General features: G+C 40.3%; 34 protein-coding genes and 2 pseudogenes. 6 read left to right on the top strand and 30 right to left on the bottom strand.

Annotated features, from left to right (window positions below; all coding sequences use genetic code 11):
- The 14 genes from HMPREF0023_RS16845 to ispH all read right to left on the bottom strand — a co-directional run.
- Positions 1 to 212 (bottom strand): type IV pilin protein (locus HMPREF0023_RS16845; RefSeq protein WP_008941162.1); only part of this gene is annotated, 212 nt, incomplete at its 3' end.
- Positions 196 to 4,452, bottom strand: coding sequence for a PilC/PilY family type IV pilus protein (locus tag HMPREF0023_RS02960; RefSeq protein WP_008941161.1), 4,257 nt, complete (start codon positions 4,450 to 4,452; stop codon positions 196 to 198). The genes HMPREF0023_RS02960 and HMPREF0023_RS16845, both read right to left, overlap by 17 nt.
- Positions 4,453 to 4,465: 13 nt before the next feature.
- Complete coding sequence (locus tag HMPREF0023_RS02955) at positions 4,466 to 5,200, bottom strand: pilus assembly PilX family protein (protein ID WP_004641259.1); 735 nt, start codon at positions 5,198 to 5,200, stop codon at positions 4,466 to 4,468.
- Positions 5,201 to 5,202: 2 nt separating this feature from the next.
- Complete coding sequence (locus tag HMPREF0023_RS02950) at positions 5,203 to 6,333, bottom strand: PilW family protein (RefSeq protein WP_080591904.1); 1,131 nt, start codon at positions 6,331 to 6,333, stop codon at positions 5,203 to 5,205.
- Between the two features lies 1 nt (position 6,334).
- Positions 6,335 to 6,823, bottom strand: coding sequence for a type IV pilus modification protein PilV (pilV, locus tag HMPREF0023_RS02945; protein WP_004641261.1), 489 nt, complete (start codon positions 6,821 to 6,823; stop codon positions 6,335 to 6,337).
- Entirely contained in the window at positions 6,820 to 7,416 is a 597-nt protein-coding gene (locus HMPREF0023_RS02940) for a prepilin-type N-terminal cleavage/methylation domain-containing protein (RefSeq protein ID WP_017396546.1), read from the bottom strand. The genes pilV (HMPREF0023_RS02945) and HMPREF0023_RS02940 overlap by 4 nt, the downstream gene beginning before the upstream one ends.
- A gap of 274 nt (positions 7,417 to 7,690) precedes the next feature.
- Complete coding sequence (locus HMPREF0023_RS02935) at positions 7,691 to 8,149, bottom strand: type IV pilin protein (protein WP_004641266.1); 459 nt, start codon at positions 8,147 to 8,149, stop codon at positions 7,691 to 7,693.
- Positions 8,143 to 8,640 (bottom strand): type IV pilin protein, encoded by a 498-nt coding sequence (locus HMPREF0023_RS02930; RefSeq protein WP_004641267.1) that lies wholly within the window; start codon positions 8,638 to 8,640, stop codon positions 8,143 to 8,145. The genes HMPREF0023_RS02935 and HMPREF0023_RS02930 overlap by 7 nt, the downstream gene beginning before the upstream one ends.
- A gap of 9 nt (positions 8,641 to 8,649) precedes the next feature.
- A complete protein-coding gene (locus HMPREF0023_RS02925) occupies positions 8,650 to 12,660 on the bottom strand; it encodes a pilus assembly protein (RefSeq protein ID WP_008941158.1) in 4,011 nt (1,336 codons plus the stop codon).
- 16 nt (positions 12,661 to 12,676) lie between these two features.
- The gene (locus HMPREF0023_RS02920) at positions 12,677 to 13,465 is read right to left on the bottom strand and encodes a hypothetical protein (RefSeq protein WP_005086993.1); all 789 of its coding nucleotides are present in this window, start codon (positions 13,463 to 13,465) and stop codon (positions 12,677 to 12,679) included.
- On the bottom strand, positions 13,462 to 14,595 hold the full coding sequence (locus HMPREF0023_RS02915; protein WP_004641273.1) for a PilW family protein: 1,134 nt from the start codon (positions 14,593 to 14,595) through the stop codon (positions 13,462 to 13,464). Before HMPREF0023_RS02915 ends, HMPREF0023_RS02920 begins: the two co-directional genes overlap by 4 nt.
- A gap of 1 nt (position 14,596) precedes the next feature.
- Positions 14,597 to 15,097 (bottom strand): type IV pilus modification protein PilV, encoded by a 501-nt coding sequence (gene pilV, locus HMPREF0023_RS02910; RefSeq protein ID WP_026056283.1) that lies wholly within the window; start codon positions 15,095 to 15,097, stop codon positions 14,597 to 14,599.
- Positions 15,097 to 15,585 (bottom strand): pilus assembly FimT family protein, encoded by a 489-nt coding sequence (locus HMPREF0023_RS02905; RefSeq protein WP_008941156.1) that lies wholly within the window; start codon positions 15,583 to 15,585, stop codon positions 15,097 to 15,099. Before HMPREF0023_RS02905 ends, pilV (HMPREF0023_RS02910) begins: the two co-directional genes overlap by 1 nt.
- Before the next feature lie 140 nt (positions 15,586 to 15,725).
- Complete coding sequence (gene ispH / locus HMPREF0023_RS02900) at positions 15,726 to 16,676, bottom strand: 4-hydroxy-3-methylbut-2-enyl diphosphate reductase (RefSeq protein ID WP_017396547.1); 951 nt, start codon at positions 16,674 to 16,676, stop codon at positions 15,726 to 15,728.
- Positions 16,677 to 16,778: 102 nt separating this feature from the next.
- On the opposite strand from ispH, the gene gmk reads away from it, so the two are divergent.
- From gmk to bfr, 6 genes are all read left to right on the top strand, one after another.
- Positions 16,779 to 17,396: a guanylate kinase gene (gmk, locus tag HMPREF0023_RS02895; protein ID WP_008941154.1), complete on the top strand. Its 618-nt coding sequence runs from the start codon at positions 16,779 to 16,781 to the stop codon at positions 17,394 to 17,396.
- A gap of 343 nt (positions 17,397 to 17,739) precedes the next feature.
- Complete coding sequence (gene rpoZ, locus HMPREF0023_RS02890) at positions 17,740 to 18,018, top strand: DNA-directed RNA polymerase subunit omega (protein WP_004641282.1); 279 nt, start codon at positions 17,740 to 17,742, stop codon at positions 18,016 to 18,018.
- 233 nt (positions 18,019 to 18,251) lie between these two features.
- Positions 18,252 to 20,360 (top strand): RelA/SpoT family protein, encoded by a 2,109-nt coding sequence (locus HMPREF0023_RS02885; RefSeq protein WP_005088484.1) that lies wholly within the window; start codon positions 18,252 to 18,254, stop codon positions 20,358 to 20,360.
- A 100-nt stretch (positions 20,361 to 20,460) separates the two neighbouring features.
- Positions 20,461 to 20,841 carry a RidA family protein gene (locus HMPREF0023_RS02880; protein WP_004641286.1) on the top strand — a complete coding sequence of 127 codons (381 nt, stop codon included), beginning with the start codon at positions 20,461 to 20,463 and terminating at the stop codon, positions 20,839 to 20,841.
- 246 nt (positions 20,842 to 21,087) lie between these two features.
- A complete protein-coding gene (locus HMPREF0023_RS02875; protein WP_004641287.1) occupies positions 21,088 to 21,282 on the top strand; it encodes a bacterioferritin-associated ferredoxin in 195 nt (64 codons plus the stop codon).
- A gap of 259 nt (positions 21,283 to 21,541) precedes the next feature.
- The gene (bfr, locus tag HMPREF0023_RS02870; protein ID WP_008941153.1) at positions 21,542 to 22,006 is read left to right on the top strand and encodes a heteropolymeric bacterioferritin subunit Bfr; all 465 of its coding nucleotides are present in this window, start codon (positions 21,542 to 21,544) and stop codon (positions 22,004 to 22,006) included.
- A 49-nt stretch (positions 22,007 to 22,055) separates the two neighbouring features.
- Here the strand turns inward: bfr and HMPREF0023_RS02865 are convergent, their stop codons facing one another.
- The 16 genes and pseudogenes from HMPREF0023_RS02865 to HMPREF0023_RS02780 all read right to left on the bottom strand — a co-directional run.
- On the bottom strand, positions 22,056 to 23,693 hold the full coding sequence (locus tag HMPREF0023_RS02865) for a PglL family O-oligosaccharyltransferase (RefSeq protein ID WP_008941152.1): 1,638 nt from the start codon (positions 23,691 to 23,693) through the stop codon (positions 22,056 to 22,058).
- Between the two features lie 137 nt (positions 23,694 to 23,830).
- Entirely contained in the window at positions 23,831 to 24,052 is a 222-nt protein-coding gene (locus HMPREF0023_RS02860) for a pilin (protein ID WP_008941151.1), read from the bottom strand.
- Positions 24,053 to 24,123: 71 nt separating this feature from the next.
- Positions 24,124 to 25,288 (bottom strand): annotated as a pseudogene (locus HMPREF0023_RS02855) (IS3-like element ISAba22 family transposase).
- Between the two features lie 391 nt (positions 25,289 to 25,679).
- Positions 25,680 to 26,870, bottom strand: a complete 1,191-nt coding sequence (locus HMPREF0023_RS02845) for a Fic family protein (protein WP_008941149.1) — start codon at positions 26,868 to 26,870, stop codon at positions 25,680 to 25,682.
- A gap of 149 nt (positions 26,871 to 27,019) precedes the next feature.
- Positions 27,020 to 27,430: a type II toxin-antitoxin system tRNA(fMet)-specific endonuclease VapC gene (vapC, locus tag HMPREF0023_RS02840; RefSeq protein ID WP_008941148.1), complete on the bottom strand. Its 411-nt coding sequence runs from the start codon at positions 27,428 to 27,430 to the stop codon at positions 27,020 to 27,022.
- On the bottom strand, positions 27,431 to 27,658 hold the full coding sequence (vapB, locus tag HMPREF0023_RS02835; RefSeq protein ID WP_142028590.1) for a type II toxin-antitoxin system VapB family antitoxin: 228 nt from the start codon (positions 27,656 to 27,658) through the stop codon (positions 27,431 to 27,433). It abuts the gene before it with no gap.
- 54 nt (positions 27,659 to 27,712) lie between these two features.
- Entirely contained in the window at positions 27,713 to 28,273 is a 561-nt protein-coding gene (locus tag HMPREF0023_RS02830; protein WP_008941146.1) for a TPM domain-containing protein, read from the bottom strand.
- Positions 28,267 to 29,325 (bottom strand): TPM domain-containing protein, encoded by a 1,059-nt coding sequence (locus HMPREF0023_RS02825; protein WP_008941145.1) that lies wholly within the window; start codon positions 29,323 to 29,325, stop codon positions 28,267 to 28,269. Before HMPREF0023_RS02825 ends, HMPREF0023_RS02830 begins: the two co-directional genes overlap by 7 nt.
- 23 nt (positions 29,326 to 29,348) lie before the next feature.
- Positions 29,349 to 29,939, bottom strand: coding sequence for a LemA family protein (locus HMPREF0023_RS02820; RefSeq protein WP_008941144.1), 591 nt, complete (start codon positions 29,937 to 29,939; stop codon positions 29,349 to 29,351).
- A gap of 173 nt (positions 29,940 to 30,112) precedes the next feature.
- Positions 30,113 to 31,003 (bottom strand): annotated as a pseudogene (locus HMPREF0023_RS02810) (metal-dependent hydrolase).
- 170 nt (positions 31,004 to 31,173) lie between these two features.
- The gene (locus tag HMPREF0023_RS02805) at positions 31,174 to 32,595 is read right to left on the bottom strand and encodes an FAD-dependent oxidoreductase (RefSeq protein ID WP_005087020.1); all 1,422 of its coding nucleotides are present in this window, start codon (positions 32,593 to 32,595) and stop codon (positions 31,174 to 31,176) included.
- Between the two features lie 71 nt (positions 32,596 to 32,666).
- A complete protein-coding gene (gene gltB, locus HMPREF0023_RS02800) occupies positions 32,667 to 37,145 on the bottom strand; it encodes a glutamate synthase large subunit (protein WP_017396548.1) in 4,479 nt (1,492 codons plus the stop codon).
- Positions 37,146 to 37,606: 461 nt separating this feature from the next.
- The gene (locus tag HMPREF0023_RS02795) at positions 37,607 to 38,479 is read right to left on the bottom strand and encodes a hypothetical protein (RefSeq protein WP_005088508.1); all 873 of its coding nucleotides are present in this window, start codon (positions 38,477 to 38,479) and stop codon (positions 37,607 to 37,609) included.
- A gap of 15 nt (positions 38,480 to 38,494) precedes the next feature.
- Positions 38,495 to 39,580 carry a 3-dehydroquinate synthase gene (aroB, locus tag HMPREF0023_RS02790; RefSeq protein ID WP_008941139.1) on the bottom strand — a complete coding sequence of 362 codons (1,086 nt, stop codon included), beginning with the start codon at positions 39,578 to 39,580 and terminating at the stop codon, positions 38,495 to 38,497.
- 20 nt (positions 39,581 to 39,600) lie between these two features.
- Positions 39,601 to 40,143: a shikimate kinase AroK gene (gene aroK / locus HMPREF0023_RS02785; protein ID WP_005087029.1), complete on the bottom strand. Its 543-nt coding sequence runs from the start codon at positions 40,141 to 40,143 to the stop codon at positions 39,601 to 39,603.
- 38 nt (positions 40,144 to 40,181) lie between these two features.
- A partial coding sequence (locus tag HMPREF0023_RS02780) for a type IV pilus secretin PilQ (protein ID WP_008941138.1) occupies positions 40,182 to 41,956 on the bottom strand: 1,775 nt, incomplete at its 5' end.

Genomic DNA, 41,956 nt, shown 5'->3' with positions numbered 1-41,956 from the left:
AATATAAATCCCTCATAACTGAAGTTACGCGTTCGATGTTGTTCTAATAATGCAGCAATTTTATGCATCTCTTGTTGAGCTGTTGATAAGTCTGCTTTACGAATATAAATGTCATAACTCGGGATGGCGATCACTGCTAGGATAGCAATGATCGCCACTGTGATCATCAGCTCAATCAGAGTAAATCCAGATCGCCTATTCATTACTTTCATACCATTTTAGTGGCACAATTTGACGGCGCATGGTATTGATTGGCATGCCATTCCCCCCTACGATGCTATCTTTGGCATTTGGATTCAATATTTGACGTGTTGCTTCATTTTTCTCATCCACTCCTGTACCCACCCCAGCCATTACATCTACTATTCCTCGTCCCGCGCCAAAACTCATATCCGTAACATTGAGTTCACAGATACCAAAAGGTAAACAATAACGTTGTACCGTAGTAATACCTTGAGCTTGCACTCGACAACTATCTGATGTGCCATTTGGGTTGTAAACGCTGGCATATAAACTTTTATTCATGACCACCATTTCACCCAAGACTTTACTCGATGCGGTATTGGTTATTGGTGTTTCATTACCATTTGAGTCTAGCTGCTTACCAATGACAGTTTCAGCAGAAATATACCAACCATTTTGTACGCGTTTATTACCTGAATTTTGTACATCTGACAGCGTCAAAGCAGTACCATTTAACTGAGATACATCCATTTTATGTAAATCATTTAATGTAAATTTTGCTGTCAGGGTTTGATGTTCAAACTTAAAGTTGGGATGAATGACTTCACGATCAAAAAGGTTGTAGATTGTACTCGTCGATGTTCTATCACTGAAAGGAAGACTCCGATTTCCTGAAGCAATACTAATCACAGCACGAGGTTGTTCATGCCCGTATACACTAAAGTTTGGCGCTTCATAAAAGCGTTCAGTTGGATTCTTGAAAATAAGTCGAGCAAATCCTTTATTCGAGCTAGCACCTAGATTTGCATCAAAATCGATACGCCAAACTTGCCCTCCCAAATCTCCAAAATAAAGATGATCTGTCAAACCATCACCATTGCGATCTGCTGTATTAATCCGACTAACCACACTGTATTTCATTGCATCGATCTGTAAGCTACTTGCTGCATTGGCACTCGCCCACCATAAAAGCTCCCCATTTTCGGCATCAAACATATACACACCCGCACCTTTTTCACCAGCTTGATGCGAATAGGCTAGGTTTTCATAGCGTGCATCATATCCACCACCAACGATCATTACGCGTTTCAATTGCCCTTTCCAATACACTTGCGTAATTGTTGGTTTAGACCAACTTTGCCCCATTTGGCTCAATGCGATCTGTGTATTGGTATCATTGATGATCTGATCTTGATTAATAATACGTTGATGATCTGGGTCGATGTGGAATTTAAGGACTGGTTCATTCAACTTAGCCAAATCGAGTGCGTAATAACTACGCCCTCCCATACGCAAACCGCCATAGGCAACTTGTTTACCTTTTATGACTTTACCTGCATTATCTTTTAAGGTTGTGCCACTTGCATTTCTTGCTTCACCTACAGTTGCGACAACTCGACTACTACTGCTACCGCTACTTACACGCTGCATTCCATAGACATATTCACTATATAAAGTCCATGCACCATCTACACCATATGCCATATTGGCTTTGACACCGGTTTTCTCTTTTAGGAAAGCATTGCGTTGCTGGCGGTTTTCCAACATTTCATTTGGTACAAATGCAAAAGTCTCCTCACCTGTTTTTGCATCGACCACATGTAATAAACCTTGTGTTGTACCAAACAACATATAGTCTTTACGCTCATTTATTGTACTATCCGCATTAAAAGTCGCTTCTTGCGTTAGTTTTATTGGCGTTGAATGTAGGTTCATACCAACCTGCCAATTGGTACGATTTGCTTCAGTTAAGTCGACTGCTGTAGCACCTTTTTCTAATTTATAGCCCAAGAGGCTCATCAAGTAATAATCTTCATCATTTGCATTGTCCCTTTGATTTGGCGCCAAGGAACAGCGACTACTATTTGAAGTATCTAAATAATGGTTATCTATTGTTTTTAATTGATGGGTAGCAACAAATCGAGCTTTTCCACTCTCATCATTTTCACAACCACGATTAATCAACAAAGTCCTGCCTGTAAGATTTGCTGACGTTTTCAAACTCTCAAGTTTGGCAAGTAGACCACCTTTATTCCAATCCCTTACATCATAAGGAGATGCGTTCGTACTCCATGCATCTTTAAGCTTAAAAACTGAATTATCGTCTTGTGTGTAATATTTTTTAAAATTCCCTAACCAACTGGCTTTTTCCGTTGGTTCAAACATACTTTTATACACATCATTGGTCATACGATACGGGGTAAGCGGATCAGCAGGAAGCGTTTGCAATCCAATGGGGTCTGACTCCATTTCAATCAGATTTTGATTAAAGTCAAGAATACCTTCTGCAATACTCTGAGCACTCGATAATTGATACCAGCCACCACCGCCATGCACCCCCCAACGCGCTAAATTTGCAACATCAGCGTTATGATTAGGGTCTAAAGGCACAGGAACAACATTATCTAACAACTTCGTGAGTTTATTGGTCAAGTTATCCAAACCCAACAATCCCAACACAACATTCAGCGCACTTAAAAGATTACCTACGACCCCAAGTAAGCTAGACAAAACTGTGGTTGGGGCTTTTATTGTTCCCAACTCTTCCGATGTCTTCGCATTTGGAATATGAGCAAAGTCTCGCCCAATACCACCCACACCAGTTTTTATACCTACACCATTATTATAAGTTCCATCTTTCAGCACACCAGCATAATTTGCAATACAGTTCCAAGTCGCTGAGGATGAACCATTTGCCCATCCACTAGGAACAGTACCGCAATTAAAAATCGTATTACTTGATGGATTTAATGATCGACTCATTAATTTACGTACTGGGCTATTACTCGAATTAAAAGGTTCACGCGTTGCCCCTCCTAATAACCCATCAAGCAAATTTGGATCTAGATCAGGAATGCTACCAGTTAATACATATAAACCCTTAGCACTACATTGATTGCTTATTGTTGACGGACCAACATAACGATTTCCTGACTTACTGGTAGCAACAGAGACAGGGAAACCACTATAAGCAGATGTATATTGAAGATCATCGTTATAGCGATAGAACGACTTCCATTCGTTTAACTCCAAACCAACCAAAGATGTACCAGTTGTTGGTAGGTCATGGCAATTTGTTGTATTTGTCGCTGTACATTTATTTTTATACCAACCAGGCGCATTGCCACCTAGACCTAATAGACTACCATCCCTAAAAGACGCAGCCCAAGTCGCACATTTTCCCGTTACATCATAAGTACTACATTCTTGATACTCCCCTATTTTGATCAATCCAATCCCTAAAAGACTGATTTCAATTTTTCGAACTCTCCCAATCTCAACAATTCCAGTACCTTTGGTGGTATTACTCAGCAAATATGCGCCTGTTTCAGCATAAGCTGTCGCTGTTGGCGTACTTAAACCAGCAAGATTTTTTAAATCATTAATTAAAGTCGGGATTGTACCTAAAGCTCCAAGAACGACACCAACAAGATCAAGCGCCAACAATTTACTCACCAAATCATTTACTTTGGTGGTGAGACTTGTGACTGGATCAACGCTACTTACTTCAGTGATTTTTGCTTTAATTTTGGCACGTTGTGCTGCATCTAATGGTTTCGCTTCAACAGCAATCATACCAGCCAATTCATTTTTCCCACTACCGGAAGCATTCATTGCAGGAAAAACGGACAGCCCAACAGAAACATTGTCAGGTAGAGCACTAATTCCTTTTGCTGGATTCCCATCAATTACATCATGAATCGCTTGTTTAACACGATATAAACGGTTGTAACAGCGATATGCTGGACCTGCAATTGCTAGCGGCGGTCTCTCAACCAACTCACAACTATCTTTAATATATTGAACGGAGCCTTTTAATCCAAGAAGATCAGCACCCAAAACAGGATTGGTGATACCATCAACCCCTTCTAGAATTTGTGTAACAAGTAGAGATGGGATATAACATGATTGCGGATCTGTTGGCGCTCCCGTATCTAACTTCACCAAGCCTAATAAATTAATATCAACTGTAGCAACTTTACCAAGTAAACTGGTGACATTCCCGAGCAGACCACCACTTAAACATAGTGGATAATCACGCTGTAGATCTGCAATTGGATCTGCCCCCATACTTTGAGATAAATCCACCATCAACATAATCGTGTTACTACTGCTATTTTGTTGATAAATCTCAATATCACTTGCTGAAGCAATAGAGGAGAGTATTAAAAAGCTTGATAGCACAGTACAACTGAGCAATAACCCTTTTGCTTTGTCTTGTTGTTTACGCTCACGCTTGGTTAGTTTTCTCATTTTATTATTATTCATGACTCTTACTCCCCTATGAACCTGAAGGTTCAAAGTCAGATAAGAAGCGATATTCCGCTACTTGCATATTATACAAAGGGTTTTCTTCATTACTTTTTAAACAATTGGCTACCTGATTGTCGCCATCGTGATCAATACTTTTAGTCAAACAACCTTGTTTAGGATCCGTACTATCTGTAAACAATGTTTTATTAGGATCAGAAAGTAAGCCTTTCATTACTGAAATAACGTAAACACGTAAACGGATATTATTTTCAGTTTTTGCACCTAGACTTTCAGTACCGCGTGCTAAATCAGCAAATGGCACAGTCACCTGTTCTGTCTCGCGTTTAATGTATACCTGTGTCACAACAGCAGAACGACCACTCGATACTGAATCTTTATGGCAAGCTCCACTCCCCGTTGCCATATTTACAAAAGAGGTGCTGTTTAAACGATAGCTTGCATTACTCAATTGAAAGGGTTCAGTGCCCTCAAAGCACATCACCAATTCAGCATCTCTGTTGTTTTCATTCTTAAAGAAACCAACAATGCCATTTGTTGCAGCAATATGTTGCTGAAATGCAGGATTTTGGAAAGCCATTAATGCTGCATCAGAATTTTGTAACAACAATGTTTGCATCTGATTGTTACTCACCAACTTTAATGAACTCACACTTTGGCGAATAGCAAGCGTTCCAATGATCGTGATCAACAGCACTATCATGAGTACGATAATGAGTGTTGAACCTTTTTGATTATGCATCATGCTCAAGCCCCTCCCGTACAAGTCGTTTTACTGCTATCACACCCTTCAGTTACCCAACCCATTGCATTACGAAGTGATATTGTTTGATCTACAACCTGACGTAATCGAGTATCTTGATAGGTTGGTGTTAACGTTACCTGAGTACCAAGTACCTGAAATGGCTGTTTATTCCGATCTTTGATAATAGATTGATGCCCCGCAGAATCGGCAGATTGGACCAATACACCTATTTGAACAGCATGCACATGTGGGCGTACAGTTTGAACAACGCCATCTATATTCTTGGTTTTAGCACTCAAAGCCATATAATTTTTTATATCAGTATAAGCAAGTGAGCTATTTGCGCTCTCAAGCTCACCATCGATATAACCTAGACGAACTTGAAAAAAGTCTACATTTGGTAAAATCACCTGACTTGCTGACCAACTTAATAGCAGAGGATTTGCTTCAGTGGCAGCATCTAATTGTGCTTGTGTATATTGAGCAGCTTGACAACGCAGAGATTGACGTAAATCAGTTGATGTTGAACCAACAAAATAACGCTGAACAACAAATGTATTAGTTGTTGTAGTATTTCCAGAACAATCGAAACCATCTTGTGGAGATCGATAACGAATTAACAACTGATCATTAGCTAGACCTGTAACATTGGCATTTCCAAAGCTGGTTAATTTGTTATCAGAAAAGCATGCCGTGCAATTTAAATTAATTTTTGATCCAACATTCTTTGAGGTTAGAATGATTCCTGAATAAGCAATTTGATCATTGACCGCTGGCATCGGCGAGCTCAAATTTGCTTTACGAATATCATCAACGATGAAGTTTAATCCGAAACTTGCGCTATCCTGAATATGTGCCATCGCCTTTTGTAGCTTATAACTGGTCAGGCCAGTAATAAATAATTGTGTTGCTGCAGCGACAATAATTAAGCCTAGAGCCAAAGAGACCATCAGCTCAATCAAAGTAAATCCTGAGCGAGGATTAACAAAGTGAAACTTTGTCCGAGCGCAAGACGGAGAGCTATGCTCGAAGTGGACCGATACCTCAAGACGAGAAGCTATGCTTTGGGTCCGAGGGTTTCGAGCGTAAGACGAAGAACTGTGTTTAACGTGATTTGTGAGGCTTTTTTTCATTTTAATACGCCTCCAAAAATAAACAGTGTGATCCTTTTACATACACACCATCTTTAATACATGTTTCTATCCCACGATTCCCAGATAAAGAAGTCTCTTCCCATGCAACATAGATACACTGTCTTGCTGCACCTGTTGGACATTCAGAAATAGATAAATTCATTCCATTATTTTTAGCATTTAAAGCCGCGATATTTAAATCTTGTTTTGCAATACTTGCGGCATCTCCAACAGTGGCAACCACTTCTGATGTTGGCACTGATACAGCACCCACAACATACGCTCCATCTCTTACCGCTTGAGGATTTGCTCTCATACGTTCTGCGAGATCACGTGCGATCGTGAGTGCTAAAACTTGTTTACTTGCCTCTAAACTAGCATCAACTGCCCTCAACTGTAAGGCAGCAAAACCAAGTACAGCAACAGCCAATAAGAACAACGCAACAAGTACCTCAACTAAACCCACACCTTTTTGATTGTTATATTTCATGTGCAAGCCCCCTCTCTTATTCTTGTATCTCCAGTGAGTCCAACGGCTATACAATAGGACAGCCCATTACGGAGCAAAATAAAATTTGAAGCAGCAGCAATACTTCCGTTATTTCTAAAAATAAGATGAGTTTCGGAACGACTATCAACCGTAATTCCTTTTTCTAAGTGTGCGACAAAAACTTTATTTTTATTTGGATCAGTGATTCCAAGTGCTGTTATACAACTTGCTTCCGATAAAGAACTTAAACACATGCCTGTTGTACTACGTAATGTAACGGCTTGAGCCTGTGCTTCAGATATCTTTATTGCAATCTCACGTGCTGATGATTCTAATTTCTGTTTTGAATACATACTGGCAAATGAGGGGGCAGCCATGACCGCAATAATGGCAATAATGGAAATGGTTACAATCAGTTCAAATAACGTAAAGCCTGAGCGAGGATGAGCAAAGTGGAACTTTGCCTGAGCGCAAGACATAGAGCTATGCTCGAAGTGGTAAAGATAACACTGGGCAAAGCTTAGTCGCGTCGCGAGACGAGAAGCTATGCTTCGAATACGAGGATTCGTAATGCAAAACTTTATCCGTTGCATACAGCCCTCCTATATGCACAATTTTTATAATTTTGAATAATGTTCTAATGTTTAATTATCAATTTCCTACCAAAACAGAAGGAAATCTATTTTTTGTAGATAAAAGGTAGATATTGTCAGATAACCGATAAATTGTTTAAATAAAATCAACTTAAGTTGTAAAAATGATAAATAAATCACACATCAACAAGATTAAATAAAGAGTTTAAGTAAATAAAAAAGCAAATATCGTGTGATATTTGCTTTGGTTAAATCTTAATAAATTTATGATGAATCAACGGCCATCCCAATTTGAAGTTGCTGACGGAACACAAGTCAATCCTGTCTTTTTATTACCTTTATCCCAACAACGTTCACCACGATGATTCAAGACAATATCACCATCTCCAACTTGTACGCCAGTTGGAACTGCTGTCAAAGTCCAAGTACCAGCCGTTACATTAGACAAGGTAAGATTATATAAGGTTGTTCCTCCAGACTGAGGTAAGGTTCCACTATGTCCAACATCAGCCAAACTGATTGCAGTGCCATTAGGTTTTAAAAACGTAAAATTCGCAATCTTATAACGCTGTAAGCGATTCGCCAGTTCCATCAAGTCTGCTTGAGCATCTGTACGTTTGGTCTTACGCACATGCTCTTGGTAGGATGGATAAGCGATTGCAGCTAAAATTCCAATAATTGCAACAACAATCATCAATTCAATAAGGGTAAAGCCTTGTATTTTTCTTACCATTCTTCTCGCCCTGTACCACATGTCGCATTATCGACATTCGTTGCTGTAATGTTTGCCTTGGTTTTATTTTTACAGCGGACTCCTGAACTGGTCATCAAAAAACTAAAGTTATCCACATTTGTTGTTTCGGCTGTTTTCCAAATACCGCGCATGACCCAGCTTTGTCCTGTTGCTGCACTATCTGTTAGTGATCTACTCACATCTGCTCCGTCACTAACAGTAATCGTATATTGAATCGCAGCACCTGTTGCACCAACGGGCAAAACAACCGTACTCGGAAACCCCAAATAATTGAAGTTTCTAGCTTTACTTCTTTCCAGTTCAGTTGATATGCGTTGCATTTCCTGCTGAGCTTGCGCAGCAATCGCACGCCGAACATATTCTTGATAACTTGGTATCGCTATTGCTGCAAAAATTGCAACAATAACGACAACAATCATTAGTTCAACCAAAGTAAACCCTTGAGCAGAGGTTAACCGATTATTTTGCATTGCTCACCCCTATCTAAAACGTTCATACCAACGCTGTGGTTCTAAGCAAATTCGGCTACTACCTGTGGCTATAACACCTCCTACAGTGGTAGCACCGCGATTCCCTGTTGACAGGCAATAGTTCTTATTGTTGGTACCATCTCCCGGTCCTCCATTACCACCACCTGAAGTGCCACATGTTGGATCTGTTGGATCACAATCTTTTTCATCATCAACAATTGTTGAATATTGAATACCTGCCCCTAATGAACAACCATCACCTGTGCTACAAGCAATACCTGAATCGGTAACTAATTTTTTGTCACATTGCCCGTATGGCAAGCAGAACTGGTTTAAGAAACTTTCCCCTTTGACTCCTGCACCACAGTCTCCAGAAAGTCCTGGCTTACTACCATCAAAGGTCGAAACGAATAACCGATTATTCAAGGCTATTGGTGTTGAAAACACTTTAGCGCTCTGCAACTTATTCGATTTAAATTTATAATACCATCCCTGCATTGCAGTTGGAGACATTGGATAAGGTGCAACCAGCGTTGTATCATCATTTCGATTTGCTTGTGTAATCTCTCCTAAATTAGACTTGGTCAAAGTAGGAGTGACAAAGGTGTATCCTGATTGATACAACCTACGTGCAGTAACATCTCGATCATAAATATTATAGACAGCATCGTAATCATAACCAGATGTACCAACCGTATAATCTTTTAATGGTAAGCTACGATTTCCACTTCCGATTGAAACTACCGCAAAAGTTTGCCCTGCATGATCATAAACTGAGAATGATGGCATCTCATAGAAACGAGGACTCTTTTCTGCTGCATTCAGATTCAGTAAACGTCTCGGTGTCTTCGCGAAATCCTTGGTGGATGCAGCATTATTATCTAAGTCAATTCGGAATAATTGCCCCCCTAGATCTCCAAAATACAAGTGATCGGCAAGTCCATCACCATTACGATCTTCCGTACGAATTTCACTGACAACACTATATTTCAAATCACTTGCTGCTGTTTTTACAACATTTGTAGAAGCAGTAGTACTATTTGCGCCTGCCCACCAAAGTAGCTTGCCATTATCGGCATCGAACATATAAACACCACCACCCTTTTTATTGGTTTGGTTATATGTATCACTCTCATAGCCACCTGTGTTCGCATTACCGTCTACACCACCAGCATCATATCCACCACCAACAAACATCACACGTTTACGCTGCTTATTCCATTTAACCCAAGTAATCGCAGGCTTAGACCAACTCTGCCCCATATCCCCCAATTCGTTATATGTTGTTATCGAACCATCACGGCTATAAACCTTTTTATCATCTGGAGAAATATGAAAAAGTAACTCAGGATCGTTGATATTCTGCAAATCTAAAGCATAGTAACTACGCCCGCCCATCCGCAAACCACCATAAGCCATTTGTTTACCTTTCTGATTCGTACCTTTACCCGAACCAACAGTTAAATTACCTGACCCATCGACCACATACTCTGTATATGTTGTCCAAGCGCCATCGATCCCATAATACAAGTTCGACAAACCACCAGAAGTCGTATCATATTTTTGAAATGCTTCCTTTTGTCTTTCAATCATTTCATTGGGTACAAAAGCGAACTTTTCTTGCCCGGTTTCAGCATCAACCACATGTAATAACCCCTGAGTCGTGCCAAATAGTACAAAATCCTCACGATTTTCTGTTTTCAACTCACCATTTTTATAAACAATCTTCCCTTTATTGGTAACGAGCAATGGGGAAGAATGCATAACCGCACCTATTTGGCGTAATTCAGGCGTAGTCGCTGTAATTTCTGGATTAGATGGATTTACGTTATATCCCAATAACTGCATCAAATAACCACGGTTTGCATCATTTTTATAAGTCGTATCAGTCAAATCAGCACTACTCACTCGACGTAAGCTAGTCCCTGTAACAAAAGTTGCCGCTGTGCCAGTACCACTTGCGATACGATTAGTTAATAATTTTCGGTTATCAACTGTTGCATCTGTATTCTTTCTCAGCTTCAATTGCGACCAGGCGCCACCCTTTAGAGCAAATTTAGTGCTTCCAAAAATCTCCTCATCACCATCTTTGATCGCAGGATTAGTACTTACTGCCGGAGACCATAAATCATAGTTATCTACAATTCGACCTTGACTATCAACTATATTATTACCTGCATTGTCCTTTAGCACTCCAACAACGACATTGTATTTCTTTAAGTTTCCAGCCCAAAGTTGATAAGTTTTATCTGGCGTAGGTTGGAACTGCGGGAAATAAGCTTGTTTTTGTAAAACAGCAGGATTTAGTCTATCTTTAGGTACAGTTGGTGAGCCTGTTGTAACTGCTGGAATCGACCCACCTAGCCCATTAATAAAGTTATTAACACTGTCCACTACATCTTGTGAGCTATTACCTGAGTACCAACCACCTTCACCTTTAATTCCCCATTCAGCAGCAGCCTTAGTTGCAGAATTTATAGTTCCCAAAGCGTTGAGATTTTCTTCTTGTGTTTTGCCTGGATCATAAGATGGTATGTCATTAAAATCACTGCCAAACCCCACTACTGCAGTTCTAATTTTCAATCCTGTCGGATTGTCATTTAAGAGTCTTTGGCTAAACGCCAAAGAACAACTGGTTGCTACAGTATTATTGGTTGAATCACCAGCTTGTTCAGTACATGTAAAGCTTGCACCATTCAGTGCATTTCGCATTGCTTTTGCTTGATTATGCTGACTTGAAGGCGCCCCATCGGTTAGCACATAAATTCCCTGACCACTACATTTCTTTACATCGTCAGATTGTTCTAACGATGCTGGCTTTTGATATCGTGTACCGTCAGCTGTTTTGATTCCCAGTCCAGCCGAATAATTAAAACCGTGCGGATGATCACTGCTTCTCGCTATATTTCCTCTTAAATAATAGCAAGTACCTGTAATATTACTGGTCAAATTAGAACCAGAAGTATTATTCGCCAACCGAACTGTACAGGAGCCTGTTGTATATTGAGAAAGATCTAACGGTAAATAATCAAAAGTACGTGCAGAAGTATTTGGATGACTGGTGCTCGGCCAAAATGTACAGTTCCCAGAATTATCCCATTCGTTACATTGGCTATAATGTGTCGTTCCACTACTACTATATCGAAAATAAACTGGTGCGCCACTAGGGAAATTTGAGAGTTCATTAGAGTTGAAGGTTCTCGTTCCCATAAAATATGCTGCCGCTTCTGCATAAGCGTTACCTGTTGGTGTACCTCCACGGGCATATAGTTTATTAGCAATAATATCGAGTAAAACTTGTCGATGTGTCTTAGTTACTCCATTTACATTTACCACAGCATCCAACCGCCTTGCTGGGGCTAGAATATAACCATTTCGACCAATCCCGTTAAAAGAATATGCTGATAATCCAATGATTTTATCATCTGTAATTCGCTCAATGCCTTTTGCTGTATTGCCATACAAAAGATCAAACATACCATCTTTTAAACGTGTGATACGATCATAAAATTTTCCAGTTTCTGTTTTATAATAATACACTTCAGGAGCACTTCCTTCAGAAGTAAAACCTGATAATGAAGGTGTTGTAGTGCGTTCAGTAGTACAGTCAGATTTATAATATGATCCAGCATCACCACAATTATAATATTTATACGTACTTGTTGAACTTCCTGTGCGTTTGAATGCATATCTTCGTACACTTGAAGCTGTACAGAAATACCGTGTATATGCAGGAGAGCCATTTGAGGATAATTCATTACCCGAACCGCTTACCGAACCAGTTGGAATATCACAAGCACCAGCATTTCCTATTAATTGAGGTGCTCCCATACTCCCCGAAATATCGAACAACATCATGAGGCTGACATCACCAGACTTTGCTTCTTGATAAATATCAATATCACTCGCTTGAGCAACACTGGTAATCACCAAACCTGAGCTCAACGCAGCAATCGTTGTCGCGAGTAATTTCTGACGATAAAGCCTATATTGCTTACTTTCTTGCATTTTATTTTTCATCTTTATTTACTCCCACTCAAGAGAAATTCTGGGTGATCGTGTATTCACTTACCTGAGTGGTAAATGGTACGTTCAAACTTGCTAAACATTCTGTGACCGTCTTAAGCGGATTGTCCTTATCTGCTGTCCCTGCAGGAATTGTAGGTGCTGTTGTATCTTCTGGAATTGAAAGCTCACTCATACGTTGTTGCAAACAAACATTAATAAAATTCCGATCCACACTGCTTAGACTAGGCATCAAAGACACAGCAAAAATTTTTACGCGTTTCGCTTCCTCTATTTGAGCTTCTTTTGGATCAGTACCCCTTTGTCGATCATAAAAGGGGTCTTGCTCAATGGCCGTTGGGAACTTTACAGCTACCTGTGTCATCACTGCTTTTCGTCCACTGGTAAACCAATTCCCAGAAACATTTGTACGTGCATCACAGTAACCATCTGTTCCTAGAGCATTATATGTTGGCTGAGTTTTACCTGATTCCCACTGCATCAAACTGATTTTATTGATGTCGAAGAAATCACTTTGATCACCCCGAAAGCAAAATACCAACTCTTTATCTTTATCACTTTCATTATTAATATAGCCAAACATGCCACTCCCACTGAAGCTTTGGGCTAGATTCTCAGCATGCTCAATATTGAAAAATGCAGCATCCGAGTTTTGCATGACTAACTGCGAGACCTGACTATTTGTAGCGATATTGAGTCCGACGATACTTTGCCGAATCGCAATCGTTCCAATAATCGTAATAGCGACTAAAAATATAAGCACAACAATAAGCGTTGCACCTGACTGATTATGTTTCATCGACCACGCTCCCCAAAAACATTACGCAAAGCAATGGTTTGCGATACAACTTGTCTAACATATTTCGTATTCGAACTTTCTGGCACTTTGACTTGGACGGTTTGATCAAGCACAATAAATTCCTGATCGTTTTTTATCGTACTTTCTGAGCCAACAGATTGAGCAGAACGGACTAACATACCCAATTGGACAGAGACAATCCGTGGTCGAGGCGCCGGAAGATTTAAATAATCATTGATTGAGACATATCGACGCCCTGCTGTTTCATCACTTTGAACATTTAGAAGCACTCTAAAGTGATCAACTCGCTTCATAATGATTTCACCAGCGTCCCCATAATTCGTAATGTTCGCTGGAGATCCTTCTACAGGGTAATAACCCGCATCACATGCCAAAGCTAAAGCTTGGTTCGGCTCGTTGGCTTGTTTATTATTGTCTTCTCTTAAAAAATAGCGCTGTACAACCACCTGTCGACCAAAAGGGGTTGTAGGATTTGCCGCATCTTGTTCCACTCGGAACCTTAAAGTATTTCCTTCACAATCGAATCCACCAACGAAAAAATCAACAGCTCCGTCACGTGTTTGCGTATATAGTGGTTCATATTGGATCACCAACTGATCACTTTCCGTCTCCTCACCATCAATCGTGATATTAGATACGCCAGTCCACATCGGTGCTGTGCCTGCAATCATTCCAGAACTGCGTGAAAGTAAATTCACATTTGCAGTCGTGCCTATAATTGATCGGTTAAGGTTACTTAATGGTGTCGCTGGTGTCGTGGTTTCATCTAATGTTGCATTAACAGAGGAAGTCAAGACGACTCCCGCAGCAGCAGTTTCATCATTGATAATGGCTTTCGAATTATTAAGATTGGTCAATCGGATATCTTGGGTGATGTAATTTAAACCAAAATTCGCATTATCCTGTATATCCGATACCCCTTGTTGCATGGATAAACTTCTTTGACCTGTCAAAAACAATAAAATCGCAGCAGCAGTAATAATCAAACCTAACGCTAGCGATAGCATGAGTTCGACCAATGTAAATCCTGAACTGGCTTTGATAAATCTTCGATTTACTGACTTATATACTGGAAAAGCATTTCCTATAGAGTCCTTATTATTGTTCATACTAATAAGTCTCCATAATCACACAAGTTGAGGTTGGGTTATAAGCATTGCCGTTTGTACAATCTCCTGTACCAGCCCCATCTGTAGCACTTGAGTCCCCCCAAGCCACGTAAATACAACTTCTATTATTTGTATTTTGGCAATCCATAATATTCATTGTCATCCCTAGCGAAGCAGCTCGATTTGCTACTTGGGACACATCAAAATCAGCTAAATCACTGTCTGTACAAGCAGTTGCCACACAGTCTGTCTGGAATGTTTTTTGTTTCGAAGCTGTTTGAATCTCTTCTTGATAAACAGCAAAAGCATTGCGATTCACTCGAATTCTCTCTGCAAGATCACGTGCAATTGAGATCGCCTGTACACGAGAAGTGCTTTCAGCACTCGCTTCTAATGCTCGATATTGTAATGCTACGAAGCCCAACACCCCGATCGCTAAAATCATTAGTGCAACTAATATCTCAACGAGACCAACGCCACGTTGATGATTTAATACGCTCATTAACATGTCCCCGTTTGTGTCTGTTGAATTGTGCCCATTTTAGAAATACTGACTAACTTAGATTTACCGCCCCCGGCCTTATCACAAATCTCAAATATATCGGTAGTTGAATCAATTAATCGCTGACAAGTAGGCGGAGTACTATTGTCCGCGATACAAACCCCACCATTTAGATTAAATAAAAGTGCGGTAGGTGATGTTGACTTCAAAACACTCTTTGATTCTGGTTGCCAGTGGAAAAGTGCTGCAGTGTTAGCACTGGGAGTCCCTGATGAATCTGTCTTTAGTTCTACTTTTATCGCTCTACGTTCAAGAACGGCTTTTGCTCTCGCCTCATTGAAAGTTGAGACCAAAGTTTGAGTACTTTTATTTAGACCTTGATTCAACACCATATTATTGAATGCAGGAGCAGCCATCGTCGCAATGATTGCTAAAACAGCAATCGTCACCATCAACTCAATTAAGGTAAATCCCCAATTTTTCCCCATCGCCTTTACCAATATTTTTTTAAATTTATGAGGCTATAATAGATTTTATTTTTACAGAACCAATACAAAGCAGATAAGAACCAAAAAAAAACAGATGGAATGCAATCCATCTGTTTCTAGTTCACATTTTTCTAGGAAAATTAGGCTTGTATCACCTGTATACGCAACTCTTTTGGCAAGCTAAAAGTGATATTTTCTTCAGTACCTTGTAACTCTTGGGGCGGTGTTGCTCCCCAATCTTGCAACCGTTGAATTACTTGTTTAATTAAAATCTCAGGTGCAGATGCGCCTGCCGTCACCCCTATTTTACTGTCCGATTTAAACCATTTTTGCTCAAGCTGATCTGCGTTGTCGACTAAATAAGCTGACTTTCCCATACGCTCAGCAAGTTCACGCAATCGATTTGAATTAGATGAATTTGGAGACCCTACCACTAACACGACGTCACATTGTTCTGCTAAATCGCGTACTGCATCTTGACGATTTTGTGTTGCATAACAAATATCATCCTTGCGCGGCCCTTGGATCTCAGGGAACTTACGTCGTAATGCATCAATCACTTTTGCTGTATCATCGATTGATAGAGTCGTTTGCGTCACAAAGGCAACTTTATCTGGGTGTTTCACCACCAAGTCATCAACATCTTGTTCATCTTCAACTAAATAAATCGCGCCGCCGCGAGACTTATCATATTGTCCCATCGTGCCTTCTACTTCAGGATGACCTTCATGACCGATTAAAATTGCTTCCGTTCCCTCACGCGCATATTTTGTCACTTCAATATGAACCTTGGTCACCAAAGGACAGGTTGCATCAAATACTTTTAATCCACGTCGTTCAGCCTCTTGTTGTACAGCTTTTGATACGCCATGTGCGCTAAAAATCACAATAGAGTCATCAGGCACCTGATCAAGCTCATCAACAAAAATCGCGCCACGCTGACGCAAATCATCTACCACAAATTTGTTGTGTACGACCTCATGTCGCACATAAATTGGCGGATTAAAACATTCGAGTGCTCGATTGACGATCGCTATAGCACGGTCAACACCAGCACAAAAACCTCGTGGATTGGCCAACACGATTTCCATAACATCCTCTCTCATCATCTGAATATTTCAATCAAACTATTTCGTTTAGCAGCTCGCTACACTACAATAGCCAAGATATTTTATCATATCAGGAAAAATATCATGTCGGGTCTATTGTTTGTCGTTTCTGCTGCCTCAGGAACAGGCAAAACATCTTTGGTAAAAGCCCTACTCGATCGCGTCAGCAACCTTCATGTTTCAGTATCGCATACGACTCGCAATCAACGCCCAGGTGAACTAGACGGCGTTCATTATCATTTTACCAATAAAGAATCCTTCTTGTCTCAAGTCAAGGAAGGCGGTTTTATCGAGTATGCAGAAGTCTTTGGTAACTATTACGGCACATCGCAAGCCAAGGTAAAAGAGCAACTTCAACAAGGTCATGATGTTTTACTTGAAATCGATTGGCAAGGTGCTGAACAGGTTCGTCGACTATTTCCAGAATCAAAACAAATATTTATCCTACCACCAACACAGTACGATCTAAGACAACGTCTTTCAAACCGTGGTACTGACTCAGTTGAAGTAATTGAACACCGCCTCAGTTGTGCTGTTGAAGATATGCGCCATTTCGCAAGCTTTGACTATGTGATTATCAATGATGACTTTAATAAAGCCGTACATGATTTAGAAGCAATTATCACTGCAAATCGTCTAGAAACATTGCAGCAAAGTAGCCGTCATCAACAGTTAATTGAAAACTTACTTAGGGTCTGTTGACACTTCACAGATGCTTGCGACAGCGAATGTTTTTTTAGGTGGTACAAGGCGCGCTTTTCGAAATTTAGTGATTCTAAATGAGGAAGGCACAACACAGTAACAACAAAAAACATTCCTGTCCCGTAGGGTTATGGCTAAAACTTCCTCAAACTTCGTTATAAAACTTGACAAGGGGATCGCCATTGCCTGCGTTTCATGCCTTGTTTGAGTCGTTTTAGCTAATAACGCAAGCATGGCTGAAATATCAACAAACCCTATTCTCAATCGCGAATGACTTGAGTCTTGGACAAAAGCCTTTTATACTATTTAGTCTTTCAGATGTATTGTTCAAACGAGACAACTTATGGCACGTGTAACCGTTGAAGATTGTTTAGACCATGTCGATAACCGCTTTGAGTTAGTACTGGTAGCGAGTAAACGTGCACGCCAAATAGCACGTCAAGGCATGGAACCTACTGTAGAATGGGACAATGACAAACCAACAGTTGTCGCTTTACGTGAGATTGCAGTGGGTCATGTCACCAAAGAAATTTTGAAACAACGCGACCAAGATTATCAAACTTCAAATCTAGATATGGTGTTATCTACAAATTCATTAAATTTAGAAGGCTTTTCTTTCTAAGTCGAATTTGCTATACATCGAAGCCCATTGTGAAGACACTGGGCTTTTTTGTTTGTTGATCTTATTGTGAAATTTTCTCCATATTGAGAAAAGCAATATACTTCATTGAAAAAACTTACGAGTTTTTATAATGAACAAATTGACAAGTTTAGCAATATGCTTTTCATTAGAAGATAAGCAAAGTATCAACAAAGATTATCCTTACTGAATCCAAGTTATTAAAGGTGTTTTCTATGCCAGGCGAAGAGGTCAGCCAAGCCAAGCAACAGCTAAAAGTAATTATTGATGCCTATCTGAAAGATAGTGACGTCCAGCGTGTGCTTGCTGCCTGTGATTTTGCCGACTTAGCGCATAGCGGTATTACCCGTAAAAGTGGTGAGCCATATGTCTTACACCCAATTGCCGTCAGCTGTATCTTGGCCCATATGCGTCTCGATGCAGATACGCTCATGGCAGCACTATTACATGATGTCATCGAAGATACTGATTTTAGCAAAGATGAAATTGGCGAAAAATTCGGACTGGTCGTTGCCGAGCTAGTCGATGGCGTAACCAAACTCAGCCATTCCAGCGATAAGGAATACAATAAAGCGGCCTCCTTCCGGAAAATTCTGCAAGCGACTTTACAAGACCCACGTGTCATTATTATTAAACTTGCCGATCGTTATCATAATATGACCACTCTAGGCGCACTTCGTCCAGACAAACGTGCACGAATCGCCCAAGAAACGCTAGATATTTTTGTACCAATGGCGCGTCTGGTTGGTATGAATGAAATGGCAGACAACTTAGAACATCTATGTTACCAAAATCTCGATTTGGATATGTTCAATGATGTACAAGCTGCTCTTTTAGAAACCAAGCCAAAACGTTGTGAATATCAGGCCATCTGGGAACAAAAATTATCAGACCTCTTAGAAAATCACAAAATTAAAGGTCGAATTAAAAAGAAAAATAATAATATCGAGTTGCTGCGCCATTTTGTAAAAAATGAAATTGATTTAAATGAACTTAGCCACAGTCATGCCTTCGAGATTATTCTGCAAAGCATCGCGGATTGTGATCGTCTTGTGACTGCATTAAAAGATAATTTCCAAGTCTTACAATACAAAGACTACATTCGTCGCCCGTTGCCAGGTGGCAATCAATCATTAATGATCAAATTAAAAGGGGAAAAAACCACCCTTTCTCTCACCATTCAAACTGAGCTTATGCGCAAAGCCGCTCGTTTTGGTGTCGTACTGGGTGAAAATGCGCCTCAAGCATGTCGATCTGCCATCCAAGCATCCATGCAAAACCTGAATACTTTAATCGATAGTGACTGTGCGAAAACCACTTTTAGCGATTTATTGGATTATTTACACCAAGAGAAAATTTGGGTGTATACCCCACACGGGCAATTGCATGAACTTCCTCAAGGCGCAACTGTTGTTGATTTTGCTTACTCAGCTAGTTTATTTCTAGGTAACCACGCTGTTGGTGCCAAAGTTGATGGAGAAATTCGTCCTCTCTCAACGCCATTGAATAGCGGTCAGGTGGTAGAAATCATTACTGATGTACTCGCTACACCTAATCCAGACTGGCTCAGCTTTATTAATACGCAAAAAGCGCGTCGGGCTTTGCAAAATATTTTAAGAGAGCAAGATCTTGATGAACAACGCCTTGTTGGACAACAAGCCTTGAATCGAGCATTGAAACTCTTTCACCGCTCTATTAACGACCTCTCGCAACAAGACTGGATTAATGTCTTAGAGTGGCGACATCTCACTGACAAAGACACCTTATTTGAACAGATTGCTGTTGGGGACTTATTACCTCAATTGGTTGCAAACCATCTCTTTGCTCAAGATCATCAACCTCATCCACAAGACAGTTCCGATCGTTTGATTGTTGGTACTGAAGGGGTTGATGTTAAATATGCACATTGCTGCAATCCTGTTTTGGGTGACCCAATTCAAGGACATTTATCTCGTCGCGGATTAATCGTCCACCGCGCACGATGCCGCAACCTCTTACATGAGCAACATTTACACCCAGAAAACATCATGCCTTTACATTGGCAATCTGAAGAAATCGAAGATGTTCGCTTTAGCGCCTATCTTTGTATTCACATGGCAATGAATGATGAACAAATCTCTGACTTGATTTATCAATGCCGTAAGGCCAAAACAGGGGTTGAAATGGTGCATTCACAAGAGCAAAAGACGTATGTGAATATCGTGGTCAATAATCGAAAACAATTAGCCCAAATTATTCGAGATTTGCGTATGCATCTTGGCTTCCCTCGAATTGAGCGTTTAAATATGCCTGTAGCACAGCCAGAAATGGCAAAAATAGGTTAAAACCAATCGCAACGACTACTCAGTATTCAATTGCTCCCATGCTAGATTTTTGTGTTAAAGTCGCTGTGCTTAAGATAGGAAAATGACATAGGAGAGCTTAATGTCACGTCAAGTTATTCATACTGAACACGCGCCTGCAGCGATTGGAACATATTCTCAAGCAATTCTTGTTGGCAATACGCTCTATCTTTCAGGTCAAATCGGCTTAGACCCATATAGTATGGAACTTGTAGACGGTATAGAAGCTCAAATTCGCCGCGTCTTCGATAACCTTAAAGCAGTATGTACCGCAGCGGGTGGCAGCTTAGCTGATATCGCTAAATTGAACATCTTCCTTACTGATTTATCTCACTTTCAACTTGTTAATCAAATCATGGGTGAATACTTTGCCCAACCTTATCCAGCACGCGCTGCACTCGGTGTTGCTAGCCTACCAAAGGGTGCATTGGTTGAAATGGATGGAATTGTGATTATTCCATAATATTTAACTCATACTTTTCAGTCAGATATATAATTATAAAAATAATCGGTCTTAAATATTTAGCTCTAAATGATGAATCAATCTTGCGCGGAAATCCGAGTTTAACTCGGATTTCCGCTCATGTTTAACTTTTTTATCCAAATTCCCAATAACCAAGACAAACCGTTTAGAATGAAATTCATTGACAAACGATAACAATTATCAATAATATCAATTATCGCATTTGTATTTGTGGATACAACTCCCATGTATGTTTGTTTATGTCGCGGAATCACCGATCAGGATATTAAAGATGCTGTTGCGAACGGCACCGAAAGCTATCGTGAAATCCGTGAACAACTCGGCTTAGGCACTTGCTGCGGACGTTGCGCTCCAGAAGCCAAAGCCATTATCAGTGAAGAACTTGCAGAAATTGCTGCACGGATTTCCGTGGCTGCATAATTTTGAATTAAATCCTTCGTGTTTACGACTCCACCGCTTTTTGTAGAACTTTAACCACTCTTCATCCAAGCGGTTTTTTTATGACAAATCACATCCCTATAAAAATTTAATCCTGCAAACAATAAGGCACGATACTCATTCATCATGATTGTGATTTTCATTTGCCGTTCTATAAATTACTCGCCAGATTCTTATTTGTTGATTAAGATAATATAAATTGCCGAAAAGGCATTTTGTTGGTGTTTATGGAGCAAGTGCAATGAAAGGCAATCGTGAAGTGATTAATCAGCTGAATCAGGTGCTTTATCACCATCTGACTGCAATCAATCAATATTTTTTACACTCTCGTATGTTTAATGATTGGGGTATTGAGCAACTCGGTAGCGCTGAATACAAAGAATCGATTCGCCAAATGAAACATGCAGACAAAATTATTGAACGTGTTTTATTTCTAGAAGGTCTACCTAACCTACAACATCTCGGAAAACTATACATCGGACAACATACTGAAGAAGTGTTGAATTGTGATATTCGCAAAGTCAAAGAAAATATCGTAACACTCAAACAAGCCGTTGAATTGTCTGAAGCTGAACAAGATTACGTGACCCGTGATCTGGTCCAAGAAATTTTAGAGAAAGAAGAAGAATATTGGGATTGGCTCGATACACAGCTCGATCTAATCGAAAATGTTGGCATCGAAAACTATATCCAAAGCCAAATTTAAAGTTTTAAAAAGCCCTCTCAGTTTAACTTGAAAGGGCTTTTTATTCACTTTAGCTTTTAGGCTGACCCACCACCTGCTCAAAAGTAAATTGCTTTCGATATAAACGATTCCACACCGCAATATATTGTTTCGCTTCAGTTTCCTTACCGTTATACGCTAATAATTGCGCATATTTCTTAAGATTATACGGTGTAGCACGATTTTTCACGATTTTAGCCAACTGCTGTAACTCAGCATCAGACATTTTGGTATTCGGTGACAATGCAATCCAATTTAAACGCCATTTAAATTGCGTCAATAAGAAAATTTCGGAACTCCCTAAAATACTAACGGTTGGTTGCTTATTTGCAAACACTAAACGGCTATTCTCTTGGTAAAGCTTATAATCTCGCCAAATGAGTAGCATGACCACAATGGCAATCACCCATACACAACGCACAATATTTTTATGAACTTCAATCCCTTTTAAATTCGGCGTTTGCGACTGAACTAACCCAAGTAAGAAACCCATAGGCAATAAAAAATAGGCATAGCGCTGAGGAAACTCTAACATGGCATGAATCAGGATCGCCGAAACCATGAGCATCGCCACAATTGAAACGGTTTCTTTGCTCTGTAGATTTAACCAAAATAGCCACAATCCCACATACCCGATAATTAACAACCCGAGTGGAATACCATTCCACACCAATACATCTAAAAGAATATTATGTGAGCTGTTAAACCAAACTTGTACTGTATTGAATTCCAGGCTTTCCACAACCGCAATACTGGTTTGATTCCAGCCATAACCCCACCAAGGTTGTTCAGCTATCGCATGTAGGATTTGCATCCACATACCTAAACGCTGATGTCCTTGACTCGCACGATCAACAATAGAGGCAGTCTTGGCAACTTCGGTAAGCTGCTCGGTTGCGATCCATTGCGCCAACAACGGCAAAAGATAAGCTGACATCAACACGAATGCTGCACACCAAAAAATCAGTTTAGGAAAATTCAGACGCGGGCTATTTCTATGTTGTTTATAGATCCAATAAATAAAAACAAAAATGAGTACCATCCACGATGTTCTAGACTGACTCAAACTAATCGCAAATAAAATTAAGAAACTCGATGGGATTAGTAACCATAAGGCTGCTTTTTGTTTTTCATACAGATAAAGCCCCCCAAACAATCCCACGATCAAAAAGGTCGCCATATTGTTTGGTTGCCCGAAATTGGCAAAAGGTCTATTGCCTCTCAATTGATTAACAAAGCTAAAATGCGATTCCAACTTTAACCATTGCAGAATTGCCATCAAACTCGTTAGCACTGCTGTTGCTAAAACGAGATAACTAAATCCTTGCATCAATTGTTCACGCCGATGAGATTGCTGTAGGGATAAATTAAATCCCAGCACGATCATCAACCAAAACGTAAATAAATAGAACGCACTTAATAATGCGATACTTAAATCACCAATTAAGCCGAAACCCCACTGAATAAGTGGAATTGACATAATCGGCAGCCTCCAAAGCTGTGCTTTTGGGATTTTTATATTTTGGTTTAATGCCAAAGTAAAAAGTGAAATTGCAGCTGCAAATCCAGCTAGATCACTGGAAAATGTCACCCATGGATAGGTATGGAATGGCGAAAGCCATGCAAAGCCAAGCAAAATGCTGGCGAGGATAAAACATAAAGCTTGCATAGGATGTAGAAAAATAAGGCTTCGCAGTAGTATATAACGAAGCCTTTTGTTGATCTCAATTTGGTAGGAAAAACTACAATTTTATGTGATGAACTTATAACAAATATAAATCACTTATCAATAAAAATGTATAAAGATTATTTACATGCATTTGGTCTAAATTTTGCATTTAAAGTACCTGGTGTACAAGTCCACGTCGCAGCACCATCAGTAGTTTCAAAAAAAATAGTTTGCCCTTGTGCAACACCCATTGTCATTGTCATTGTGATTTGACCAATAGGATAAGTTCCTGTAACAGTATCACTCATCTCAGAATATTTACCTATTAAAGTAACGTTTACCTCACTACTATTGGGCACAACATTTACTCCAACAAACTTAGTTGGCCTGATATACGCTGAATTATCAGGAGACTTTCCCTTGGGAGATTCTAGGCAGCCAACTTATAAAAGTCTTCGGCCATTTGATTTGGTGTCTTAAAACCCAAACCCTTTTGAATTCTTCGATGATTATAAAATAACTCAATGTATTTTATAATATCTGCTTTGGCTTCTTCTCTAGTTTGATAGTTGTAATGATGAACTAACTCATTTTTCAATATTCCCCAAAAGCTTTCAATCGGTGCATTATCGTAACAGTCTCCGCGCTTGCTCATTGAACCTTGAAAACCATATTGCTCAAGTATATTTCGATATTCATGGCTGCAATATTGACTTCCTCTGTCTGAATGCACAATCAGTTCTTTGGTTGGTTTTTGATTGTGAATAGCCATATTTAGCGCATTACAAACAAGCTGTGTTGTCATGCGCTCATTTAAGCTATAGCCAACCACTTGCTTCGTGTAAAGGTCTTTTACCGCTGCTAAATACAGCCATCCTTCAACAGTCCATATGTACGTAATATCACTTGACCATGCTTGATTTGGTCTAGTCATTGAGAATTGTTGCTCCAGCAGGTTTTCATAGATCGCTCGATTATGGTCACTATTCGTAGTCCTTTTAAAACGCTTGTGTCGCTTACAATACAGGTGGTTCAGCGCTTTTATCTGACGTACAGCGTACATACTCATTTTTATACCCTGAGCTTGTAAGTATTTGGTTAATCGAATATAACCATAGCTCTGCCTTGTCTCCTCATGGGCTATTTTCACCAATATCGTCTGTTGATTTCGTTGAATCGTTCTTTTGCTCACGCCTCTCTTGAGCCAATCATAAAAACATGAAACTGAAACATGAAGTAATCGAGCCATTAAGGTAATTGGAAAAGAATATCTTTTTTGTTTCATATAGGCGTACCTTACTGACTTTCTTTGGCAAAGTACGCTGCTGCCTTTTTTAAAAATTCACGTTCCATTTCAGCTATTTTGAGCTGTTGTTTGAGTTTTTATTTTCTTCGAGTAGAGCGTTTAGATCAGGTGAATACTGTTTTGTACCTGCTAAAGTTCCAGCCTTTGCTTTGGTATTCCAATTTGAAAGAGTTTGCATTGAAATGCTAAGTTGTCTAGCTGTTTCCGAGACATTGCCTTGATTGGCTTCAATTAATTTGATGGCTTCAGCTTTAAATTCTGTGGTGTAAGTCTTGTGTTTCTTGCTCATGGTAAACTCCTGATGAGTGTGTTTAGTTTACCAAGTTAAAACCTCCTGTTTTTTCAGCACACATCACTTTATTCAGCTACTTGTATTCAGCACGTTTTATGCCAGCTCCTAGCTTAGCCAATTTTAACTTAAAAAAACAGAGACTTAAAACAATATTAGTACTGAACAGAATTAATGCAATTTGGACGTTTTATGAAAAAATATGACAATTAACGTCATGTTTATCTCATTCTCTACGCTAAAAGTTCCTCCCATTTTTGATGATTTTCGAATTGTTTTAAAATTGAGCGAAATAAGTCACATAAAAATTAATTTTTATTTTTTGAAGATTTTTACCGTTCATCTGAAGATAGAATGCACTAGCCGATTGATAGCGTATCACATCTAAGGTTTAGTCCGCTAAAATAATGAACCCCTCTTGCTCATATAAAAAATTCAGTTCAATCAATCGAGCTATATCGCGATAAAAAGTACGTTCCGTTTTACCTGTATATAAAATTTGGATTTGAGGTATACGATACAAATCGGCTTGGGTTAAAAACTTTTTCGTCTGACCCGCTACAAGCATAATGGTTTGAATCAAATTAAATTGTCTATCCGAAATACGCTTGCTAAATTTGGCATCGTTCAAAGCAGTTTGATAAAGCAAAAAACTGATCAAGCCATTACTTTGATCATGTAAGTTGTTGATGGTTTCAAACATTCCTTTTAATACAAACTCAATAAAAGCTTGGTTAGGCAATGGCTCTTTTTTATCAGCAGACTTTCGACATATATTAAATAATGCAAAATACTCATGAATATTGATTTGATAATATGCCCAAATTGCTGATGAACTAAAACGATAACCTGACTGTTCAAGCACGAGCATTTCAATTAAACGACCTGTCCGACCATTGCCATCCCAAAATGGATGAATTAACTCAAAATAATAATGTGCCAAACATGCACGGACAATCACAGGTTGATTAATCACATTTGGACTATTGAGCCACTCTACCCACGCCTGTATCAGATACTCAATATCCTCAATACATTTCGGTGGACGATATGTCCCACCATGTGCACTATTGCCTACCACTGTCTTTTGGCTAGGTTGATTGTTTCTAAACTGCCCTGCTGGATTATGTTGTTCTTCTAAGTTTTGCGATACCAAGCTATGTAACTGAATAACAGATGTTAAAGATATGCTTTGTCCATCTAAAGGTTGTAATCTTTTCTGACTAAACTGCTTAATCCAACCTATTGCCTCTTTAAGATTAGTTAAGCGGCGCTCCTCAGTCTTTTGTATCATTTTAGGATCTAGTCTTAAAATGTCCTCAGTTTCTTGCTCAGTAAATTGCCCCCCCTCAATAGTGTTTGTACTATAAATACTACTTGCTAAAACCTTTTCCTGCACTTGATCTATGATTTGAGGCAAACTTGGCATCTTATTAAATCTATTTTGCGCATCATTCACACGATCTAGCATAGGTTTAATCTGTTGTAGATCAAACCCAAGTTGAAAAATAAAAGAGCCAGATTTATAAGTCATCACTCTTAAAGTCGCATCATCTAACCAAGTTTTACTTTGTTCAGGCATTTTGTCAAAAATTCTGTCAAATAAAATGTCAAAACATTATTATTTTAAATCATGAATTTAGTCAATTTTTAATTGTAAAAATGTCAAAACTTATGTCATTGATACTGTCAAGTTTTACTTAAAAAATAAGCGTGTTTTGATCTTCAGCTTCAACCGCTTTCTTTCAACCAGTTTTCTATCTGTAGTGCAGGCACACGCTCAAACTCTCTTGTATTATTGGTCACCAAAATCAATCCCCTACTTCTCGCATGAGCTGCGATATGTAGATCATTCTCGCCAATCGGTTGACCTTTTCTTTTTAGCTGAGCTTTAATATTTCCATATTGGATTGCAGCATCTACGCCATAATCCAAAATTTGCAATCGTGATAAAAAATCCTCTACAACTTTTAAATTCTTCTCGGGCATTTGGCTATTTTCCGCCCCAAAAATTAATTCCGCAACAGTGATACTACTGATACAAAGTTGTGTTGAAACAGCATTAAACCTTTCTTTAACCGCCAGTGGTCTTTGTTTTATTGTATAAATCACAATATTGGTATCAAGCATATATTTCAGCATTTAAAACGACTCTCTCTCTGCTGAAATTTGTTCGCCACGCTCAAAGTCATCTGAAAGTTGTAACTCAGGATCTTCGAAAAAACTATCCCAAACCTGTTCTACTGGGCTAATCACTCGCTCAACCCCCACCTGTCGCACAAAAACTTTTTGAGTTGTTTCAGAAAAACGATAAATACTCGGTAGTCTTACTGCTTGGGTACGATTATTCATAAATACGGTTGTAATCACAGCACACCTCCCTCTCGCTATATACAACAAGTATATAGCACAACCAATATCCTATCAATTCAAAATAATCGGCTCATTCGGCAACTCATTGATTTGCTCAGGGATCGGTTGATCATAATATTGCGCTAGCACTTCACCAATTTTTTCAACACCCACTAATACGCCCTGTTGGTACTGTTTATTTTTTAACTTTTCAATGATCAAAGCACAAATCTGTTGCCAAGTTTCCACATCCGTTGCATTTTTTAAGCCACGATCAATCACAATTTCAACTTTTCGCTCGCATAAATTTAGATACAACAACACCCCACTATTCAGTTCTGTATCCCAAACCCCAAGTTCAGCAAAAAGTTGCTGAGCACGCAGACGTGTATCTTGATAATAAGCCTGGGAACACGGAATATGCCCTTCAATCACGACTTGGATCTCCCCAACGTGTCCCTGCTCGGCTTGTTGTACACCTTTGGCAATCTCAACAAGGTCCTGTTGATTAAAATAACGATGTGTCGCAGAGATATACAAAAAGTGTTTAAACCAACGTTTTAAACTGGGTGTGACACGCTCATCCAACTTCGGTTGGGTAATAATCTGAGTTGTATCTGTTGTCGTTACCATGAGCCTGAAGCACCTCCTCCGCCAAAACTACCGCCACCGCCACGGTAGCCTCCACCACCAAAACCGCCGCTGCCACCACCGCGTCCTCCACCAGAGAGAAAAGCCTGAAAAATGAGTTGTGCCAAAGAGGTGATTAATAAAAAGAATACACCGATACCCAAAATTAAACTCATCACAACACCAGCGCCATTGACCAACCCTGCAACAGCAGCAGCTACACCAGCAGTCGACGCACTTAGACGCTTTCCAACCACAAATGATCCAATCACGCCAGCAACCAGAATAAACAGTGCCATCGACATGGTGTTCTCTTTGGCTTGTTGTTGCTGTAATGCTCGTTCATGGCGTTCTTTTAGTTCTTGTGCAGACTGTTGTGCAATTTCAGGATCAAGATTCACAATACGGGTAATTTCATCCAATCCAGCAGAGATACCTTGTGCGTACTGCCCTTGTTTAAATGCAGGGGTGATTTGATTGCGAATAATTCGACTCAGTACTACATCAGGTAACACGCCTTCTAAACCATAACCCGTGAGGATTTGAATGTTCCGATCATTAATCGCAATGGCGATGAGCAAGCCGTTGTCTCGTTTCGCTGAACCAAGCTGCCATTGCTCCCCTGCTCTCAATGCAAAATCAAAAATCGCCTCTTGCCCTGTGGTGGGCACAATAATCACACCAATCTGAGCCTTACCTTGTTGGTATAGATTCAGAATCTTTTGATCTAATTGCTGTATTTCAGCAGGGCTCAGAATCTTCGCCTGATCTATCACAGGTTGATTGAGTGTTGGCAGCCCTCGAATCGACTCTCCATCTGCCATATCATTGGCAACTTCGATTGATGTTTGAGTATTTTGATTGTTGGCGGTCGAGGTCGAAGGTTGGGCTCTTTGTTGCTCTTGAATAATTTTGCCTGCAATCAACACATCGCTTTGATCTGTTGCAGTTGCTTGCTCTGCCCATACCTTATGCTGAAAACAGATTGTAATCAAAAGAAGCATACAAACGACGACCAATCGCTGTTTGTATGTTTGCTTCAATGTTTTCAGCATAAAATACTCCCAAATATTCAAAGTTAATTAAATGAAACCGTAGGAGCTTGTTGAGCAGATTGTTCCGCCTTGAAGTTTTCTTTGGTTTTCATGCCAATCACTTTAGCAGTCATGACTTGTGGGAATTGGCGTGAATAAGCATTGTAATCTTGAACACTGGTAATATATCGATTACGAGCGACTGCAATACGGTTTTCCGTACCTTCAAGTTGCGCTTGTAAATCTCGGAAATTTTCATTGGCTTTAAGATCAGGATAATTCTCTGAAACTGCAATCAGGCGAGATAGTGCGCCAGTCAATTGACTTTGTGCTTGCTGGTAACGCTCAAATAACACAGGGTCTTCTAGGACTTCTTTATCCACTTTTAAGCCTGCAACGTTAGAGCGTGCCTCTGTGACTTCGGTCAATACTTGCTCTTCATGTTTGGCATAGCCTTTCACAACATTCACCAAGTTAGGTACAAGATCAGCCCGTCGTTGGTACTGGTTTTGCACTTCTGACCATGCAGCCGTCACCGCCTCATCTTTAACTTGCAATGTGTTATAGCCACAACCCGTGAATAGCAATGTACTTGCCAAAATTGTTGCAAGTGCAGTTTGTTTCATCAGTTTCATACCTATTTATCCTCAAGTTTTTCTTTATATTTTTAACAATAATTTATTGTAATGTGATTTTTTACGTGCTTTGTAAAGTTTATTAAATTTGGTTATTCAATATTTAAATAAAAAAGGCATCACTTCCATGTTTGAAGTAATGCCCCACTAAACACAATTTGCGTCGACTTAAATTAACTATAAATTTTGGATGCTGTTTCTTCTTGAAATGAAATCATGCCATATTCATCAGCCATACGTGCTTTCCAATAATTGACTAACTTCGTATAATCATGTTTGGCAGGGTGGAAATCCGCTTGATAATAAGATAAATATTCAGGAATGAGCTGAATTAACATTTTTACAAGTAAATAAGTACCAAATAAATTACCGCCGACTTTGGGCAAACTTTTCCATTTATCCTGCTATATTAAACGCGTCGTTCCATAAAAAACCAAACTCGCAAAACCTGTGGTGACACTGCGCATCAACAAACGACGAATACGATCATCCCCATATACTTCTTGGTAGACATCAAAGGCCACAGACCGATGCTCGATTTCTTCAATCGCGTGCCAGACCCAAAGTTTCATTGCGTCATCGTCCAAGGTACTCAGAATCTCTGGATGTTTGAGGATATATCCCCCTAACATCGCAGTAAAATGTTCAAAAGCACAGGTTAAAACCAATTGTAATTTCGGATGAATATTACGAAGTGCATCATCTCGTTTTGCCAGCCACGCTTGGAAACGATCTAAATTATAGTCATCGCGTCGCCATGCATCATTGAATTCAGTGTGTGCCTTGGAGTGCATCGCTTCTTGACCAATAAAAGCAGCAATCTGTGCTTGTAATTGAGGATCTTTGACTTTATCTCTCACATTGCGAACACTATTGACAAAGTATTGTTCCCCAATCGGAAAAGTAGAAGAAAGTGCTGTTAACAGATGAGACATGAGTGGAGAATTCGCAAAATAATGCCGCTTAATTTTTTGTGGATTAAATTGCAAACGTCGCACCATAATTCCTAAGGCTTTAGGGCGATTTAAATAGCTTTTTTCTTGATTTACATTTGCAAGTGCCATGTTGAGTGCCTGCGCAATTTTTATACCGAGTTTGAGTATTACGCTGGGAAAACTCGATGCACAGGGCAAAAAAGCTTATAAAATTTGCCAAAACTACCAAACAGACCAGATGAAATAACAAAGCCTGCATTTCGCAGGCTTTGTTTAGAATAGGTTTCAGCGTTAAGTGTTTAGACACCAAGATAATCTAAAATACCTTCAGCAGCTTGACGACCTTCCCAGATTGCGGTTACGACAAGATCTGAACCACGCACCATATCTCCACCCGCAAAAATCTTTGGATTAGAGGTTTGGAACTTAAATTCTTGTTGCTCAGCAGCAACCACACGACCTGAACCATCAAGGCTGACTTTTGCATTCGCAAACCAGTCCGCTGGACTTGGACGGAAACCGAAAGCCAATAAGACTGCATCAGCTGGTAAGACTTCTTCAGAACCAGGAATTGGTTCAGGGCTACGACGACCACGGCTATCAGGCTCACCCATCTGTGTCGTCACGACTTTTACGCCTGTGACTTTGCCATTCTCACCTACAATTTCAATTGGCTGGCGATTGAATAAGAATTTCACACCCTCTTCATAGGCATTCTTCACTTCGCGCGCAGAACCTGGCATGTTACTTTCGTCACGACGGTAAGCACAGGTGACTTCTTGTGCGCCTTGACGCAACGAAGTACGGTTACAGTCCATTGCGGTATCACCACCACCAAGCACAATCACCTTTTTACCATCAACACTGATATATTCGCTTGGATCTTTTTCCCAACCTTGGCAACGATTTACGTTCGCAATCAAGAAGTCCAATGCGTCATAAACACCATCAAGGTCTTCACCTGGGAAGCCACCTTTCATGTAGGTATAAGTCCCCATACCCATGAACACTGCATCGTATTCAGCAAGTAATTGTTCGATTGTAACGTCTACACCGATTTCAGTATTTAAACGGAATTCGATGCCCATCCCCGTGAAGATTTCACGACGACGCTTCATTACATCTTTTTCCATTTTAAATTCTGGAATACCAAATGTGAGCAATCCACCAATCTCAGGGCGTTTATCAAATACCACTGGCTTGACACCACCGCGCGCAAGAATGTCAGCACAACCTAAACCCGCAGGACCTGCACCGATAATGGCAACTTTTTTATTGGTCCATTTTACGCCAGACATATCTGGACGCCAGCCTAAAGCAAAGGCAGTGTCATTAATATATTTTTCCGCATTACCAATCGTCACTGCACCAAAACCATCATTTAAGGTACAAGCACCTTCACACAAACGGTCTTGTGGACAAACACGACCACATACTTCTGGCAAGGTATTGGTTTGGTGGCACAGCTCGGCTGCTTGGAAAATTTGACCTTCTGCAATCAGCTTTAACCAGTTAGGAATATAGTTATGTACAGGACATTTCCATTCGCAATACGGGTTACCACAACCTAAACAACGATGCGTCTGATTCGCAGCCACTTCAGCAGTAAAAGGTTTATAAATTTCCACAAATTCTGCTTTGCGGACAGTAATATCTTTTTTCTCTGGATCTTGGCGTGGTACGTCCAGAAATTGAAAGTCATTATTGAGGCGTTCTGCCATGTCTCTCTCCGTGGGTAGGCGCAGCGGTTTTCTTCACCTCTGCACCTGCCTATGTCTTTGCAGTCGTGGAATTATTGTGGATCAGCTTGGGTTGTTTTCAAAAGCGTTTGCAAATTAGCAGCTTTTGGTTTTACAAGCCAGAACTTACGGCTATAGAAGTCGAACTCATTACGGATTTTGTAAGCCCAAGCACTGCCTGTTTCTTGGATATGCTCATCAAGAATACGTAATAGATATTCTTTATGATCTTCCATCGCTTCTGTCGAGATACGGTTGAGGTCAATCAACTCATGGTTGTAGTAATCAACAAAGTCATTGTCGAGGTCAAGCACATAAGCAAAACCACCCGTCATACCTGCACCGAAGTTGTGACCAACCTTACCTAATACAGTCACCACACCACCCGTCATATATTCACAACAGTGGTCTCCTGCACCTTCAATTACCGCAAATGCACCTGAGTTACGAACGGCAAAACGCTCACCTGCGGTACCCGCTGCAAACAACTTACCGCCTGTTGCACCATATAAACAGGTGTTACCAATGATTGCAGTATTTTGTGTTTGGAATGGTGAACCTTTTGGTGGGAAGATCGACACACGACCACCCGCCATGCCTTTACCAACATAGTCGTTCGCATCACCTTCAAGTTTGATATGCAAGCCACCTGCATTCCACACACCAAGTGATTGACCAGCAGTACCAACCAAATTCATCACAACAGGGCTATTTTCCATACCCAAGTTGCCATAACGACGTGCTATCTCACCCGAGATACGCGCACCGATTGAACGATCACAGTTACCTACAGTAAAGTTAAATGAGCCGCCTGTTCCCGCTTCAATCGCTGGTAGCATTTCTTCAACCATACGTTCAGCCAATACACCTTTATCGAATGGTTCATTGCCTTGAACTTGGCAATATTGTGCCTTGCCTTCTGCAGCAGGATGAGAAGTTAATAATGCACTTAGGTCTAAGTGTGCATGCTTTTCAGTTTCACCCGGTAATACTTCAAGTAAATCAACACGACCAATCAAGTCTTTCAGTGATGAAACACCTAATGCAGCCAACCATTCACGTGTTTCTTCTGCAATAAACTTGAAGAAGTTAATCAACATTTGTGGCTCGCCAATATAATGCTCTTGGCGTAAATGATCTTGTTGGGTTGCCACACCAGTTGCACAGTTATTTAAATGACAAATACGTAAGTATTTACAACCTAATGCGATCATTGGTGTAGAACCAAAACCGAAACTTTCAGCACCTAAAATAGCGGCTTTAATCACATCCAAACCTGTTTTTAAACCACCATCAGTTTGAACACGAACCTTACCACGCAAGTCGTTTACACGAAGAGCCTGATGCGCTTCACTTAAACCCAACTCCCATGGTGAACCCGCATGGTGAATTGAAGAAAGTGGAGATGCCGCTGTACCACCGTCATAACCTGAAATGGTGATGAAGTCTGCATAAGCTTTTGCAACACCTGCAGCAATTGTTCCAACACCTGGCTCAGATACTAATTTTACTGAAACCATTGCTTGAGGATTGACTTGCTTCAAGTCAAAGATCAATTGCGACAAATCTTCAATCGAATAAATATCGTGGTGTGGAGGTGGAGAAATCAACGTCACGCCTGGCACCGAGTAACGTAAACGCGCAATCAAGCCATTTACTTTACCACCCGGTAGCTGACCACCCTCACCTGGTTTCGCACCTTGCGCCACTTTGATCTGTAGAACTTCAGCAGAAGTTAAGTACGCTGGTGTTACACCAAAACGACCTGATGCGATCTGTTTAATTTTTGAGTTACGAATCGTGCCATAACGCGCAGGATCTTCACCGCCCTCACCTGAGTTTGAACGACCACCAATGGTATTCATTGCAATCGCAATTGCTTCATGCGCTTCTGGAGACAATGCACCTAGAGACATACCTGCAGAGTCAAAGCGAGGTAAAATCTCTTCAATGGTTTCAACTTGATCCAATGCAATTGAATTGGTGGTTTTTAACTTAAATAAGTCACGAATCGTTGCAACAGGGCGATTATTTACCAACTCTGCATATTCTTTAAAGTCTTGGTATTGACCTGAACGTACCGCTTTATGAAGCGAGTTAATCACATCAGGGTTGAACGCATGGTACTCTTTACCAAAAACAAATTTGAGCAAACCACCTTGATCAATCGGCTTACGATTCTGCCATGCAGTGGTCGCCAACTTCTTCTGGTCTTTCTCTAAGTCAGCAAAGGTTGCGCCTTGAATACGACTTGGCACACCAAGGAAACATTGGTCCACAACCTCTGAAGATAAACCAACAGCTTCAAATAACTGACCACCACGATAAGAGGCAACCGTCGAGATGCCCATTTTAGAGAGAACTTTTAATAAGCCTTTCTCAATCCCTTTACGGAAATTCGCTTGTGCGTGAATTGGATCACCCAATAACTCACCTTTAGCAACCAAATCATTGATTACGTCATAAGCTAAGTACGGATACACCGCTGTTGCACCAAAGCCAAGCAATACAGCGAATTGATGTGGGTCACGAGCAAAACCCGTTTCAACTAAAATGTTTGCATCAGTACGCAAACCGGTTTTAATCAAATAATGGTGAACTGCACCTGTTGCCAATGCTGAATTTGCGGGTAAGAAACCTTCACGAATATTTTTATCCGTTAAAACGATCAAGGTCTTACCATCACGAATTGCTTGCGCGGCTTCTTCACAAATACGTGTAATTGCAGCTTGCAAACCCTCAGTCTCAGCGTAATTCAAATCAATATCAACTACGCCATAGCCTTCGCGCTCTTTTTCAACATCACGAAGTTGCTGCATTTTCGAATTAGACAATACAGGGCTTGAAATAATGATGCGATCCGCATGTTCTGGACCTTGTTCGAATACGTTTTGCTCACGACCTAAACAAGTTTCCAATGACATTACAATTGATTCACGTAATGGATCAATTGGTGGATTGGTGACTTGCGCAAATTGTTGACGGAAATAGTCAGACACATGGCGTACTTGTCGAGACAATACTGCCATTGGCGTATCATCACCCATCGAACCCACCGCCTCTTGACCACTTTCAGCAATCGGACGTAACAATTGATCACGCTCTTCAAATGTCACCATAAACATTTTTTGAGCTGCTTTTAATTGATCGCCTACTAAACCTTGATCAATCAATTGCTCTTCTAACTCAGGATTCGCTTTCAGGCGAATGGCATGATCACGCAACCATTCACGATACGGACGCATATTTTTAAGATGATTACTGACATCTTTAGTGTCCAGCACTTTACTAGTTAAAGTATCAACCACCAAGATTTGACCTGGACCAACGCGGCCTTTAGACACCACATCTTCTGGATGATAGTCCCATACGCCAATCTCAGAGGCCAACGTGATGTAATCATTCTTTGTGATCACCCAACGCGCAGGACGCAAACCATTACGGTCCAACATACAGATCGCATGACGACCATCTTGAATAACTAACCCAGCAGGACCATCCCACGCTTCCATATGCTTAGAGTTGAACTCATAGAAGGCACGCAAGTCCGCATCTAATGTTTCAACGTTTTGCCATGCTGGTGGAACAAGCATACGTAATGCACGGAATAGATCCATACCACCGCCCACAAGGATTTCAAGCATATTATCTAAGCTAGAAGAGTCCGAACCAGTACGGTTTACAATTGGATTTAACTCAGTTAAACCTGGCAATAATGGGTTTTCAAATTTTGGAGTACGCGCCAAAGCCCAATTACGGTTTGCAGTAATGGTATTAATCTCACCATTATGCGCAAGATAACGGAATGGCTGAGCCAACGGCCAACGCGGTAATGTGTTGGTTGAGAAACGCTGATGGAATACCACGATATGTGATTTTAAACGCTCGTCCGCCAAGTCAGTATAAAAGTCAGCAATTGCCGCAGGCATCATCAGACCTTTATAGCTGATTACCGTTGTTGCTAAAGTCGTCACATAGAATAAAGGATCATTGTGCAACTGTTGTTCAGCACGACGGCGCGCTAAAAATAACTTACGGTTGAATTCAACCTCAGTTAAGCCCATTGGGCAATTTACAAGAATTTGTTCGAACACAGGCAATGATTGCAATGCAATCTCGCCTAATGCGTCATTATTTGTTGGCACAACACGCCACGTTGCAACTGTTAAACCTTCCGCTGCAATTTCCTTATTCAGAATATTCTTTGCATTTTGAGCAAGTGCTGGATCAATATTTAGAAATACAGTACCCGCAGCAAAAATTTCTGTCAGGTTGACCCCTAATTTTAGTGCTTCATCACGGAAAAATTGTTTAGGCATAGCCAGTAACAATCCGCACCCATCTCCTGTCTTACCATCTGCGGCAATACCACCACGGTGCGTCATGCAACTTAAACTGTGAATCGCGGTTTCAACTAAATGATGGCTTGATTCCCCTTTCATGTGGGCGATCAGACCAAAACCACAGTTATCCTTAAACTCATCAGGTTGATATAAACCTTGAGCGGGAGCTACAGTATTAGGCGATGGCATGTGCATAGCGTACCCTTCTTTTCAACATGGCTCTTTCGAGCAACAAACAATCAATTCATTTTCTGCGATATTGCCGATTAACTCATACAAAGTTCAATGCTTCGCGAAAACATTTTTCATGGCGAATTTGCAATATACGTCTTTCTCATCCAAGAATCAGCGTATTTACCATGTAATGTGTTTTCAGTTATTACACCTTAGCAAGGCTTTGTAAAGCAGAAAACTTTACATTTCACCAAATTAATGAGTCATTTAGCACCAAAAAGAACATTGAGCAGACAAATTAGCACCACAAAAAAGCAAAAAACATGCCAATAGGATATAAATTTACTAAATCATTAAAAAAATTAAAATAACTTTAATTTATAGTGATCTGAGACCAAGATTTACTGACCAAAAATGCACCACAAAAAAGCATAGCGCCACAATATTGCACTAATAAAGCACCATTTTAGTGCTAATTAATTAAAGGGGTCACTGATTTCGCGCTTAGAAGAATCTGAATTTTCTTTTATTTTCTCTGCATTTGTCGGTGTATGGACAGCAGACTGATTTTGCTGGACATTCACGACATTGCCTTGTGCATCACGGCGAGTCACCGTTGTTCTCACGGTTGTCGATGCATCTGCTGATGAAGTTGCTTTATTGGCTGAAGTTGCACTTCGAGTGGTCCCAATTAATAGCGTTTCATCAACCTTTGGTAAAGCAGCGGGTTTTAATTGAATCGCATAGAGCTGATTGGTGGACAGCTTCATCTCATCTGCACCCAAATCATTCACTAAATCGACATAAGTTTCGAGCCGCTGTGCTTTCGGTTGGATTGATTCTGGTAGACTCAACTCTAATTGTGCAAATTGACGATTCGCTTCATCTGGATTGGCAAACAGACCATATACCAAAACATATTGTTCAACTTGATCTTGGCCACTTAAACGAAAATAGGTAAATTTTTTCCGATCTGAGCGATTTAATAAAAAGTTTTTAATAATTGCTTCGTTTGAACTACGAAAAATTTCCATCGTCCAACGACGCTGATTGTCTTTGACAAATTTCGTCCCGCGAAATTCAGGAAGATGCTCATTAGCAACCACCACACGCGCTTTTAAATCCAAAGGTCTTACACTATCTGATAGAGCACCCAAATGCGTCGTGGCAGCGACCTTTTCAGGTTGAATTTGCACAGAGGTTTCCGTTTTCGAAGGTTGCTCCACTTCAACCAAAGCATCACGATCCGTCACCGCCCAAAAAACCAATGCAGCAATTAAACAAGCGAGCGCTAAAACTAGCCAGCTATATTGTTGAATATTTTGCCAAATTGATCGTGACACAGCCATGCTTTCCTTCGTGATTTATGATGCAGATTGATTTGCAAGAATAGATTGTTTCATTAGCTCAATATCAAAGTCTTTAGTGATCACAGCTTGCCCTAACTTTTGGAGCAAAACTAAGCGCAATTGACCATTTAAAACTTTTTTATCATGTGCCATATAAGCAAGAAACTCATCTAATGGAATTTTTGGACATGATATCGGTAAATTAGCACGTTGAATGATTTTTTTTGTACGTTCTACATCTTCAACCGCGATCCACCCTAAACGCTGTGATAAATCTGCAGCCATGACCATACCCGTTGCAACAGCCTCTCCATGCAACCATACGCCATAACCCAAATAAGACTCTATCGCATGACCAAAAGTATGACCTAAATTTAATAAGGCTCGCTCACCTTGTTCTTTTTCATCATTAGCAACAATACGTGCTTTATGGGCACATGAGCGATAAACCGCTTCTGCTAGTAAATTTGCATCACGAGCAACCAATGCATCCATATGTTGCTCTAACCATAACAAGAAGTCTTGATCACCTAATAGTGCATATTTAATGACTTCAGCCAAACCCGCTGATAGCTCGCGATCAGGCAGGGTATCTAACTGGGCCATATCCGCAAGCACCACCTGCGGTTGCTGAAAAGCACCTAACATGTTTTTCCCTAAAGGATGATTAATCCCCGTTTTCCCCCCAACGCTCGAATCTACCTGAGATAAAAGCGTGGTCGGTACTTGTACAAAATTCACGCCACGCTGAAAACATGCCGCTGCAAATCCAGCCATATCGCCAATTACACCACCACCCAAAGCCAGTACCGTGCAGTCACGATTAAAACCAGACTCTAATAAAGCATCAAAAATCAAGTTGAGATGTTGAATATCTTTGAATTGCTCACCATCAGGTAAGATGCACTGCGCAACCTGCTTATTCAGTTGAATGAGCGCATCTTTGTAGCTTTGCAAATATAAAGGAGCGACAGTGGTATTGGAAACGAGCATGACTTGTCGCCCATGTAAATATGGCTCAAGCAAAGTTTTAGGATCTAAATGACTTCCAATAAAAATCGGATAACGACGCTCACCTAACTCGACATATAATGTTTGCATAACTTAAACCAACGACAGATTTACTTAACTTGTTTAGATAAAATTACTTGAAGAATTCGCTGAGCAAGGTCACGTGCAGCACCTTGATTAGTTTCAATAATATGATGTGCGACCTCACGATACAAAGGATCACGTGTCTCCAATAAGTCACGTAACTTCTGTTCTGGGTTTTCGACTTGTAATAATGGACGATTTTTATCGCGATAGGTTCGCTGTAGTTGTAGCTCTACAGGAGTATATAGATAAACAACAATGCCTCGTTGTTTTAAAAGTTCTCGATTGGGTCGTTGGGTCACTGCCCCGCCACCTGTAGCCAAAACAAGTGAAGAGCGGGCAGTTAAATCATTCAACACATTTGTTTCACGCAAACGAAACCCCACTTCACCTTCTTTTTCAAAAATCCATGGAATCGTCGCCCCTGTTTTACGTTCAATTTCATGATCGCTATCCATGAAATCTCGTCCTAACAGTTCAGCTAAGTGTCGACCAACAGTTGTTTTTCCTGCCCCCATCGGCCCTACCAAATAGATATTTGGTAGGGATTCAAACGCTTTGCTTGGCAAAGGCGCCACCTATATTAATTGCAATTATTGAAAATATATTAATGATTTCTGGTCAAAGTGTCATTAACAATTCTCGGTGTCACAAAAATAAGCAGTTCACGTTTATTGTCTGTTTTCAGATCACGACGGAAAAGTCGACCCACATACGGAAGATCACCTAAAAATGGCACTTTAATTTGTGAGCTGAGATTTTCCTGCTCAAAAATACCGCCGAGCACCACAGTTTCACCATTATCCACCAAAACATTGGTATCAATTGAATTCTTACTAATGGTTAATTGACCCGTTGGCGTTGGTGCGCCAGGTGCATCTTTTGCAATGTTAAGTTTCATCATGACTTTTCCATCGGGCGTAATGCTTGGAGTCACATCTAAGCTTAAAGTTGCATCAATGAACTCCGTTTTAGGTACCGCATTTGCGCCCCCACCCGTCGAAGATGCATAAGGAATTTTGGTTCCTGACTCGATCTTTGCAGGTTGCTTATCAGCAGTCATCACTTTAGGCGTTGAAATAACCTCACCAAAACCATCCGCCTGTACTGCAGAAAGTTCTAAATCCAACATAAAATCAGAGAGGCTAATTAAGCCAAAAGCAATACGACTTGCACCCGGAGTAACTGCCCCCAAATCCACATTTAAATTATCAGGACGTTCGATTTCATACTTCCACCCACCAGTCTCACTGTCTTTCTTAGGCTCTCTTAGATTCCACAACGTAGTATCACTACCACCAACCAGCAAATCATTATTTCGAGTGATACCTTGAGACAAGATTCCCCACTTCACCCCCATTTCCTTCGTAAAGTCAGTGCTTGCTCGAACAATGCGGGCTTCGATCATAACTTGCTTAACAGAGACATCCAGCAAATCAACCATCTTACGGATCTTGTCAATATTTTGAGCAGTATCATTTACAATTAAAGTATTGGTTCGTACATCAGCCACTGCACTACCACGTGGACTTAACAAACTTTCCAGTGCGAGTGAATCTGAATTCGCAGTACGATTTGATGCCCCAGCCTTACCGTCACGAGAATCTTCAATCAGCTTTAAGATATCCGCCGCTTTGGCATAACTCAGCTTGATATACTCTGATTGGATCGGCGCGAGCTTCACACTCTGAGCGATGGCTTTTGCCTCTTCTTCCTCTGCCTTGATCAGTTCTGCCACTGGTGCAATCCAAATCACATTACCATTACGACGCTTATCCAAGTTTTTGGTTTTCAGCACGATATCCAAAGCCTGATCCCAAGGTACATCTTTTAGGCGTAAAGTAATATTCCCTTGTACCGTATCAGCAGCCACCATATTGATATTGGTAAAATCAGCAAGTAACTGCAGCACACGACGCACTTCAATATCTTGGAAATCTAAAGAAATCTTATTGCCAGTATAAGTTTGAGATTTTGCTTTTAATGGTGATTTTTCTTCAGGTCGCTTTAAACTAATCGTCAGTTTATTTTCAGCTTGATAAGCCATGTATTCATAACTACCCGCAGACTGAATGGTAATCACACCATTACCTTTATCATTATAGGCATCAATACTTGCTACAGGAGTTGCGAAATCATTGGTATTTAAACGACGTGCTAAATGGGTCGGAATTTTGTTCCCCATCGTCCGCACAACGATTTTACTCCCTTGCTGTTGTACATCTACTGGCGTATTACTACCCAATAAATCAATCACAACTAGACCTTCACCTTGATTGCCACGTTGGAAACCAATATTTGAAACCCCTTGTTGTACTTGACGGGCAGTGGCAGATACAGGACTCGCAATAGCAGGACGCGCAGAATTAATTTTTAGAATAA

The organism is Acinetobacter sp. ATCC 27244 (assembly GCF_000156555.1).
GTDB lineage: Bacteria > Pseudomonadota > Gammaproteobacteria > Pseudomonadales > Moraxellaceae > Acinetobacter > Acinetobacter haemolyticus.
Note: the sequence above shows the minus strand (reverse complement) of the source record. Positions and strands in the feature narration are given on the sequence as shown.

Excerpts from the sequence above, each read along its gene's own strand:
- HMPREF0023_RS02960 (WP_008941161.1), bottom strand. The coding sequence starts at position 4,452 with ATGAATAATAATAAAATGAGAAAACTAACCAAGCGTGAGCGTAAACAA.
- HMPREF0023_RS02955 (WP_004641259.1), bottom strand. The coding sequence starts at position 5,200 with ATGATGCATAATCAAAAAGGTTCAACACTCATTATCGTACTCATGATA.
- HMPREF0023_RS02950 (WP_080591904.1), bottom strand. The coding sequence starts at position 6,333 with ATGAAAAAAAGCCTCACAAATCACGTTAAACACAGTTCTTCGTCTTAC.
- pilV (WP_004641261.1), bottom strand. The coding sequence starts at position 6,823 with ATGAAATATAACAATCAAAAAGGTGTGGGTTTAGTTGAGGTACTTGTT.
- HMPREF0023_RS02940 (WP_017396546.1), bottom strand. The coding sequence starts at position 7,416 with ATGCAACGGATAAAGTTTTGCATTACGAATCCTCGTATTCGAAGCATA.
- HMPREF0023_RS02935 (WP_004641266.1), bottom strand. The coding sequence starts at position 8,149 with ATGGTAAGAAAAATACAAGGCTTTACCCTTATTGAATTGATGATTGTT.
- HMPREF0023_RS02930 (WP_004641267.1), bottom strand. The coding sequence starts at position 8,640 with ATGCAAAATAATCGGTTAACCTCTGCTCAAGGGTTTACTTTGGTTGAA.
- HMPREF0023_RS02925 (WP_008941158.1), bottom strand. The coding sequence starts at position 12,660 with ATGAAAAATAAAATGCAAGAAAGTAAGCAATATAGGCTTTATCGTCAG.
- HMPREF0023_RS02920 (WP_005086993.1), bottom strand. The coding sequence starts at position 13,465 with ATGAAACATAATCAGTCAGGTGCAACGCTTATTGTTGTGCTTATATTT.
- HMPREF0023_RS02915 (WP_004641273.1), bottom strand. The coding sequence starts at position 14,595 with ATGAACAATAATAAGGACTCTATAGGAAATGCTTTTCCAGTATATAAG.
- pilV (WP_026056283.1), bottom strand. The coding sequence starts at position 15,097 with ATGAGCGTATTAAATCATCAACGTGGCGTTGGTCTCGTTGAGATATTA.
- HMPREF0023_RS02905 (WP_008941156.1), bottom strand. The coding sequence starts at position 15,585 with ATGGGGAAAAATTGGGGATTTACCTTAATTGAGTTGATGGTGACGATT.
- ispH (WP_017396547.1), bottom strand. The coding sequence starts at position 16,676 with ATGGAAATCGTGTTGGCCAATCCACGAGGTTTTTGTGCTGGTGTTGAC.
- gmk (WP_008941154.1), top strand. The coding sequence starts at position 16,779 with ATGTCGGGTCTATTGTTTGTCGTTTCTGCTGCCTCAGGAACAGGCAAA.
- rpoZ (WP_004641282.1), top strand. The coding sequence starts at position 17,740 with ATGGCACGTGTAACCGTTGAAGATTGTTTAGACCATGTCGATAACCGC.
- HMPREF0023_RS02885 (WP_005088484.1), top strand. The coding sequence starts at position 18,252 with ATGCCAGGCGAAGAGGTCAGCCAAGCCAAGCAACAGCTAAAAGTAATT.
- HMPREF0023_RS02880 (WP_004641286.1), top strand. The coding sequence starts at position 20,461 with ATGTCACGTCAAGTTATTCATACTGAACACGCGCCTGCAGCGATTGGA.
- HMPREF0023_RS02875 (WP_004641287.1), top strand. The coding sequence starts at position 21,088 with ATGTATGTTTGTTTATGTCGCGGAATCACCGATCAGGATATTAAAGAT.
- bfr (WP_008941153.1), top strand. The coding sequence starts at position 21,542 with ATGAAAGGCAATCGTGAAGTGATTAATCAGCTGAATCAGGTGCTTTAT.
- HMPREF0023_RS02865 (WP_008941152.1), bottom strand. The coding sequence starts at position 23,693 with ATGCAAGCTTTATGTTTTATCCTCGCCAGCATTTTGCTTGGCTTTGCA.
- HMPREF0023_RS02845 (WP_008941149.1), bottom strand. The coding sequence starts at position 26,870 with ATGCCTGAACAAAGTAAAACTTGGTTAGATGATGCGACTTTAAGAGTG.
- vapC (WP_008941148.1), bottom strand. The coding sequence starts at position 27,430 with ATGCTGAAATATATGCTTGATACCAATATTGTGATTTATACAATAAAA.
- HMPREF0023_RS02830 (WP_008941146.1), bottom strand. The coding sequence starts at position 28,273 with ATGGTAACGACAACAGATACAACTCAGATTATTACCCAACCGAAGTTG.
- HMPREF0023_RS02825 (WP_008941145.1), bottom strand. The coding sequence starts at position 29,325 with ATGCTGAAAACATTGAAGCAAACATACAAACAGCGATTGGTCGTCGTT.
- HMPREF0023_RS02820 (WP_008941144.1), bottom strand. The coding sequence starts at position 29,939 with ATGAAACTGATGAAACAAACTGCACTTGCAACAATTTTGGCAAGTACA.
- HMPREF0023_RS02805 (WP_005087020.1), bottom strand. The coding sequence starts at position 32,595 with ATGGCAGAACGCCTCAATAATGACTTTCAATTTCTGGACGTACCACGC.
- gltB (WP_017396548.1), bottom strand. The coding sequence starts at position 37,145 with ATGCCATCGCCTAATACTGTAGCTCCCGCTCAAGGTTTATATCAACCT.
- HMPREF0023_RS02795 (WP_005088508.1), bottom strand. The coding sequence starts at position 38,479 with ATGGCTGTGTCACGATCAATTTGGCAAAATATTCAACAATATAGCTGG.
- aroB (WP_008941139.1), bottom strand. The coding sequence starts at position 39,580 with ATGCAAACATTATATGTCGAGTTAGGTGAGCGTCGTTATCCGATTTTT.